Origin of the sequence: Subtercola sp. RTI3 (assembly GCF_035018625.1) — a bacterium.
Classification (GTDB): Bacteria; Actinomycetota; Actinomycetes; order Actinomycetales; family Microbacteriaceae; genus Subtercola; species Subtercola vilae.
Map to the genome: position 1 here is coordinate 57,007 of NZ_JASJXO010000003.1, position 57,671 is coordinate 114,677.

Here is a 57,671-nt window from a genome sequence, read left to right on the forward strand (position 1 = left end):
GAGGCTCAGCGCGCACACGACAACGAGCGCCACGACCGCAAGAGTGAAGAACACTGCTCGCCGCCGGGCGCTCGTGGGGCGGTGACCGCCTGCCATCTGCCGGTTCCGGATGCCCGGGGCCGTAGCCCTGCCGAACCTACTTCGCCGCGGCGGCGGCGAGTACGGGCACGTACTGGGTGAGCATCCACGGAATCGAGAGCACACTCGGCGCACTCGTGGCCATGACGAACGACTCGCCCACGATGGGCGCGAACCGACCGGCCTTCACGGCGGGCATCGCGGCGATGAGCGGGTCGGCCGTGAAAGCGTCGACGGCGGCCTGGTTCTCGAAGTACGCCACGAGCACGTCACTCGTGAGTTGGTTCACGTTCTCGAAGCTGACCGGAAAGTAGAAGCTGCCCGCGCTCGAGCCGTTGTCGACCTTCGCGACGCTGTCGCTGACCGTCATTCCGAGCTGAACGAGCAACTGCACGCGGGGGTCGCCCGCGGTGTACACGTTGAAGACGTCGGGGCTGTTGCTGGCGCCGTAGACGAACGACGTGCCCGCCAGAGCTGGGTTCGCGGCGGCCAGCGCCGAGACCTGGTCGTTGGTCGACTTCAGCAGGGCATCCGCCTCGGCTGTCTTGCCGAGCGCCTTGCCCACAATGGTGAGCTGGTCTTGCCAGGTGGTCGACCAGACCTTGTCGGGGTAGCCCACGACCGGGGCGATCTTGCTGAGGGTGTCGTACTGCTCCTGTGTGAGGCCGGAGTAGGGCGCGAGAATCACGTCGGGAGCCGCCTGGGCGATCTCCTCGATGGGGGGCTCACCGGTGTCGCCGCCGCTCAACATCAGGGGAGTCGTGCCGCCCAGCTTGGTGATCTGCTCGGCATCCCACGGCAGCACGCCGTCGGCGTTGCCGCCGTAGGTCATCTTCGGCATGGCGACCGGAACAACACCGAGGGCGAGCACGGCGTCTTGAGCCGACCAGCCCCAGACCGCCACGCGCGTGGGTGCCGCGGCGATCGTGGCGCTGCCGAGGGCGCTCGCCACCGTGACGGGGAAGGCATCGGATGCCCCGGCCGCCGCAGGTGAGCTCGACCCTGTCGTTGCGCTCGAGCTGCAGCCCGTGAGAACCAGAGCAGCGGCGGCGGTCAGGGCTGCGGCGGCACGTGCCATGCGGCCTCGGCGGCGGCGATGCGATGCGGAAGGAAGGGGTGCGGGGGTGGGCATGAAAGCTCCTCGTCGGGGTACCTGCGGTATTCGTACCGAGTTAGGTAATCCTAACCTTACCAACCGCGTGCGCGTCACATCAGCGCCGCACCGGGCCGCGCCCAGCGGCGGTCATTCTCGCGCGCCGATGCCCGCACCGAAAGGGCTGGTTCGAGGCCGACGCCCGCGCGTAGCGTGAAGCTCATGACCGATGCAGAGATCAACCGTCAGGCGACACCCGTGAAGCAGCGGGTGCTCATTCTCGGGGGCGGCTACGCCGGCCTCTACGTTGCCCTCGGGCTGCAGAAGCACCGCGGTGAGACCCCGGTGGAGATCATCGTGGTCGACCGGAATCCGTACATGACGTACCAACCACTGCTGCCAGAGGTTGCGGGCGGGCACGTCGCCGCGAGCGATGTGGCGATCTCACTGCGGCAGACGCTTCGGGGTTCGCGGGTCATCCGGGGCCAGCTGGCGGGGCTCGACATCGACACGAAGCAGGCGAGCATCGCAGACTTCGACGGCGGTGTGAGCGAGATCGACTACGACCACGTGGTGTTCGCGCTGGGGGCGGTGACACGGGTGTTCGACACGCCTGGGCTGAAAGAGAACGCGGTGGGGTTCAAGACGATCGAGGAGGCGGTGTACACGCACAACCGCGTTCTCGAGCAGGTGGCGCTGGCGGCGTCGTATTCGGTGTCGGGCGACGAGGATGCCCGGGCGAAAGCCCTCACGTTCGTCGTCGTCGGTGGCGGCTACACCGGGGTCGAAGCGCTGTCTGAGCTCAGCGACCTGTCGAAGATCGCGGTGGCGGCCAACCCCTCACTCGACGCCTCCGAGTTGCACTGGGTGCTCATCGAGGCGCTCGACCGTGTGGCGCCCGAAGTGGGCCCCGAACTCTCGAAGTGGAGCCTGCAGCAGCTGCGCGAGCGCGGAATAGACGTGCGCCTGAAGACCACCATCACCTCGGCCGAAAACGGCGACATCGTGCTCGACTCGGGCGAGACCATCCCGGCTAACACCATCATCTGGACAGCCGGGGTACAACCGAACCCCGCCCTCAACACCACGAACGCCCCGCGCGGGCCCAAGGGGCACGTCGTAGCGAACGTGCAACTGCAGGTGGTGCGCGACGACGGCACTCCGGTCGAGGGGGCGTGGGCCGTGGGCGACAACGCGCAGATCCCCGACCTGACGGCGACCACGCAGCCGGCGTACTATCCGCCGAACGCGCAGAATGCGTTGCGGCAGGGGGTGCTGCTCGCGCAGAACATTCTGGCGAGCATCCGGGGCGGTGAACTCACCGAGTATCGCCATGCCTCGCTCGGAACGGTGGCGGGGTACGGCGTGGGGCACGGGGCCGCGCTGATCAAGGGCGTGAAGCTGCGGGGGCTGCCGGCGTGGGCCGCTCACCGGGGGTACCACGGGCTCGTGATTCCGACGCTGAATCGCAAGGTGCGCGTGATCGCCGGGTGGCTCGTCGAGGCCGTCACCTCTCGCGAGACGGTGGCGCTGCCCGGCACAGAGCACCCGCGCCGCATCTTCGAGGAGTCGTTCGACGCCCTCAAGAAGCACTGAGCCCCTCTCCCCTCTTGAGCGCGGCACGGCGCGAAACGTGCGAGAGGGCAGGGGCAGAGGGGGGCAGAGCGGAGGCAGGGGCAGGGCGGTGTCAGGCGTCGCCGAGCGAAAGCGGGGCATCCGGAGCCGACGAGACGTCGGTGCGGTGAAAGTTCAGGTGCGAGCGGCTCGCGGTGGGGCCGCGCTGGCCCTGGTAGCGCGAGCTGTACTGCTCTGAGCCGTACGGATGCTCGGCCGGCGAACTGAGCTGAAAGAAGCAGAGCTGGCCGATCTTCATTCCGGGCCAGAGCTTGATGGGCAGCGTGGCGACGTTCGACAGTTCGAGGGTGACGTGGCCCGAGAATCCGGGGTCGATGAAGCCGGCGGTCGAGTGGGTTAGCAGGCCCAGGCGACCGAGCGAGCTCTTGCCTTCGAGGCGGGCAGCGATGTCGTCGGGCAGGCTGACGCGCTCGAAAGTGGCGCCGAGCACGAACTCGCCGGGGTGCAGGATGAACGGCTCATCGGCTTTCGCTTCGATGAGGCGGGTCAGCTCCGGCTGGTCTTCGGCCGGGTCGATGAAGGGGTACTTGTGGTTGTCGAACAGGCGAAAGAAGCGGTCGAGGCGCACGTCGACGCTCGACGGCTGCACCATTGAGGGCTCGTATGGGCTCAGCCCGACCCGCCCGCTGTCGAGTTCGGCCCTGATGTCGCGGTCGGAGAGAAGCACGGCGCCAGCTTACCGGCGGGCGGGGCGCGGCGGGGCGGAGTCTGGCGCGCGGCGAGGCAGGGCGGGCGCTGGCGCGCTGCGGCTGCGGCTGCGGCTGCGGCTGCGGCTGCGGCGACACTAGACACTCGACGGCGTGAGGCGCCTGACGCTCAGTACGACTGCGGCTGGGTGAAGAGCGAGTTCGGGTCGTACTGTTTCTTCAGCGCGGTGAGGCGGGCGAGGTTGGCTCCGAAGTACGCCGTGTCGGCGTCGGGAACGGTGGCATCTGCGTAGTTGACGTAGGCCCAGTTCTGCCAGTGCGCCGTCATGGCCGTGCGAAACGTGCGAACGTAGGCGTCGAAGGGGGCGGGGGCGGCTCCGACAGCGAACGTTGCGGTGTACTGCACGCTGAACAGCGCCGCGCGGTGCACAAACGCGGTGGCGGCAGGGTCGATGGTTGCCACGACGCCGCCGAGGGCATCCATCGAGATGCCGCCCTCGGTCATGCCCGACACCTTCTGTGCCGCCTCGACCTGGGCGATCACGTCGCTGATGCCCGACGCGTCGAGGGTGACGTAGGCCATATTGGATGTTCCCGACGACGGCTCACGCGTCAGCTTGCCGTTCGGCCCCGTGTTGCACTGCGCGATGTCGACGCCCTGGCAGCCAGCCTCGATCATCATCGCGTCGAGGTAGCTGTGGGTGAACGACTTGTTCGCGTCGGGCGACGCGGTGACGCCGTTCACGAGCGGAGCCAGCTGCGCGGCGAGGGCGGCGTCGGTCTGGTCGCCGGTCCAGGTGCCAGACACCGACACACTCGGGTTGCCCTGGTGCGTCTCGCCGCCCAGCAGCTTGAGAGTCGACCACAGCCGATTGTCGGCGCTCGGGGCCCAGGTCTGCCAGGCGGAGATGACCTCGGCGGCGGCCGACCACGGCCATTCGACGTACCAGGTCGTGACGTGGGGCGCCTTCTGCGTGACGAAGGTGAGGCCCGTGACCACGCCCATCATGCCGCCTCCCCCACCCTGGCTCGCCCAGAACAGGTCGGCGTCGTTCGTCGAACTGGCCTGGTGAACGGTGCCGTCGGCCGTGACGATCTCGACGCCGGTCAGCTGGTCGCAGGCGAGCCCGAACGAGCGCACCAGTACGCCCACGCCACCGCCGAGGGTGAGGCCGGTGACGCCCACCGTGGCGCACGAACCGCCCGCGATGGCCCGGCCTGCGGAGCCGAGGGTGTTGTAGACCTCGGCGAGGCTCGCGCCCGCACCCACCCGCGCGGTGGTTCCGCTGTCGCTGAGGGTGACGTCGGTGAGGGTGGTCGTGCTGATGATGAGCGACGGCGCGACATCGCTGCCCGCGGCCCCGCCGGCAGACCAGCCGACGTAGTTGTGACCGCCCGAGCGGAGTGCCACCGGAACCCGGTACTTTGTGGCGAACGCCAGCGCCGCCGCCACATCGGCCGCCGACGACGCCTCGAGAACGGCGAGCGGCTGGGCGTCGTCGAAACGGGGGTTCTCGGTGAGCTTGGCTGCGGCGTAGTCGGTGTTGGCCGGCAGCAGCAGAGTGCCCTTGACGGCGCTCTTCAGTTCGCCCCAGACCGGCGGGCCGAGCGGTGTCGGCGTGTTGGTGGGAACAGCCGGGCTCGCGGTGGGGTTGGGCGCCGGGCTCGAGCACGCCGCCAGAACACTGGCCGCGGCAACAGACGAGCCCGCTACGAGCAGAAAGTGCCGCCGTGAAAGTGTGTTCATGGCGCCAGTGTAGGGGAGCATCCGGTGCCCGCGGCCAGGCCTGGGCCCTGTACTTCGAGATCGCCCGGCACGCTACTCGGTGTAGAAGGTCGACGGGTTCAGGATGGCCTCGGCCTGCACGACCGGATACAGGTCGGGGTGTTCGACGATGTGCCCACCGGCGTCGCCGTGACGTGGGCCATGACACACGGCGGCCCGTATCCAGCGACGACGAGCCCTGCGCGCACCTCGGTGGGCAGCTCGGCCATCACCCGGTGGCTGCGGCCGGTCACGTACCAGAATGCGGGTGCCGGCGGGGTGGCGCGGGCGGGGTGGCGCGGGCGGGGGCCGGCGTATTCGCAGCGGCAGCCTGCGCAGCCCCAGACGGTATAGTTGTGTCATGAACGTGGATGAGTACGCCACCGCCGCGGCGATCACGCCCCGGCGCGTGCGGGCGCTCATCACCCGCGGCGCACTCCCGGCCACCAAGGTCGGGCGCGGCTGGGTCATCGACGGCCCCGTTCAGCGCCCGTCGGGGCGGCGGCCTTTGTCACCGACGTCTCAGGATGCCCTGACCAACGCACTTCATCGACGCGGTCTTAGGGGGCTGACCGGGCAGCTGCGTGCGCGAACGGCCACTCGCATTCGCGAACTCCGCGCGAGCACCGATCCCTCCACCCTTCTCGTTGATTGGTGGGGCGGAAAAGCACCGGCCCAGGTGAACGGGAGAACAAATCTCGTCATGCACGCATTCAGGCAGAACAACGAGTTCATCACGAAGCGCGTGAACCATCGCCCGTCCGAGTACCTGCGCGACCCGGCAGACCTCGCCGATGTCGTCTCGACCGAACGCAGCATTCGGGGGCTCTCCCGCAAAGAGTTGGCCGACCTCGCGCGAGTCGACAGCAGCTTCGTCTTCGCGCTCGAGCAGGGGCGCGAGATCACGTCGCTCGGCGATCTGCGACGGGTATTGCGCGCGATCGACGTCGAGCCGTCTGCGCTGCCCAGCATCGACATGCCATGACAGCTGCACTCGACGCCTTTCTCGAAGGTCACTTTGTCGGCCAGTTTCGTGAAGACAACACAGGGGCCGTGAACTTCGTCTACGACGACGCCGCACCAGCCACCCCCCTCTCGCTCTCGTTGCCACGAGACAGACCGGCCACACGCTCAGCGGCCGGTCATTTTCTCGAAAACTTCCTGCCCGACCACTCCGCAACCCGCGCCCGCATGGCCGAGGTCTACGGGTCTCCAAGCGCGAACACCTTCGATCTGCTCGCTGAGAGTGGCGGCGACATCGCAGGTGGTCTCGTGCTTGTTCGGGAGGGAACCGGCATCAACACCGGTGAGCCCGAACTGAACCCGGCCACCGAGCGCGACATCGCCACCCGCATCGCGGCTCTGAAACGCGACCCGGATGCCTGGGTTCCCACTGACGCGCCGGCACGGTTCTCGCTGGGAGGCACCCAAGGCAAATTCGCCCTCGCCCTCGTCGACGACGATTGGTACTGGTCGAATGCGACCGTGCCATCGACCCACATCCTGAAGCCAGCCCGCCCTTCGTTTCGGGGTCTGGAACAGGCAGAGACCGCATCCCTCCGCTTGGCGAACGCTGTCGGCCTGCACGCACCGATGGCGTCAGTGCTGGCCGCAAAAGACCAGACCGCGTACCTGGTCGAGCGGTTCGACCGCGACACGACCCGACCTGTTGCGACGCGCATCCATGCCGAAGATCTCGCTCAGGCGAGCGCTACGTCACCCGACAAGAAGTACGACATGACGGCCACGCAGGCCCTCACGCTGCTCGCCACCGTCGACCGCGACAGTCGACTCGCCCACGCATTCGTCGAGCAGCTGGCGTTCAACACAATGCTGGGCAACGCCGACGCGCACGCCAAAAACTACTCGCTGCTGCTGCGCCCATCGGGCATCACGCTGTCACCGCTGTACGACGTCGTGCCGGTCGGTCTGTACCCGGAGTACCACCAAGACCTCGCGATGCACATCAGTGGTGCGAAACGCCCCCAGACAGTCGGCGCCGATCATTGGCGAAAGCTGGCCACCATGGCAGACCTCGAACCCGATGAGGTTCTGGCTCTCGTCACCGGCATCGCGGTCGGCATTGCCGAACATGCCGATGCTGCATACGAGGCGCTCGCGGATGACCAGCGGCGCTTTCTTCGTGAACAGCTGGTGCGCAACACCGAGAAGCTGACCGCAGCTGCACGCTGAACCGCCCCCGCGATGACCAGATGGAGCGAGTGACGGGAATCGAACCCGCGCTATCAGCTTGGGAAGCTGAAGTTCTGCCACTGAACTACACTCGCGTGGCCTGATCTGCACTTCAGGCTCTTCGATGTTAGCAACCAATTCGAGTCGACGCTCGACAGCAGGGGTGCACCAGTATGAGCATTACTCGCTTATGCTCGGTTTACCAACCCCGAACCTGAAGGCGATGTCGAATGGAACACCCCGTCCCTGAATTGCCGGAAGGCTACACAGAGTTGCTACAGACGCTCAAATCACAGATACGGGGCGCCCAGCTCACGGCTCAGCGGGTTGTGAACACCCAGCTCATCGAGCTGTACTGGTCGATTGGAAACATCATCCTGGTTCAGCAGGAGCGTGACGGCTGGGGCGCCGGAGTAGTGGCGCGGCTGGCCGCAGATCTGCGAAAAGAGTTTCCTCACATGACAGGAATCTCACGGAGCAATTTGAACTACATGAGGGCCCTGGCGGCGGCGTGGCCCGACCAGAAATCGATTTTCCAGCAGGCTGCTGGAAAATTGCCGTGGGGCCACATAATGCTCCTTCTTGACAAACTCGACGAGGGAACAGCGCGCGACTGGTACGCCGCCGAAGCAGTGAACCGCGGGTGGTCGCGAAACATGCTGCTGAACCAGATCAAGAACAAGACGCTCGAACGCTCGGGTGCCTCCCCCAACAACTTCGAGAGCAAGCTCGAATACGCCGACTCCGAACTCGCACAGCAGATCGCGAAAGACCCATACGTGTTCGACTTTCTCGATCTCGGCGCCGAAGCCGCCGAACGAGATCTTGAACGGGCGCTGACCGACCGCATCGTCGCGACCCTCCACGAGCTCGGCCAAGGCTTCGCGTTCGTGGGGCGTCAGGTACACTTCGACGTCGGAGGCGACGACTTCTTCCTCGATCTGCTGTTCTTTCACGTGGAGCAGATGCGTTACGTGGTCGTCGAGTTGAAGACGGGCAAGTTCGAGCCGGGTTTCGCCGGGCAACTCGGTTTCTACACCGCCCTCGTCGACGACCGGCTCCGTCGGCCAGCACACGCACCGACCGTCGGCATCCTCATCTGCGGGAGCCGAAACGATCACACCGTTCGCTACTCGCTCGGGAGCGCCGAGTCACCGATGGCGGTGTCGACCTACACGTACGATCTGCTTCCACCCGACGAGAAATCGGCACTCCCTGACGCGGCGACGTTCGCCGCCGCACTCGGCGAGGGCTGAGAGAGTCGAGCGCCGAGTCAGCGCCGCGGCGGCGGCGCCGCGCTCGCCCTGATGACGAGCGGAGGCCTCTCAGACGAGCGGGCCGGGCTCTCTTCGCCCTCGATCTGCAGAGCGAGCAGCGAGAACGCACGCTTGCCGAGGCTGCCGAAGTCCTGCATGGCCGTGGTGATGCCGGGCCGCCAGATTCGGGAAAGTGGATGATCGTCGAAGCCCACGACGCTCACATCGTCTGGCACCCGTCGACCGCTGTCGACGACACCCGCGATGACCCCCATTGCCACCTCGTCGTTGCCGCAGAACACCGCCGTGATGTCGGGGCGGGCGGCAAGGCCCAGGCCGATGCGCACACCGGAGTCGGCCGCCCACGAAGCCGAGATGATGGGGGGCGTCTCGGCGCCGGCTTCGGCGAGTGCCTTGCGCCAGCCGATCGTTCGGCCGTCTTCTTTTCGCGACGGCGGGATAGAGACGTGGTGCACGGTGGCGTGCCCAAGACCGAGCAGGTACCGGGTCATCTCGGCGCCCGCCGCCTCTTCATCGAGCACCGCCTGCGAAAGGCTGTCGTCGAGTTCGCCCGACACGGCGACGAGCGGGATGTCCCGCGGAAGCGACTTCAGAATCTGCACGCCGGCCGGGTCGAACTTCAGAACGATGATTCCGGCGAGCGGCTGGCCGAGCGCGAGACTGACCGCCCGATCGACTTCGGCGGCGTCGGAGAACTCGATCACAGAGATCACGACGAAGAAGCCGGCTTCGCGCGCGGCCACCTCGATGCCCTCGATGGTGGCCGAGTACCCGTAGATGGTCGTGTCGGAGGTCATCACGGCGATGATGGTCTGTTTTCCGCTCACGAGGGCACGGGCTGCGCTGTTGGGTCGGTAGCCCAGTTCGACGATTGCGCGCTGCACTCGTTCGCGCCGCTCGGCACTCACTTTTGCCGCGCCGGTCAGCACCCGTGAGACGGTGGGCACCGACACCCCTGCCACGCGCGCAACATCAGCGATGCTTGCGGGTTTGGCAAAGGTTCTCGACATGGTGGGGCCACTATACAAGTCGCCCTGTGCCGGAGTGAGGTCATCGGCGATCGCCTCGCTCACCGGCGTGCTCCCGTCGAGGCGAGCCTGTCGAGGTGAAGCGAATACACGGTCGGGCCAGGGCCATCCAGTGCGCCCAGCTTCAGGATGCCCTGACCTGCCGACAGCCGGATCGGTACGGTCAGCTCCGCCCGGTTCTCCCAGTCGTACGTGTGCCCGAACCACACCCTGACCGGCGGTTCGTCGTCGAGCCCGATGTCGAGAGACCTGTTGATGACGTCGGCGTTGTACAGGTGGCCGGTCGATTTGTCGGCGTTGCTGAAGACGATGGTGAGGCAGTACTCTCCCTCCAGACCCGCGGGGACGTCGACCTGTACCGTTCCGCCGGGTGAGGAGAGCGGCTCGAACGAAGGTGCGGCGAGGGTGATGGTCTGGGCATCCGGAACCGGGGTGATCGTCAGACCGAGCACGGTGGCGGGGCCGGCGGGATGCCGAACTGTCACCCGAGAAACTCCGAGCGGCAGGAACACGTCGCGGCCGCCAGCAGGCCTGCCCTCGATCTCGAACACGGCATCGACTGCGGCGGTGAGCCGGTAACGCCCGCGGGCGGCGACGGCCACGAAGAAGAGCAGGGCCGCATCAACATCATTGCCGACACCGACACCGATACCGGCACCAGCGGCCGGATCGGGAGTCGTGGCGTCGAGCACGTCGATGAACCGCTTTGCCGTCACGGCCGTGAGCCTGATGCGGTCGAGCGAAACATCGCTGGCCTCGAGGTGAACCCCGGCGAGGGCCGTCGAGAGAGTCACGGTGTGGCTGCCCCGGCTGAGCGTCACGCGGTGATCGACCCTGGCCGTGTAGGTTCTCGACAGGGTGGCGGGCAGCTGGATGAGCAGCGACTCAGCGTCGTCGATCGACAGTGCGAGCTGCGCGGCGATCGAGTCGGTGCCGTAGAAGAGTGCAAGTTCGTGGTCGCCTGCGGCGGCGACATCGATTGTGAATCGGGCCGAGCTCGTGGCTGCGGGCATCGAGCTGATGCCTGCGCGGCCCCAGCCGGTGTAGCCCTGCGGATCGTCGCCGTGGCGAGAGACCACACAGTCGACGAGCTCGGCACCAGTGCTGTCGACGTCGACACTGTCGGCGGGAGAGCTGTCAGCATGGGGGCTGTCAGCATCGCCCACCCCGCGGCCCGACACGGTGTCGCGCTGAGCCAGCACCCGCACCCGGTACGCCGCGAGCGAGTCGGTGTTCGGGATGACCACTCGGAGCCGGTCATCAGAGACGTCTTCGATCGACTCAACGATCAGGTCGCCGCCCAGTGAGTCGCCCTGGTAGCCCGACCAGCCCAGGCGCTCGACCCGCAGCCGAACAGTCGCTGGCAGGCCCGCCGCCGCAAAACCGGTGAGTGTGACGGCGATGTCGCAGTCGGTGCCGCCGAGCAGCACGGTGACCACGCCCGCACTCACACCGGCACCAGCGCCCGCACCCACACCCGTATCGAGCGCCGCCAGCGCCCGCAGCGAATCGCGCACCGCCGGCTGCGGCACCTCGACCCGAAGCGTGTGCCCGGCCAGCTGCGCATACCAGCGCAGCAGCCACCAGCCCGAGTTGGCCTGGTTGGTTCCGACCGCGTGATCGTCGAGGTTGCCGGCCATGCTCCAGTACGCGAGATCGGCATCGACCTTCGTCGACTCGAACAGGTCTATCCACTGAATGAGCTGCCCGGGAACCGACATGTCGCGCCGGTTGCCGTACTCGTCGATGTTGATGGGCAGCGGGCCGAAACCGAGCTCCCGTTCGAGCGCACGGTAGTGCTCGTAGTGCGGCCGATAGACCTCGAGCGACGAGGGCTGCAGTTCGTGCCAGCTCATCACGTCGGGAAGCACATCGTTGGCGACACAGAATTCGAAGAAGTCGCGAACGCGTTCAGGAAAGTAGTGCGACTCGTTCGGCCCGGCAATGCGGGCATGGGCATCCAGCGCCCGAATCTCGTGCACGATGACCTGCCAGGCAGCGAGAAACGCCTCGCGTGCGCCGCCCTGCCAGTCGGTGTACCAGATCCAGTCGCCCTCATTGAAGGGCACCCAGACGAAGCGATCCGAGTCGGGGCGAGCAGCGACGATTCGCACCTGCGCACGAACGACCTCCCGAAAGTGCTCGAGGCCGAGGTCTTCGTACGGCCACTGCTCGAAGGCATCCTGCATGTAGACGACCATCTCCCGACCACCGGCGGCGAAGAACCCGTCGGCCAGGGCGACGGCGTCACCATTGGGGTGCTGTTTGCCTCCCGGCGCCTTCTGCGCCATGGTTCGGGGCCGCACGCCAGCGATCAGCGCGGCGCTCGGAACCCCGACATCAGCGAGGCCGTAGAGCATGCCCGTTGCACCGCCGTGCACCTCACCCGTGTCGCTCGCGAGATCGACGACGACGTTCTCGGTGCGCGGTTCGCGCGAGACGCGCAGAGTTCTGGCGCTCACCCCCTCGACATCGGCGAACAGGGTGAGGATGCCGGTGTGCGCGTTCCACTCGTGCTCCCACGGCTGCAGGCGGCGGGGAAAGACGGTCGACACCACCAGCGGGCCGCCGGCGAAGGCGGGCAGCGGTATCTCGATGCGCGCGTCGGCGCCCAACCGCTTCCACACCGTCAGCAGGCGCGAGTCGGTGTCGCCGAGCGCGAAGGCAACCCAGGGCGAATCCCACTGCTCGAGGCCCAGCGGCCACGTGGCGTGCGACACGGCGATCTCGTGCCGAACACGCTTGTGAGCGGCCACCGCTTCGGCCACCAGGGTCTGCTGCGGAATGCTCATGGTGTCGAGGTGTCCAGAGAGGTAGAACCGCCCCAGAATACCGGTGCACAAGGTGAACGCGATCTCTTCGTCGCTCATCGCGGGCTGCGGGTAGGCCCAGTTCGCCGCCTGTTCGGGCAGCATGCTGAGGGGCGCGGCCGCCGCGATGGGCGGGTAGGCGTGCGGATGCTGCTGGTCACTGGTCGACTGCAGCTGCAGCCGCGACAGCATGGCAAAGTCCATGCGCATCGCGCCCGAAGCGCAGTTCTCTATCGTGAGGGCGGGGTGCCGGTCGAGCACCGCGTCGAGCCACGCGAGGTGCGCCCGATTGTGCTGCAGAAGCCCCTCGCCGGCGCTGCTCGCCGACAGATCGGTGCCGGCCCCGGGGTTGATGTTGTAGTCGAGTTTGAAATAGCCGATGCCGAACTCGGCGACCAGCCGGTCGACGACCTCGTCGACGTGAGCGATCGCTGCCGGGTGGCGAAAATCGAGGTGGTATCGACCGTGCTCGACGACGCGCTGGCCGTGGCGGGAGAAGAACGCCTCCTCGGGAAGACCCGCGAGGGCAGCGCTGTGCACGCCCACAACCTCGGGTTCGAGCCAGATGCCCGGCACCATGTCTTTCGAGCGGATGTGCTCGACGACCTCGGCGAGCCCCCGGGGAAACCGCACTGTCGAGGGCTTCCACTCCCCCACGCTGTACCACCAGTCGCCCGAGTCGTCGTACCAGCCGGCGTCGATGCAGAAGACTTCGGCTCCGGCTTCTGCGGCCGCGTCGATCAGGGGCAGCAGCCGGGCGGTGGTCGGGTCGCCCATCAGCGTGTTCATATAGTCGTTGAAGACGACAGGCAGTGCCCGGGCATCCGGATGCCCACGCCTGGCCGCACGTCGATAGTCGGTCAGTGCCGCGAAGGCCGATTCGAGGTCGGTGCCTGCTGCGAGTGTCACGGGCACGGTGGTGAAGCTGTCGCCGGGCTCGAGTACGGCAAGCCACTGGTGGTCGTCGTCGGTGGGCCCGCTGAGGGCCAGGTAGCTGCCTTCGTGGTTCTCGCCGAGCTCGTAACGCCAACCGCCATTGTGCTCGATCTGCCAGGCCAAGGCGCCTCCACCGGCCGCGTCAAGAGCACCGGCGCCGACGCCAGCGCCAGCGCCGTCAACATTCGTTCTGTTTCGGGAGGCCAGAGCGCCCGTCGGCACGACCTGGCCAGACGACCACGATCCGCTCGACGCGAATGACAGGCAGCCCCGCGCATCGCTGTTCTCGTGCGACGCCAGTTCGAGTTCGACGAGGCCCGCCTGCTCGAGGCTCTCGGTCTGCCAGCGCGACTCGCCGATCCAGTCGCTCTTCGCCCACGAGAAGTCGAGGTCACGGGGCGCCGTCGCGAGATCGGTGCCGAGGCCCACCCGCAGGGCGAGCGACGTCACCGAACGCAGCACCCGCGCCTGGCCGCCGCCATTGGTCACCGTGACGACGACGCGAGCCGCCGCGGCGTGCAGCGGCACCTCGATGCTCGCCACCACAGACAGACCGGCCTCGAGCGGGTCGCCATCGCCCGTCCAACCCACGGCAGCACGCTGTTCGGCGAGTTCGACGCTCAGGATGCTCCACCCCGGTCGTTCGCTCACACTGTGGCCCACGTACCGCAGCCGCGAGCCCACCGCCGTACCCACGAGCCTCGGAGTCGAGGGCACGTGCCCGGCGTCGACGGTCAGTATCTCGACCAGCGGCTGGCCGCCGGCTACGTCGGCCGTCGCGCCGCGGAGGCCCCAGCGGGCGATGCGCAGAGGGGTATCGCCTGAGTGAACAAGAACGATCTCCAGCCGGTCGTTTCCGGTTTCGATTCGTACGTCGGGCATGAAGATCTCCAAAAGAAAGGGAAGGCGCGGATCAGGTGGGGGCGGTGTTACTTCACTGCGCCCGCCGTGATTCCCGAGACGATTCGTCGCTGGCCGATGATGAACACGACCAGCATCGGCAGACTCATCAGCACCACGTACGCGAAGATCAGGTTCCAGTTCTTGACGTACGTCGACGCGGAGGCCACAGAGAAGAGGTTCAGGGGCAGCGTCGAGGTGCCACTGCCGCCGAGCACGAAGAACGCGTAGAAGACTTCGTTCCACACCGAGAGCGTCACCAGAATGGTGGCCGTGGCGATCACCGGGCCGAGCAGCGGCAAGATGATGCGCACGTACACCTGCAACGGTTTGGCACCGTCGATGCGGGCCGCTTCTTCGAGTTCGACAGGGATGCTCCGAACGAACCCGGTCACGAAGAAGATCACCGTGGCCATGAACATGCCCATGTAGACACCGATCATGCCCACCGCGGTGCCGTTCAGGCCGATGTTCTTCAGCGTCAGCACGATCGTGATCACAGCGGGCGGCAGAACGATGCCGCTGATGCCGATCGAGTAGAGCACCGCGTTGAGCCGTGACGTGCGGCGCGCCAGCACCCACGAGGCGGCCGAGCCGAGAACCAGCACGCCGATGACGGCCGGGATAGTGACGAGCAGGCTGCCGAGAAGGCCCCCCACCACGTCACCGTCGGTGATGGCCTGTGTGTAGTTCTGCACGAGCTGAAACGTGTGCGGCAGGGTCAGGTCGGGCGATTGGGCTTCGCCGTCTGACTTCGCCGAGGTGATGAGCACCAGCCAGAGAGGGATGCCGATGACGATCAGCGTGATGATGACGACAGCGAGGGCGTGAACGCCCTTGAGCGTGGAACGGTGTGCGCGCGTCACAGTACGTCCTCCCTCTTTCTGAGATACCGGATGACCGGGAATGCGATGATCACGACGATCAGGAACAAGATGAGGCTCATCGTCGTGGCCTGGGCGTAGAGCCCCTGCCCGAAGGTTCGGTAGATGAAGATGTTGACGACCTCGGTGGTCTGGGCCGGCCCGCCGGCCGTGGCCGCCTGCACCACGTCGAACCCGTTCAGCGACCCCAGTAGGGCTGTCGCCACGTTGAACGTGAGGGCCGGGGCGAGCAACGGGAAGCGAACCGAGGTGAGCGTGCGCCACCACGAGGCGCCGTCGATTCGGGCGGCTTCGAGAACGTCTTCTGGCATCGTCTTGAGGCCAGCCAGGTAGATGAGCATGGTCAGCCCCATCCACTTCCACGACTGGATCAGCGCCACCACCACGATCGTCCAGGTGGTGTCACCGAGCCAGGGAATGGTCACGGCGCCGCCGGCGAACAGCCCGAGAATGCCGTTCAGGGCGCCCTCCGGCTTCAGCAGGGCCTGAAAGATGTACCCTACCGCCAACGGTGACAGCAGCACGGGCACGAAGAACAGCACGCGCGCCACTCGGTTCAGTCGAGTGTCGCGCTCGAGAAACAGAGCGAGCGCGAACCCGAACAGGTTCTGAAAGAGCGCCACGAGCACCGCGTAGACGAGCGTCACCCGAACGGCCTTCAGCAGCGACCCGTCAGACAGCAGAGACACGAAGTTGTCGATGCCGGCGAATGAGATACCGGAGTGGAACGCCGACCAGTTGGTGAAGGCGTAGACGAAGTTCAGAATCGTCGGAACGAAGAAGAAGATCGCCAGCACCGCGAACGCTGGAAACAAGAACCACGAAGGATACGAGCGTGCCTCGGCGACCTGGCGCCTGCCTCGCTTGGGCCGCTGGGGTGCCTGGCGGAGGCCCGGTGGCCGGGCTCCCCGCTCGGCGTCGGGGCGCGTGAGTGTGCTCATGGTTTTCGTTTCTCTCAGTGTTCGCGGTGCGGCATCCGGAGCGCGGCTAGAAGCCGGCAGCCCCTTGCGCCTTGGCGAGCTGTGCGAACTGGTTCTGCGTGGTCTCTGCCACCTGCACTGGCGTGACGGTGCCCTGGATCATGTTCGCCAGGTTGATGTAGAGGTCGGGGTTGGCGATCGCCTGCGACTGCATCGAGCCCACCGAATCGGCGAGCGAAGCCGAGATGGTCTTGGCGAGCTGCGGCACACCACTCGGGGTCGGAACCGACGGCTCGATCGACACCGAGTTCGACGCCGCGATGAAGTCGGCGTAGTCGGTCGTCATCCAGAAAGTCAGAAACTGCCGTGCGGCGGCCTCACGCTTGGGGTCGCCCGATTTGAAGGCCACGATGCCGTTCTTGTTGTCGGGAATCGAGGTCGCGGTGACGCCATCGGCTGAGATGGGAAACCAGCCCAGCTTCGCGTCGAGTTCGGCAGAGGTCGCCTTCAGCTGCAGCTGCTCGAGCAGGGCGTTCACCTGCAGAACCATGCCCGTCGATCCGGCGAGCAGGGCGGTGCTCTGGTCGTCGAACGTCGCAGTCTTGATGTCGGGGTTGAACAGACCCTGGTTGATCAGGGTGTTGTAGTTGTCGATCGCGGTCTGAACATCCGGGCTCGTGAACTGCTTCTTGTTGGTGTTGATGTCATCCCAGAGCCCGGCCTTGGCCTTCTCTGCGAGCTGCACCTGAACCCACCACTGAGTCGGCCACTGCGAACCGCCGGCCTCGAAGAACGGCGTCGTGCCGGTGGCCTTGATCTTCGACGCGTCGGCGACGAACTCGCTCCAGTTCTTCGGCGCTGCCGTGATGCCGGCCTTCGCGAACACGTCTTTGTTGTAGTAGACGCCCATCACAGAAGGTGACGTGACGAGGGCGGCGTAGCGGGTGTTGTCGAGGATGCCCGTCACATCTTTCAGCGCGGGGTCGAGCTTGTCGAGCCAGGGTGCGCCGTCGAGGCTGAGCAGGTTCGTCGAGGCCTGCAGCGCGGTGAGCTCGCTCGCGGTCGGCTGCCACGCGGCGAGGTCGGGCTTGTCACCCACGGCGACCTTTGTCAGAAGGCTCTGCTCGTACGGGTCAGGGTAGGTCACGCGCTTGATGGTCACACCGGTCTTGGCTTCGAAGGCCGTGATGACCTGATCGATCGGGCCCTTCACCGTGCCGCCGCCGAAGTTGAGGGTCACACCGGCCAGCGAAGCAGTGGGGTCATTCCAGACGGCATCGCTGGTAGCGCTGCCGTTCGCGAGGTTTCCCGATGCGCAGCCGGTGAAGACGAGGGTTGCGCCGAGGGCGAGCCCGGCGGCTTTGACGAGCAAAGATTTTTTCATCGAAATTCATTTCTCTTGAAAGCGTTGTGCACGAAAGTGGCGCGGCGAAGTGCGCCGTCAGAGCTGTACGAGACGGTGGAGAAGGGTGATGCGTGGGCGCGGCGCGTGTGGCCGCGCCCAGTTCACGGTGTTGCGGGAAGAGTGTGCATAACTACCTCACTTCGTTGTGATGTGACCGCTGTGTGGTCAGGCTGAGCTGCTGGGTCAGTGCCGTGGCCTGACTTTTGAAAACGTTATCATGCGAACTGTGAAATCGCTATCATTTTTTCCCGCTGGCGCACCGGGGCGTTCAGATTCAACCGATCGGATGCCCAGCGCCGTGCCTTTCGGCTACACACCGCCGCCACCGGCTAGCGTTAGGGCAACACACCGGGAGCTCCCCGGCGAGAAAGAAGGCTGGCATGTTCGAGGCAGAGAACCTGCGTGACTGGATCGGCCTCTCGGTCGTCGACCAGAACGAAGACAAAGTCGGCTCGCTCGAGAGCATCTATTTCGACACCGCGACAGACCAGCCCTCGTTCGCGTCAGTGCACATCGGCATTCTCAACGGCCAGAAGCTCGTCTTCGTGCCGCTCGCCGGAGCAGTCGTCGCGCCCAAGTTCGTCAAAGTCATGTATGCCAAGAAACTCATCAAAGACGCCCCCTTCATTGCGACCGACGGCGAACTCGATGCGGCCAGCGAACCAGCCGTCTTCGCGCACTACGAGCTGCCCTACGAGACCGGTTCGGGCGGCGAGCGGCGCCTCGGGCGGCGCTGAGCGCCCTCGCCGCGCTACGCCCCCGCACCCACGCCCCGCCCCAGAAGGGCCCATTCGCGAAAGGAACCAGCCAATAGCCGGTCGCGGTGCCTCCGCCAACTTCGTCGAAGCCCTCGCGCGCGGGCTCGACGTCATCGGCGCGTTCGGCGATAGCCACACCAGCATGTCGCTCGCCGAGATCGCCGCAGCCACCAACCTCGCGCGCCCCACTACGCACCGCCTCCTGGCGACCCTGATCGAACTCGGCTTCGTACGGCAGAGCGGTTCGCTCTTCGAGCTGACCCCGCGCATACTCGACCTCGGCTACGCCTTCGTCAGCTCGCAAGGGCTCTGGCAGGTGGCCCGCCCGCACCTCGAAGCACTCGTCGGGCGCACCGGCGAGTCGTCGTCGATGGCCCAGCTGAGCGGAAGCGACATCGTCTACACCGCCCGCGTTGCCGTTCCGAAGATCATCGCCCTGCGGGTGGAGATCGGCACCCGGTTCCCGGCTCAGGTCACCTCGCAGGGCAAAGTTCTGCTCGCTGCCCTGGCTCCGGATGCCCTGCGGCGCACCCTCGCCGAACCCAGTTCATCACGCGTCGTCATCGCTGCCCGCGACCCCGCCGACCTGGCGTGCGAGCTCGATGAGGTTCGCGCCCGCGGCTGGGCTCTCGCCGACGAAGAACTGGCGCCCGGCGTCAGGTCGATCGCCGCCCCCGTCTCTGACAGCACCGGAACCGTACTCGCCGCCGTCAACGTCACCGTGCACGCCGCCGAGACCCCCACCGCCCTGCTCCTCGAGCGCCACCTCCCCGAGCTGCTCGCAACAGCTGCCGCCATCTCCGCAGACTGGGGCCGGCTGGATGCCCGCCCCTACGTCGAGGTGCCCGAGCACTGAGCCTTCATAGCCGAGTATCACTCGTGTTTCTGGCAAGATGGTGAAAACAAAACCCCGGCCGTGTGATCGGCCCTCCAGAGAGGGCTACAGGGACGCATCCGGGGTGTTCTTACTCATCATAAAGGGAGCCCGAAACGTGGTCAACCTCGCGACTTGGTCGTTCTACGCGCGGCACTTCGCAGAAGCGCGCCTCAGGCACTACCTCACCGAATGCGACGGTGACCATGACGCAGCAATGCAACTGTACGAATGGAACACCGCCATTTCTGCCGCGTTCTGGGAGTCACTGAGCTTTCTCGAGGTAGCTCTTCGCAACGCGGTTGACCGGCAGATGACCATCATTCATGCCAAGAAGAAGCGGCCCGGGCATTGGATCTTCGACGATGCGGCAGAACTCGGGCGAGACACGACGGGGGCAAATCGCCACAAACAGCCGTACAGCGACATCGCGACCGCGATGTTCCGGGTGCGCTCGAAGGTTGCATCCCTGGGTGTGGTGTAGTTTCTCGGGCTTGAGTGTCGCTTCGTCGACGTGATGAGCCATCGTGTGATGGTCAGTGAGAACCGATCAAAGCTACTCACAGAAAGACACAAACACACGATGGCTCTGGACAAGTCTGCCCTGCTCGAACTCCTCGCTCACCTCAAACTCACCGACGTGCCCGACCGGATCCGGACGGAGACCGAGACGCTGTATTAGCAGCTCATCGGCGCGGAAGCGACCGCGTTCATCGGGGCCGCCCCGCTCGAACGTACTGACACCCGTACCGCGCAACGAAACGGCACCCGACCGCGGACGTTAACGACGACCGCGGGGGATTCGAGTTTGTCTATCCCGAAGCTGCGCTAGGGGTCGTTCTTCCCCGCACTGCTTGAGCGCCGCCGCCGGGTGGATCAGGCGTTGTACGCGGTCGTGATGGAGGCGTACCTGCACGGCGTATCGACCCGGAAGGTCGACGACCTCGTCAAAGCGCTCGGCGCTGACACCGGCATTTCGAAGTCCGAGGTGTCGCGGATTTGGGCGGGTCTTGATCAGGAGATCGGGCAGTTCCGAAACCGTGGCCTCAACGCGTTGTCATACCCGTACGTGTTCCTCGATGCCACATATTGCAAAGCCCGCGTCAACCATCTGGTCGTGTCGCAGGCTGTCGTTGTCGCGTTCGGTGTCGCAGCTGACGGACGCCGGGAGGTCCTTGGCTTCGACGTCGGCGACAGCGAAAACGAGGCCTTCTGGACCGAGTTCCTGCGCACGTTGAAGGCCCGCGGGCTCGGTGGGGTGCGGCTGGTGATCTCTGACGCGCACTCCGGGTTGAAGAAAGCCATCGGGGTCGTGTTCCAGGGCGCGTCGTGGCAACGCTGCCGAGTGCATTTCATGCGCAACGTGCTCGCTGTCGTGCCACGGGCGTCGAAGAAGATGGTCGCCTCGATCATCCGGACCGCGTTCGCGCAACCCGACAAAGCACACGTCAACGCCCAGTTCGACGAGGTCGCCACGATGCTGGCGAAATCGCACCCGAAAGTCGCCAGCATGCTCCACGACGCCCGATCCGACCTGCTCGCTTTCGCCGACTTCCCGCCACGACACTGGCGACAGATCTGGTCAATCAACCCCATGGAACGCATGAACAAAGAGATCAAACGCCGCACCGACGTCGTCGGCGTGTTCCCGAACCCCGCCGCGTTGCTCCGCCTCGCCGGCGCCGTGCTCGTCGATCAACACGACAAATGGGAAGCCGGCGACCGCCGCTACCTATCCGAAGCCTCCATGGCCCAGCTCAACACCATCGACGACCCCATCGAACAGGAGGTTGCACTCCCCGAACTCATCGCCGCATAATCAAACAACTGAACCCCGCATGGTATCGAGAAACTCCACCACACAGCGGGACGTGACCTGGGCACCTGGCAGCCTGGCTAAGATTTCATCATCTGTCGCCATGGCGCGCTGAGGGGGCGAGACAGCGTCTATGACCAGGAATTTTCCGCGGGGGTCGTAAGCTCGTGCCCCGATTTGGGTGAGCCCGGTCAACGACGAGGTGGGATCGTCGAGGTACCCGATTTGGGAGGACCTGCAATGCTTGTGTAATCGATGCGCACGCCGAGCAGAACGTCGGGACGGGTCGCGGAGAAATGGTGTCCGAGCAAGACGGCCTATATTGCCAGCGGCTCGCGAAATAGGTCGGTTAGAAGAGGATCGAATTTCAAAAGCTGGTCTTCAAACTTGCGCCAACCATGTTTTTGAACAAAGTCTGCCTCATTCCTGGCGATCGGAACTAGCCACGCTATTACCGTCTGAAACGATCCGCCCGAGTAGGTCGCGAAAGCGTCAGGAAAATACACAGGAGATGCGGTGTAAAACGCCTCCATCGGTGAGTTTTTTACTAGCGGGCCAAGCGGGCCCACTACCTCGCCTCGAAGCAACGCGTGCTTGCTTCGAGCGACTGTGCTGACGACGTACTCAAGCACCGACAGTAACGAAACGTCCGCACTCCCAACATTTAGAGTGAGGATCAACTCTTCGTGAATTTCTTTACCAGACACGGATGAGTGCAAAGGCGTGTGGGATAGCCCCAGAGTGGCGAAGCTAGTCTGGCCATTCGACAACTCATATTTGGTAATTTGAACCGGTGCCTCGAGCGTAGGAATGTCAGTTTTCCAACCCCCGACCATCGTTCCGAGGTACTGCTCAAAATGATTCACGAGAGTGATCACTGGCCGCCAAATCTCGAATCATTGTTTCCCGCTGACCGGTTGCATTGCGGACATTCGAGCATAACGCCTTCGTTATAGTCGTCGATCACAGCGCTTCGAACAATGTCAGGCTCGAAGGTTCGGTTAGTCCAAGAGGGATTATGGGACATATCCCAGTCACGCGCGATCCCCGATTTTGGCGCTACATTAACCGTCGTGCCGCAGGATGGGCAAAACTTGCCACCCTGGGGGGCGTCAACCGCTTGGTCCCATGCGCCCTGAACCGTTTGGTCACGCCAACTCGATCGGGAGGCAAGCTGACCTCTCGCGTTCGTGCCGCTGATACTTTCGGGGTGGTCGAGAATCCACTCTTCCGCATGAGTTGCGGCGCCGTCAGAGAAAACTTCGAGCGAACCGGGTTTCGTTGGCCTGCCGAGGTGAAGATTGAACCCGGCTCAGGTCACCTCGCAGGGCAAAGTTCTGCTCGCTGCCCTGGCTCCGGATGCCCTGCGGCGCACCCTCGCCGAACCCAGTTCATCACGCGTCGTCATCGCTGCCCGCGACCCCGCCGACCTGGCGCGCGAGCTCGATGAGGTTCGCGCCCGCGGCTGGGCTCTCGCCGACGAAGAACTGGCGCCCGGCGTCAGGTCGATCGCCGCCCCCGTCTCTGACAGCACCGGAACCGTACCCGCCGCCGTCAACGTCACCGTGCACGCCGCCGAGACCCCCACCGCCCTGCTCCTCGAGCGCCACCTGCCCGAGCTGCTCGCAACAGCTGCCGCCATCTCCGCAGACTGGAGCCGGCTGGATGCCCACCCCTACGTCGAGGTGCTTGAGCGATAGCCGTTCAAACCTGGCTCGTCTGAAGCACGGTTGGTTCGATCGCGACCCGCACCGGAGCGGCAGAAAGCCTCGGGCGATTCACCGTCCGCCGCGCACATAACTACTCGAGCAACTCATTCGTCGTGTCAGGGAATCGGAAGTCCCTGTCTACGTCAACGTCACCGGTCGAGCCGAGATTGAATATCTCGACCCCTCGCTTCGATACATACGATGGCCGGCCGCGCAGAACGAGCAATCCGGTGTCGGTCGCATCGATCCAGTTCTCGACGAACGGATGATCGTCGGTCGCTGTCTCTTGAGCGTCGAGACTGTCCGTCGACTCATATCGCCACCAGCTACCGGCATCCCCGGCGACTTCCAACGCTTCCGGCTGGCTTAAGGTTTCGAAACCTCCGACGCGGTCTCGCCGGCGGATAACTATCAGAGAATTGCCGATGAGCTTGGCTGTTGCTAATTGGACAGATGGCACATATTTAAATTTGCGGTTCCAGTAGGGCCCATCCTCTGTCGGTCCTGTGACAGCATTCAGAACATCTACGAACGTGACGTCATCTGCAGACTCTCGCAGAATGATCTGCTCGATTAGGCCGAGACTGCCCCAGTGCGGTGTGGAAGTTTTATCCATCCGATCCCCCCTTCTGCTGCTCCGCTATCTCTCGTGCAGTTTTTCCCCTGTCACCTCTCCGTGCAGCCGACCCAAGCGAACCGGCAGGTCTACTTCCAGGGCTACCAGGTCTCCCTACCGACAACGTACGCCGACCGCACGTTCTATCGGACGATCACCGACGACGCGTTCTTGCTCACCGACCCCGTCACCGCTGAGATCGTGTTCTCATTCCCGCTGCCGATGGTCGCGCTGAATGTCCGAGGTCGATACGTCGCCTCGTACTCCATCCAGGGCGTCGACGTGACCCACCCGACGAAGCCCTGGACACTCAAGAAAGCGGAATATCAGACCCAATTCGCCCAACGCCAGATTGACCTCCCCGCAGTTCGCGGTCAGGCAGCACGGTAGCTGTGCACGAAGCCATGAGACCCAGCGTCCACGAAGCAATGAGATTCACTGTCCACGAAGTCACGAGATAACACACCAACTACATAGACCCCCAGTACCAAGAACGGCTACCCGCCACCCTACGACTGTTGGTGTCGGAATGAATGCGCGCCGAACAGTGTGACTGGAGGTTGATTTCCGGGATCTTTCCTCTAACCGTCACTTCTTTCGCCGCGTCGCCGATCATCAAGAACTACTAGGAGTAGGCCCACTGGTTTACTGTCGATCTCCATGACGGGGGGCCGATGCTTCCACGAAATAAAGTCGTTTGAATTCATCCATGCTGGGGGGTCCAGGTGAACGTCTAGCTCTGGCTACTTCGCGAGGATTTCTTCCTTTGAGCGAGCACGGATACCACCCCAAAGACCGCCCATGCCGTAATCGTAACCAACAAGGATCAGGTGCTTAGCGTCGGAATTCATTCGCCGAAACTCACGAATCCGAGTCCCCGAACGGTCGATCGGGCCTTGGGTAGCTCAGCGGACCATGACCAGTGGGGTATCGATAGCCTGAAATGATTCGCAAGTAACTCGTATGACGTCTCCTGACTGCATCTCGACCTGAAGCTGCTTCTCATTTGGTGAGTCCGTTACAGCAATTGAATTTATCGATACGCTGCGACCCCAAGGATATTCAACGGGAACAGCTAATGCTTTGACATTTTTTGCAAGTATCGATAGATGCAAATTCCCTGACTTTGCGGTTATCACTACTGTCCTCGTCGCCCAGGTTAGGACGATATCAATAAGGGTCGAATCGTGAAAATCGTCGAGCATCTATTTTCCAATCGGTAGGTGTGCGTCTGGGGAATCCGCGTTCACGGGGTTGCCGTCGATGTCCAGACGCTGGCCGTTGGGGTCATTCACGTGCGCGTGGCCGCCATCAGAAGAATTGGGATGCGACAACACTCGTTGTTCTCCCGTAATTGGATCAATATACGCTCCCTTACCATTCATCGGATCAGGGCCTCGGGCGAGCAGACCGGACTCCCTCGCGATCGCGTCGATTTCCGCGGGCGAGCGATCAGCGATCCGTGCGGGTTCGATTAGAGGGCTTGTTCCGCTCGCGTCGGCCGCGACGCTGACATCCGCCTCCAAGCCTGTCAGTCCGCCCACAGTGCCGGGTCCATCCGGGGTGGATTCGGCGGCGACAATTCCCAATTGGATGAAGATCGTCGCAACAAACGCATCTACCGCATTTTGCTGGTAGATCGAACACACCATCAACCCTTCCGCTTCACATTGTGAGTCGGTTTGGTTATCCCCTGCTGGATTATTAGCGAGCGACGGACTTGATGCGAAGACGGGTGCATTGCGGAATTGGACCACTGCACGAAAAGAGGACCCGTTCTTTGACTTGCTACCCGCGCTACCACCCGCAGCCGAGGGAGCTGGGTCGGCACGCCCAGCCGCGCTACCACCACTTGCGTCAGAGTTCGCCCAATTCACGTTAGTTCCGTGGGCGCCCACATGGTCTGCGGAATTGTCTCCTCCGTTCTGATCGGTGTTGCCCTGCCAGTCGTTATCGTTCTCTCCAACGGGTCTGAGGCCGGTGGGGTCGGCGAGGGTGACGGGACTGTTATGGGAGTAGTCGTACCCGTTGTTTTGTTGCGGCTGGAATGGCGAGAGCACCGAGTCGACGGTGAGGAATTTGCCGATCGTGGGGTCGTACGCGCGGGCCCCGACCTGGGTGAGCCCCGTCAACGATGAGGTGGGGTCATCGAGATAACGGTTCTGCGACGACCACGTAACGGCGGCGCCGCGGTTGTTACCGTACGGGTCCTGATACCGGTGGGTGCTCGTGCCGGTAGTGGCATCGGTTTCGAGGTCAGGGGTACCGTCTATATCGTTACCGAGCCAGAACAGGGCGCTGGTCGATGATCCTGCAGCACTGGTGCGTTCCGCGACAGGGGTACCGTTCAGCGAGTACGTACGCACCACCGACTGGGCTGCCGCGCCGGCCGCGACCCGGATCTGAGTGTCACCGAGATACAGGGTCGCACCGCTCGCGGGATCCTTTTGAAGCAGCAACGTACCCGACGCGTCGTACACATCAGTCAGTACCGATGACCCGACAGTGTCAGTCGCAACCTTCCCCGTGGGCGTGTACGTCAGCGCCTGGCCAGGCCGGGCGGTTGTGTCACCCCCAGCATCGTAACCGTAGACACTGTTCGTAGTCGTACCCGTAGTAGTGGCTGAAACCTTTGACACGGCATGTGGATGCGCCGCACCTGCGACAGGGTACGTGAACGCCTTGGCGGTGTCTGCGCCGGTACCGGAAGTTGCGTGATCGACGGCCGCGGTACGGTTCCCCGTAGCCGGATCAACCACGTAACTCTTCCAAAACGGCGCCGCACCCCCGACAGTAGTGCTCGTCGGGGCCGCAGCGCACGAAGCGCTCGTTGGCGTCCAGACAGCGGTGAGGTTCTGCAGATAATCGTACGTATAGCACTGAGTGTCGGATGCAGTGCCCGTGGTTTTGTCGGAGGTGACGTTCCCGGCGTTGTCATGGCTGTACACGCGCTGGGACTGCATCGCGTCGATGCCACCGGTGACGGTGTCGTCTGCGATGTTCGCGATCGCGCCGGTTGCGGGGTCATACCCGTATCCGGTGTATGCCGTGGTGGTGCCGTGTTTTTCGTATTGGGAGACTTGGCCAAGGGCGGTGTATGAGGTGAGACCGTAGGAGGTCAGGCCCCATGTGCCGAGGAGGTTGCCGAGACTGTCGTAGCTGTATTGAAGCGCTTCGTCGGTGATGCCACCGGCCGCGGGGTAGTCCTTTTCAGCGAGGGCGCCGTCTGGGTAGTAGTACATGTTGGTGCTGTACGTGGTGCCAGAGAATGCGGGCGCTCCGGTGGGGATGCTGATGGTTTCACCAGCGGGATCGCTGAGGCCGTCGTAGCCAGTGATGGTATCGGTGTACGCGAGGCCGGGGTGTCCGGCGGTAGAGCCGGTGTAGCTGGCCGAGCTTGCGAGTTGGCCTTTTCCTCCGGCGGCGGTGTCGTAGGTCCAGGAGGCTAGCTCGAGTCCTGTTGCGTCAGCAGCGTTTTGGTATTGCGCTATTTTGCGGTTGAGAGCGTCGTATGAGTACGCGAGAGTGATTCCCCGGCTGTCGGTCGTTGTCAGCGGGTAACCGGCGAGGGTGTAGGTGCTGTTCGTGGTGCCGGTGTCGGGGTCGACGGCTTGAGTTTGATGACCGAGAACATCGAATGTCCAGCCCCAGGCATTGGCGGCGGGGTCGGTCATCGAGGTCATGTTTCCACGGACGTCGTATCCGTAGCTGGTCGTCTCGGTAGTGCCGCTGATGGTGGGGGCGAGGTACTGCACGAGTTTTGTTTTCTCGCCGAGGGTGTTGGTGTATGTGCTAGTCGGGGTGCCTCCGGCGGGAGGTATGGTGTCGGTTCTGTCTGCTCCGGGGTAACTGACGCTGGTTCGGTACCGCTCAGTGAGGTTCTGGTTCAGCACAGTGGATGTTGCGCGGCCGGCACCGTCGTAGTTGGTGAGCACTTCAGAGGCGATGTTCTGCTCGCTGTAGCCCACGAACAACGAAGCGGACATGGTTGTCGTCGTTTCGTAGTACGGGTTGTTCGTCATGTAGACGCGGCCGGCGGGGTCATAGGCCGTGTCGGTGATGAGGGTTCCGCCGTAGGTCGCGGCTTGGGTTTGGATTTGTCGGCCGAGCCCGTCGTAGAGGGTGAATTGTTCTACGTTTTGTCCGGCTTTGATGGTTGTTGTCGAGACGGCGTTCGGTGAGCTTTGGGAGAGGGTGTACCCGTAACCAATGGACGGCGAGCCGGGGTTATCGGATTGCGACCAATTCGGCAGCCATACTTTGGTGCGATGCCCGAGGGGGTCGTAGACGGCAGTGGTGAGGTTTCCGTTCTGGTCGGTCGCGCTGGTTTCTGCGCCTCGAGACGGGTCGAGCGTTTCGGTGTTCGTCCAGCCGAGCGGGTTTGTTGTCACGACTGTGGTCAGCGCACCCGACCCGGCCGTTGCGGTTGCCGGGGTGTACGCCGTGGTGGTGGTGTGGCTCATGATGTCGGTCGTTGATGTGGCCCTGCCGAGTGTGTCGTAGGCCGCTTTCCCAGATTGGGTCCAAACGGCGGTAGCTGCCGTCGATCCGGCATACGAAGACACGACCTGCGTCGTCGTTGCGTCACCCTTCGCTGGAGCTACCGCCCAGGCGAGAGAGTCGTAGACGGTTCGGGTGTCGGAGATTGCGGCGGCCGGGTAGACGGCGGCGGCAACGTTGGCACAAGCAGTACCGATCTTGGCGGTTTCGTCGGGCAGACCGACCAGCCAGGCGGCGGTGTTCGCGGGTGTGTAGCTGGTCGTCGTGCAGGTGCTTCCTGCATCAGAGGTGGCAGTGTTGACCGCTACCGGCAGGCCGTAAGTGCTGTCGTAGCTTGTTGTTGTGTCGGTGGTGCGGTTGCCTCCGGTCGAGACGGGTTGGCTGAGCACGGATTCCTGCTGGCCCGTCATCCGAGCAGTGTTTGTGTTGTCGTTTGCAGTTACACCGCCGGCCCAGGGTGTATTGACGGTGTCGGAGATGGCGGCGCCGCCGACGCCGTTCAGGACTTTCACCTCGCGGGCACTGCCGGCGAACCATCTCGAATCTGCGAGGGTGCTGCTGCCGGTGACTTTCGCCGTCTTGGTTCCGCCGGATGCGGCAGCTCGGTCGCCGTCCATGCCTTGATAGAAGGTGTAGTCGGTTGCCGTGTTGCCGTTCCTAATTTCGACAGCGTTGTAGCCGGCGTACTGCGACCACGTTTTCTGAGCGTCGGGAGTGAGCGGTGACGTGTCGTATCGCCATGCCGGGGTTCCGGTGTAGACGTAGTCGGTTTCCTGTGGGCGATCATTGCCGCCACCGGTCTTCGGGTTGGAGATGACCGAGGTGACAACGTATTTGTGAAAAAGGTCCTCGGTTGTCGCGGCGGCGGGCACGACTTGAGGTGTCCACCATTGGGGGAAGCACCGACTGGTATTTGTCTGCGGCGATGCCTCGATGGCGGCCGCGCCAGAGGGGGTGCATTGCTGGGCCGAGTAGTTCACAGAAATGACGGCCCCAGCCGATGTCTGAATCGAGGCGATACGCCATTTGTCCAGAGGCGCGAGGCCATTGATCACCCACACCCGGTTCTGCATGGTTGTGCCGGCGAACGTGGTGGTGGGTTCTGCGAGTGAGGTTGCTCCGTCGTAACCGGTGTGGGCGACCTGGGTCAGCCAGAGAGCTGCATTGGTGAGATCGCCGGGGTCAGGGAAAGAGTGTCCGAGTGTCCACACGTCGACGTTCGTATAAGCACCTGATTTCAGGGCGCTGGTGGTGACGGTATTGAGCATTCCGGTGGTCCAGAATGTCGGCGAGAGAAGGTTCGGGCAGGTGGCGCCGTTGCAGAACTGGTCAAACGGTACGTCTGGATACGAGGTGGGGTGCGCCGCCGCGACGGCGGGCGATGTGATGGTCTCGGTTGTGCAGTTCGCATGCGTCGAGTCGGAACAGCGGCCGTACTGGTCGTATCCGTAGGCAACTTTGTCTGAAGCGGCGTTCGCTGCGTAGATCGTTGCTGACGTCATACCGTAGTCGATGTGGTCCAGCTGCCCACCACGTATGTAGGAGGTAGCGGCAGAACCGTTTTGGGCGTACTTGTTGGTCTCGGCGGCGTAGTAAAGCGCTTCGGCGTTACTGTGCACGTCGACGACGTAGTCGAGGTTCCACCGCCATGCCTGATTACAGGAGGAGGCGGCGAAGGTGGAGGCATGGCACGGTTCTCCGGCGTCATTGCCGAACACCGGAACGGTCCACGCAGAATTCGTTGTTGCTTTGCCGCTGGCCCAGCCGGGGAGCTGGTTCAGGCCGAAGAAGTACTGTGTGCCATCACGGGTGGTGAGTCGCCAGCAGTCGGTGTCGTACGTTCCGTTGGCGGCACAGCCCTGGCCGGTACCGACGAGGTGGTCGATGCGGGAACCGTCATCGGATTGGAGTTTCCACACCCCGGTAGAGGCATCTTTCACGAGTTGCCCAGTGTGTCCACCGAGCGAAAGTGTCGCGTTGTCGGTTTTCCAGCACAGGTCACCCGAGGTCGCGACAGCACCTGACGCACCGTTGTCTTGGGAACAGGAGACGTACGTGCGTTCGATGAACCCGCTGCCGCCAATCGACCAGCCGTCCCCGACCGCAGAAGGCTGGTTGTTGCTAGAACCGGTCTCACCGTCAACAGACTGCGAGTCGTATGTCAGGCCGATGCTCGGTGCGGGCCCGGCCGCTGCCGGTGGAACGGTCATGGGGTAAGACCAGGAGAAATCACCTGTCTGAGCCGACACATCCCACGACGACGCAGGCTTCAGCGATGTCGCCGAGAACGACCCTGTCCCGCTCGATGACACCGGGGCGGACATCGGGGTGAGCATCACAGCGGTCGAAGAAATCCGAGGGGTGAGAATGATCGCATTGTGATCGGTGTCGGGTGTTGCCGCGACGGCAGTTTCTGCATTCTGATCCCCGGGGGTCGCTCCGTCTGGGAGCTGCACCCATCGAGTTCGGGAAGCGAAGTCAGCTCCATACAATCCGGCCAGGACGCTGTTCGGGATGCGCACACCGACAGGTGCCGCGCCAGCGGCGTTGTCCGCGCGCACCAGTTTCAGCACCAAACCAGTGAGACCGTGTTTTGCTGCCGTGTTTTGGTCGAGCACGGTGGCTGTGACTGATTGCACGGAAGGCGTCAACGAATCGGTGACGGCTCTGGCGGTCGCCGACGTCGGCGCCACGGCTGCAGGCGCCGCAGGGGCGATGCTCAGCCCAGTCGATCCCAGCGGCGACCAGTCCCCGTTCGTCACTGCGGGCGTACCGCCGCCAGCTGCACGGGATGCGAGAAGCGTGGCAGAGGCCTTTGCCGGGGTCGAGACAGTGTAAGAGCCAGCGCTTGGCAGGGCAGACGCCGAGATGGGGGCGTTCGCCGATGACGAGGGCGGCTCAGCGGCGCTCAATGCGGGGGCGGAAGCGCCGGGCACCGCGATACCGATGAAGGGAGCCGGATGGGCAAACGCTTCTGCCGAAAGGGCACCGACCCCGGTCATCGTCACGGCCACCACCGCGATCGAGACCCCCAGCGCAGTCGGTCGCATGAACGGGCGTGTGCGGTGTGACATGGTGGTGCCTTTTCCTGGTCGAGGGTAACGGGTCACGGAAGCGGGTTCAGCCCGGCGAGTGAAGCCAGTTGGAAGCCGTCGAGCACACCTTGGAACGCCACCGGATTCGAGATTTCGCCATCCCATTGGTTGCCCGTGCTGCCGTCGGACACAGCCGACCCGACGACCAACGGCGAGGTTGCAGAGATTTCACTGGATGGAGGCACATGGCTGACGACAGACGTACTGTCTGCCGGAGTCGGACTAGCGCTGGTCAGCACCCTTACCTCCTGGTTGGTTGCATCCCAGATGCCCGTCACCATCGTCCAAGTGTTCGCAAGCGCGGGAGCTGTCACGGAGGCACAGTCCACAATGTCGATACCGGATTGCGTTCGCACACAGAAGCGCCAGTGCCCGCCGTTTGCTTTTTGGAGGTAGAACGCGGAGTTCGCGTTCGTTCCAGAACCGGATTCGCTCATCGCCGTGTAATTGCCACCGGCTAGGTTCGCGGCATCCAATTTCACCCACGCAGATACGGTGAAACTCTTCGTAGTGTCGATCGCCTGTGCCGGGGCCAATACTGCGGGGGATCCTGACGTGTTCGCGGTGACCGTCGGCGCTATGCCAGCCAGATAGCCCAGCACGATGCCGGTACCGAATCCCAGGCAGCCAACATCAGGGGCATCAAAGTGATGCCCGTTCGATGCAATGGAGCACTGGTAGAGCGGCAACGCTGGAACCCCAGCAGGAACAGCGGCAGAAGTGGGCCAGAAATACCCCATACTCACCCCGGTGACGCCGGTTCCTTCGCACGTCGACGACGTCGACGTCATATCGCCCGTAGACAACGGGCAGGAATAAAATTCCTGCATCCCCGTCACCGCTGCCGCCGAGGCCGCTAGGGGAACGTATTGTCCGAGCGCGACTTCGAAAGTGTAACCAGCCGGCGCGAACCCGTCAGAGAACGCAGCATCGTCAACACCGTTGTAGTACCTCGCCAATTCGAGATACCCGGGCAAGGTCATCACGTGCCGTGCAAGCCCAGTCATCACGATGTGATCGGTCGACGTGACGTTTGTTCCGGCACCTATTTTCAGAACCTTCTGCGCAAAGAGAGACGTTCCTGTGGTGGTGTTCTTGTCTGCTACCGCTCCCACGATTGGCGTCGCGGTATTCATGGGCCACTGGTGGCCCTTTGCCGCGACAACGTTTCCCGCGTTCGGGTTCGAGGCCGACACGGCCGTGTCGGCATTCGCCAAGATCGTTTGACCCGCCGAGGATGTGGAGGCATTGCCTGCCAGATCGAAAGTAGCGACCCATAACGTCGACGTGTCAGCTCGCGGAGCGACAGTGATGAGTGGAGAAGTGCTGGACGAATCAGCACACGCGAAGCGGACACCCCCGACGGGGGCCCTTGTGCAGGTTGGGGCATTTCCCAGGGCTGGAAGCGGTGGGGTTGTGGCGGTCGAGGTATCGTTCGTCCACCAATAGGCAAACGTCGCGATGTGATCCGTTGGAGAGGATGTGAACTTGACGGTCATTGGCTGCCCGACCGTGTACGGTCCTGCAGAAACATCGCTGATCACCGGCACGGCGGGCGGGCTGTCAAGCGCATCGAAATAGCAGGGAGAGCTTGCCGGTCCCCAGTCGATGCCATCCTCGGATTGCGCATACCACGCATACCGGCCGGTGGGCAGGGTAACTGGCAGCTGCACGGACTGTGGAGCGCTTTGCGCTTGTGCAGGTGAGCCGTCGTACGGCCAACCCAGTGGGGCGAAAGTGTTCGCGCCCGTGTCGGTGTTCTTCAGGTAGAACGCGGTTCCGAGGTTCTGCTGATCCGGATCTGACACGTTTGCCTGCAAAACAATCGACTGGTTCCCATTCAGGTACGCCGGATTGTTAGGGTCGTTGCTGCACCCCCTAGGAGGGCTCGTGATCGACAATCCAGTCGGCGCATTCGGGTAGGAGTTGTAGGTGACGGTGAGCGAAGCTGCTGTGCCGAAATGCTTTCGTGTGCCCGGGTCGGACTCGTTCGCGGCGCGCAGACCGAGCTGGACATTCGGCCATCCCCCACTAGCCGCGCTGATCGCGGTCGGGAGGGCGTTGAATCCCACGTTTCCCGGAGCCGCGCACGAACTGCCGTCGTTTGTGGACTGAGTGTCCAACAGCGCGTCCCACGCGTTGGGCTCGCCGTTCCATGTGAACCCCGGCGCGTCGGCCCCGTTTCCGTATTGCCAGGCCTGGATCGCTGTGGAGGTGCAGACGTTCGACCAATAAACCGCGGTGTTGAATGCCGCGGCGAGAATATGTTTGCCAGAAAGAGGCGTGGTGTCGAACTGCCAGAACGCATGAGAGAGATAGTTCACGGGCGAGGGGCCGCCGTAACCGACGGCCTTTATGCCGCCAGAGTTTGCATTGCCGTTCAGGTACACCGTGTCAGGGAAGGCGCGGTCTGTGAACCAGTACGCCTGCGCCCCGGTGCCCCAATCTGGATCGACGTACAGCGGGTAGGTGATCTTCTGGGTATCTATGACGGCGCCGACATTCAGAGTCACATCGCTGCCGGTCGCCGCTTGGCTGACCGGGTGCGCTTCTTCCGCGCCGACGGGTCCATCGGGGCCAGAGTCCTTCACATTCGAGTCCCACCACACGGGGGCCGATGAGACCGTGTCCGAGTTGTCGGCCGCAGCAGAGGCGGTCTGTGGCTGGGCACCGTTCGGGGTTGCCGACAGTGTGTTGCCGGCACTCGGCGTGACCGTCGCGCCTTCGAGGCTGAGTTTCACCTGGTCAAGCTTCGGGTTCGCCGCCGCGTCGGGGGTCTTCACCACGAGCACCTCTGCCATACCCGCTGGAGTCGAACTCAACCGTAGGTCAACTCCGGGCAAGACGTTCGAATATAGGGCGTCATTGTCGGTCACAGTCGGTATCGGCAACGCCCCGTAGGGCCACTTCTCCGTCAACCACGCACCTGGGGTGACTTCCACCTTCGCCAGAAGATCGGTACCGCCCTCTGAAAACTGCACAGGGGAAGCGGCAGCTACTGGCGTCAACATTTTGTCTGGACCGTATGTGAGAGACGAATCGATGGGCACCCAACCGGCGTCCGTCTTTACACGAACCGGGAGCGTACTGGATTCAAGAGAAAACGACCCATTGGGCTCGACGGACACTTGTGAGGTGTCCGTCGTTTGCGAATCATCAGCAACCGGATGGTTGTACTTTCGTGCGATGGCTGCCGCAGCGATCGGGTCAGCGGCACGGTCACTATCTGGCCCGGTCGGCGTCACGGCGGCGGCAGTCGGAGTCGGTTCAGGTGTCTCCGTGGCGGGTTGCACGGTTGCGCTTACCGGGTTATCGGTCGGTAGAACCGTCGGCATGGCAGAGGCCATGCCAGCCACGCTCAGAGTCAGTGCGCCAATGATGGCAATGGAAGCAGTGGTCATGAAAACCGAACGACGAAAGCGCAACAGCACGTCCCCGACTGGCCGAAGTCAAACTTGGCCCCTAGATTTGGCGCCCCCAGGCAAAACCTAGGGCTCTCGGCAGATTCATAGCAACCCTTCTGTTCCACGCTTACGCCCGTTCGAACGCGATCCGCACTCGCTCCACCAGCCCCCTCGCCAACAATCACGCTGAATTTCACATCGGTGACGGTCGCAGTCGGAGACCAGAACCTGTGAGAAGTCTCATCTTTATGAACGGGTTTAGCGTTGAGCTGCGGCGACGCAGACCCATCTGAGGGCCGCCGATTCGGTTGTGCCGCGAGATGTCCAGCGACCGTTGACGAGAGACACGCCGAGGGGCATACTGAAGGTGTCCGCATGACGGACGTTTGTCCGTGAACAGATGTGGTGACGATGCCGAATCCAGTTTCCAGCCCTTCGGGCCCGCTCAAGGGGCTTATGGTGGCCGACTTCTCGAGGGTGCTGGCGGGGCCGTACTCCACGCAGATCATGGCCGACCTCGGCGCCACGGTAGTGAAGGTCGAGAGCCCCAAGGGCGACGAGACACGCGACTGGGCACCCCCCGAGCGCAACGGCGTCTCCACGTACTTTCTGGGCATCAACCGCAACAAGCGCGACGTGGTACTCGACTTCGGAAGCCCAGACGACCGCGCCCTCGCGCAAGAGCTCGCCGCCCGCGCCGACATCGTCATCGAGAATTTCAGGCCCGGCGGCCTGGCGAAGTTCGGCCTCGACTACGACACCGTTCGTGGCAGCAACCCGGCCGTGATCTACGCGTCGATCAGCGGTTTCGGTTCGCAGGGCGGTGCCGCACTGCCGGGCTACGACCTCATCGTGCAGGCGGCGTCGGGGCTGATGAGCCTCACGGGCGACGCCGACGGCACGGCGTACCGCAGCGGGGTGTCGGTGTTCGACATCATGACAGGCATGCAAGCCACTATCGGCATTCTCGCGGCGCTCAACCACCGCAACAGCACCGGCCAGGGCCAGCACGTCGAGGTGAACCTGCTGTCGACGGCACTCTCGGCCATGGCCAATCACAGCTCGACGTATGTCGCCGGCGGCCAAGTGCCGTTTCGCATGGGCAACTCGCACCCCAGCCTGTTTCCGTACGAACCGCTCGCTGCGAGCGACGGCGAGATCGTCATCGTCGCCGCGAACGATGCCCAGTTCGCCAAGCTGGCGACGGCCCTCGGCATCGGCGAGCTCGCGGCCGATCCGCTGTTCGCGAAGACCGAGCTGCGCAACCGAAACCGTGAGCAGCTGCGCCCGCACCTGCTGAAGGCCCTCGCCACCAAGACGGTGAGCGAGTGGTTCGACATTCTGACCGCGGCGGGCGTCGCCTGCGGGCCGATCAACACGATCGACGGCGGGGTGGCCCTCGCCGAGCGGCTCGGACTCCGACCCGTGGTGATGGTGGGAGACGGGGATGCCGCGGTTCCGATGATCAGAAACGCAATCGACTTCTCGCTCACACCTCCGGCCTATGTCAGCGCACCACCGGCCCTCGGTGCCGACAATGACGAGATCAGGGCGTGGCTGCAGGCTCCCCGAGACGCGAACACAGAGAACCGGAGCATCCAGTGACAGACCAGCCGACAGCATCCGCCCAGCCGGGCCAGCCCGCCCAGCCCACCTACCCCACCGGCATCGGCACCAGCGACCTCACCAGCATCTCCCTGCTGGGCCAGGACATCACCGGACTGCTCGGCGCCCTCACCTTCGGCGAACTCGCGTTCTGGCTGGTGGCGAAGCGCCGCCCCACGAAGGGCGAGGGCCGCGTGTTCGAGGCGGTGCTCGTGTCGCTGGCCGACCACGGCTTCACCCCCACGGCCATCGCCGCGCGGCTCACCTACTACAGCGCCCCCGACTCCATTCAGGGCGCTGTCGCAGCGGGTCTGCTCGGCGGCGGCTCACGGTTTCTGGGCGTGACCGAGAACACGGGGGTCTACCTCGACGAGATCGTACAGAGCCTCGGCGACGACACGAGCGGCTTCAGCGCCGACGCGTGGAACGACGTGGCGCGCCGGGCGCTCGAGCAGGCGAAGAGTGACGGGCTGCGCATACCCGGGCTCGGGCATCCGGTACACAAGACGGGAGACCCGCGCACACCCGTCATCATGCGCATAGCCCGCGAAGAGGGAACATTCGGGCCCCACCTCGAACTGTTCGCCGCCATCGGGCGGGTGCAGCAGGAGGTGTTGGGCAGGAACCTTCCGCTGAACGGGGCCGGGGTGGCCGGCGCCGCGCTGGCCGATCTGGGGCTGCCCGTAGCCATGCTGCGAGGTTTCGCGCTGCTCGCCCGCACGGCCGGGTTGCTCGGCCACATCGCCGAAGAGCAGGTCACGCCCATCGGCCCCGACGTGTACTTCTCTGTCGACCGCAATGCGGTGTACGTGCCGCCGGAAGGAGTCTGAGCATGGCAGAACTCGCCGCCGTACTGGCGACCACCCACCACCCGTTCTACCTCAAGGCCACCACCGCGCCGCCAGAAGACCGGATGGCCCAGGCCGACGAGTGGCAACGAAAGGTCGAGGCGTACCGCGAGACCCTCACGGCTGCGAAACCCGACATTCTCGTCATGGTGGGCGCCGACCACTTTCACCAGTTCTTCTCCGACAACTACCCCGCCTTTCTGATCGGCAAGCAACCGAAGTACGACGCCATCTTCTACAACGAGGAACGCGAGTTCGGTATCCCGAAGTATCTGCTCGACGGCCACGAAGACCTGTCGGGCTTCATGCTTCAGGGGCTGCTCGACCGCGGTTTCGACTTCGCGGTGAGCCACGAGCTGAAGCTCGACCACTCGATCATCTGCCCCATCATCACCACTAGGCCGGGCGCTGACCTGCCCGTGGTGCCGATCTACACGAACATCTTCGCGCCGCCGCTGCCGAGCCCGAAACGGTTCTACGACCTCGGCCGGGCCATTCGCAGCATCATCGATGAGTACCCCTCCGACCAGCGCATCGCCGCCGTGGGCAGCGGCCATCTCTCGCTCGAGCTCGGCGGCCCACGCCAGTTCGGCGAGACAGGGCCCGACCCGGTGTTCGACCGCAAAGCCATCGACTGGTTGGCCAGCGGCGACATCGACGCGATTCTCGAGAACGTGACCCACGAGAGCATGGCCGGCGCCGGCAATGCCACCCACGGCTTCATGGATCTCATCTTGATGATGGGCATCGCCGGCGCCATTCCGGCCGACTACGTCGACGAACTCGACCTCTTTCACACGCGCGAGATGTACATGACGTGGTACCCGAAAGGTGACCCCCGATGAGCAAGTACTACGTGAACAAGTTTCTCTACCAGGTCGACCGCGACCCGGCGCTGCTGGCCGCCTACAAGGCCGACCCCGCCAGCCTCGTCGAACGCTGGCAAGACGAGTACGGCCGATGGCTCGGCGCGAGCAACCGTGTCGAACAGACCACGTGGCTCTCGTTCACCGACGGCGAGCGCACGGCCCTCATCGAGCACGACTACGCCACGCTCTTCGAGCTCGGCGCCCACTTCTTTCTCACCCTCACCATCTTCATCGCTCTCTACAACGACGACTACGAGACGAAGGCCGGCCCGCTCGCCTTTCAGCGCGAGTACGCCGAGAAGCTGTCGCACTGGCTGGGCCGCGACTACCCCACGGTCGCCCTCTAGCTCTTCTTTCACCGCCCCAAGTCTTTCACCACCCCACGTTTTTCACCGCATCGCCGAAGGAGTCGAAAATGCCTGAACACACCACCCCCGAGTTGCCGACGGATGCCCGCCCCACCGTCTTTCGGCACGCGACCGTCGTCACCGTCGATGCCCAGAGACGCGTACTCCAGAATGCCGACGTTCTGGTGATCGGCACCGATATCGCCGCCATCGGAACAGGCCTCGCCGTGCCCGACGGCACCTTCGAGATCGACGCCACCGGCGGCATCGTGATGCCCGGCATGATCGACACCCATCGCCACATGTGGCAGACGGCCATGCGCGGGTACGGTGCCGACTGGACCCTGACGCAGTACTTCGTCTGGTACTACCTTGAGCACGGTAAGAGTTTTCGCCCCGAAGACGTGTACGCCGGCAACCGCTTGTCGGCGCTCGACGCGATTGATGCGGGGGTGACCACGACGGTCGACTGGTCGCATGGGCTCCGCACGATCGAACACGGCGAAGCCGCGCTGGAGGCTCTTCGGGCATCCAGTGGCCGCTTCGTACTGGCGTATGGCAACATCTTCGCGGGGCCGTGGGAGTGGTCGGCCGACCCCGACGTGGTGAACTTTTTGAAGAAAAACAACACGGGGGCCGAAGACCTGAAGTTTCAGCTGGCGTTCGACGTGACAGGCGACCCCGCATTTCCCGAGCGGGCGGCATTCGAGGCGGCCCGTGAGCTCGGTCTGCCCGTCACCACCCACGCTGGAGTATGGGGCGCGACGAACGACGACGGCATCAGGCTCATGCACGAGAACGGGTTCATGACCCCCGAGACCGTCTACGTGCACGCGGCAACGCTGACCGACGACTCGTACCAGCGCATCGCGGCCACCGGCGGTTCGGTCTCACTCTCGACCGAGAGCGAACTGAGCTGCGGGCAGGGCTACCCGCCGTCGTGGATCCTGCGCCAGCACGGCATTCCCGTGTCGCTGTCGGTCGACACCTCGGTCTGGTTCTCGAGCGACCTGTTCTCGGCGATGCGCTCGACCCTCGGGGCCGACCGCGGCTGGGAGCACATGCGCGCGCACGAGAAGGGCGACACCGTCACCCATTCGCACCTGCGGGCCGAGCACGTGGTCGACTGGGCCACCCGCGGCGGTGCCGAGAGCCTCGGCATGGGCTCGATCGTCGGGTCGCTCGAGGTGGGCAAACGGGCCGACATCGTGCTGATCAAGAACGACGCCTCGCCCACCATGTACCCGATTCTGAACCCGAGCGGCCACATCGCGCTACAGGCCGGGCGGGGCGACGTTCACACCGTCATGGTGAATGGGGTCATCGCCAAGTACGACGGCCGGCTGCTCGGCGACGAGCTCAGCTCGGTGAAGAAGCAGGTCGAGTCGACCGTCGAGTACCTGCAGGGCGAGCTGGGTGAGCCGGCGTGGACGCAGGGTATGAACCCGGATGCTCCCGAAGCGAAGATGCTCGACAACCCCTACACGTATACGCAGTACAAAGACTCGTCGACGCACCAGGCCGACGCGGAGAGGGCTGACGCGGAGGCGTGAGCGGGCGATTCCTGTCGTAGCCGGCTGACCTTCACCGAGGAAGGGGGCGCAGCTCGGCCACCCGCTGCCGCAACGGGCCGCCGAGATGACGACCCCGATTGAGCTCGCCCCGCTCAATCGCATGTGCGAACTCAACCATCGCCGTATTCGCGGGCGCCTGCTCGCCGTGGCGCGCCAGGGTGTCGACAACATAACCGTTGAGTTCGTCGACCTCGCTGTGGCGGTCTTTGATCCAGTCTTGCAGCACAGTTGATCGCGAGTGGCTGAGTACATAGTGAGCCAGCAACTCGTCGAGCACCGTTTCGACGAACGTTTCAGGGGTGGTCGCTGCCATGCCGAAGATGGGCCGGATGCTCGCCCCCTCGAGCTGCGCGGCCCGCACTGCCTCGTTTCCAGCCTCGAGCATCAGCCCCCGCATCAGCGGGTCTCTGGCGCAGTCGGCTATCGAGAGGTCGACGATGGCCGAGGGAACGAGTTCGGCCGCATTCAGGATGAGCTTCATCCACTTGGCCGACGCAATGTCGTCGGTGACCTCTACCGTTCCCGCATGACGGAGTACGGCTGCGACGGCCTCTGCGTGCGGGGCAGCGTCCGGGTGCACGGGCCCCACCGCGAACCACGATCGTTCGTGACTGCTGTGCCGCTCGACGATGCCCGGCGTGTACATCGCCGACGTGATTTCGATGACGGCACCGAGGGCGCGGTTCGCGCCGAGAACCTCCGCGATGGTGTCGCCGGTCATCCCGTTCTGCACCCCCACCACCACACCGCCGTCGGCAACGTAGGGCTTGATGAGTTCGCACGCCCACCGCGTGTCGTAGGCCTTCACCAGAAGCAGCACGATGTCGAACTTCGAACGCAACGTGGCCACCTCGCAGAGGTGCAGAATCGGTGGCCTGGTCACCGTCTCGTGACCTGCGAGCTGCACACGCACGCCGTCGAGCCTGATGGCCTCGACATTGGCGGGCCATTGGTCGATGAATGTGACATCGAGCCCGGCGCGGGCCACATCGACGCCGATGGCTGAGCCGTTGGCGCCGTTGCCGAGCACTGCGATCCGTGGCTGGGCGTTTTCAATTGTGTGCTCCATCGCACCTCCATTTGTACAGTCAGAATACACAATCGACAGTCAGGGCGTACGATATTAACGTCAGTTGAACTCATAGATGAGGTGCTCGGTGTCCCCAGCAAAATTCGCGGTCGTTGGCACCGGCGCTAACGGAGCCTCTATCGGCGCCGACCTTGTGCGCGCCGGGCTCGATGTCACGTTCATCGACCAGTGGCCGGCCCACGTAGAGGCGATGCGCACCGATGGCCTCACCGTGCACCTGCCAGACAGAACCGAAGTCACCCCGGTGACGGCCTACCACTTGTGCCAGGTTGCAGAACTACGCGACACATTCGACGTGGTCTTCATCTCGGTCAAGTCATACGACACTCGCTGGGTGTGCGAATTGATCAAGCCGCTTCTGCGGCCCGACTCGGTGGTGGTGGGCCTGCAGAACGGCATGACCATCGACGACATCGCCGAGATCTGCGGCGAAGAACGAACCGTGGGGGCCGTACTCGGCATCGCCGCAAACATGTTCGAACCCGGGGTGGTCGTTCGTCAGTACGACAAATCCGAGACATGGATGACCGTGGGTTCGCCCGGCGCAGCCGCCGTGTCCGGCGTGGCTCTCGCCGCCGAGGCCCTGGGGCACGCGGCTATTGCGAGCGTCACCGACGACATTCGTGCAGCCAAGTGGATGAAGCTCATCGCCAACATTCCCGAGATGCTGCCCTCGGCTATCCTCGACGTTCCTCTTCTCACCGCGGTCTCATTCGATGGCATCCGGCCCGTGATGGATGCCGCCTCTCGCGAGGCCTACGCGGTGGCTTGTGCCCTCGGCATCACCATGGTTCCCATTTTCGGCATGACAGAGGCCGATGTCGACCCTGACGACGCCTACTCACTTCGCCTGCTCGACCAGGTTCTGGCCCATTACTCGAGGCCCGACACCCGCGTAGCTGTGCTGCAGGACTGGATGAAGGGCCGTCGCGCCGAACTCGACGCGTTCAGCGGGTACATCGTTCGGCGCGGCCACGAACTCGGCGTTCCCGTTCCCGTGAACGAGGGCATTCTGGCCATTGCCGAACGCATCGAGGCAGGCGAGCTGCGCCCCGATACCGCCAACGTGCCCGAACTCACCGCACTTCTTGACACGCGACCACCCACTACTGCGCAGGAGCAGAAATGACGAACCGTCTCACAGCAAAAACCATCATCGTCACCGGAGGGGGCTCGGGTATCGGGGCCGGCATCGCCCGCGGACTCGCCGCTGAAGGCGCCAACGTAGTTCTCGCCGACCTCGACCTCGAAGCAGCCCACAGCGTGGTCGACCAGATCACGACTTCGGGCGGCAGCGCGCTGGCCGTGCGGGTCGATGTATCCGACCGCGTAGCCGTCGCGGCCGGCATCGCCGCCACTGTCGAGAAGTACGGGCGCCTCGACGCCTACTTCAACAACGCAGGCATGAACTCCCCCATGAAGTTTCTCGAGATCACCGAGAGCAACTTCGAGCTGATCATGCGCATCAACGCCCTGGGAGTGCTCATCGGCACCCAAGAGGCAGCGAAGCAGTTTCTTGCGCAGGGCGGGGGCGGCAAGATCATCAACACCGCATCTATTGCGGGGCGCACGGGGTTCGCGAGTTTCGCGCCCTACAGCGCCTCGAAGGCCGCGGTCATCTCGCTCACCCAGGCGGGCGCCCGTTCGCTGGCCGGCGACGGAATCACCGTGAACGCCTTCGCACCGGGTGTGGTGGCCACCCCACTCTGGACCAAGCTCGACTCCGACCTCGAGAAGATGGGTGAGGGTGACGCCGGCTTCGACTCGATGGCTGCGGGAATTCTGCTCGGGCGCCCGGCCCAGCCCGAAGACATCGCCCCTACAGCCATCTTTCTGGCGTCGAGCGACTCCGACTACATCACGGGCCAGGTCATCGCCATCGAAGGCGGCATGATCCTGGTCTAGCGCGGCACGGGGTCGCCGAGCAGGGGTGCATCGAATTCGATGTGAGCCTTGATGGTTGTCTGCGGCGAGTGCGCCGACTCCAGCGCCTGCAGGGCGTCGGCGGCAGCAAAGACGTTGGTGATGAGCGGGCTGAGGTCGATCTTCGTGTTGGCCAAGAAGCGAAGCGTGGCCGGCCACAGCCCCTCTGAACCGATGACCCCCGTGATGGCGAGCTCTTTCGACTGGATGAGCCCGAGCTTGGCGGGAGCCGACCGGCCCACGTCGATGCCCACGTAGCAGACGCGCCCACGGTTGGCCACGTATTCGAGCGCCAGTGCCATGACCTCGGGGCGGCCGCTGCACTCGATCACCACATTCGCACCCCGACCGTTTGAGAGGTCGGCGATGAACTCGGCTGCGGCATCCGGATGCACGGTGTGGGCGGCCCCGAGCTTCGTTGCAGCGACGCGGCGGTCTTCTGACGGCTCGACGACCACCGTCACGGCGCCCAGAGCTGCAGCGCCAGCTGTCACCGCAAGCCCGATGGGCCCGGCTCCGAGAACGACGAGAATGTCGCTGGCGTTGACGTTGCCGACCTTCATCAGCGCAGAGTAGGCCACGCTGAAGGGCTCGACGAGGGCCGCATCGGCGAACGACAGGCCGCTCGGAACCTTGTGCAGCCAGGCCGGCTTGGCGACGAAGTACTCGGCTCCGGCGCCGGAGATGGAGAACCCGAAGTGGTCATCGCCGATCACGCACTCGCCCACCACCGTGTCGCCGACAGTGAACCCGGTCACGTCGGAGCCGAGCGCTGCGACCTGGCCCGACCACTCGTGACCCGGGATGATGGGGTAACTGAACGGAATGATGTAACGACCCTCCAGCAGGTCGATGTCGGAGTGGCAGACGCCCACCCGTCGGGCTGCGATGAGCACCTCGTCACGGGCGATCTCGGGTGTGGCCAGCTCGAGCACTTCGGGCTGGTCTTGCGCGGTGAACTGCAGGGCCTTCATTGACGTCAACTTCCTTGTTCTGATGTGCGGTGCTCAGTGCGCTTGCGCGTCACTTCGGCGATGGATGCCCAGTCGAGTGCGGCCTGACCGTCAGCGATGGCCTCTTCGAAGACCTCGCGGAGAGTGTCTGCGCTCGGCAGCACCACACCGGTCTCGCCGGCAGCATCGATGGCCAGCCTCAGGTCTTTGAACCCGAGTTCGGTCGTGAACCCAGCAGGGAGATAGCGGCGTTCGACCATGGCCTGGCCATACCCCGAGTAGACGGGGCCGGGAAACAGGCTGTCGGCGGCCAGCTCGACGAACCGGCCCGCGTCGATCTGGCGTGACTCGAGAATGGCGACCGACTCCGAGATCGACTGCAGGGCGTGGATGATCATGAAGTTCATGCCGATCTTCACGACGTTGGCGTCGCTGGGGTTTGTGCCGAAGTGCCAGGTTCTGCGGCCCAGATCGGTGAAGAAGGCAGTGGCGCGCTCGATGGCCGACGGCTCACCGGCGACGAGAATCGAGAGCGCACCGGCGGCGGCCACCGTCGAACGGCCGAGCACTGGGGCCGCGACGTAACTGACCCCGGCGGCCGCGTGCGCTGCGGCCAGCCGGTCGGCAGCATCCGCGCTGACCGTGGCCATGTTGACGTGCACGGAGCCCTCGGGCGCAGACGCGAGCACCTCTTCGGAGAAGACGTCGAAGACGGCCTGTTCATTCGACAGAATCGAGAACACCAGTGTTGTCGCGAATGCCTCGGCAACCGATGAAGCTGCTGTCGCGCCCTTCTCGACGAGGCGTTCGACAGGCGGAGCAGATCGGTTCCACACGACCACGTCGTGGCCCGCCCCGACGAGCACTGCGGCCATGGCTTCACCCATGGTTCCGAGCCCGACGAAGGCCACCTTCTGCGGCGTTTCCGCCATCTCAGGCGCCCGCTTCGCCGCGACCCGCTGCTGTGTTCAGGTTCGACTGGGAGTCACGAAGGGTCGAAAGAGGGCCTTCGACGGTGTAGTACCGTTTGCCTGCGACCAGCAGTTCTTCGGCTGGAAACTTCGTTATCACTTGGCAGCCGGTTGCGGTGACCACAACTTCTTCTTCGATACGCGCGGCTCCGATGCCATCGGCAGAGGGCCAGTAGGTTTCGAGCGCGAACACCATGCCCTCTTCGATGATCTCGGGGTTGTCGAGAGAGACCAGCCGAGAGAAGATGGGCTTCTCCCAGATAGACAGCCCCACGCCATGCCCGTACTGAAGGGCGAACGCCGCCTCCTCGTCGCCGAAACCGAACTCCTGGGCGGTCGGCCAGACCTGCACGATGTCTGCAGTCGTCGCGCCCGGCCGAACGAGCGCGATGGCCCGATCCATGTATTCGCGCGCTCGGGTGTAGGCGTCACGCTGACCCCTGCTTGCCGAGCCGACAGCGAACGTGCGGTAGTAGCAGGTGCGATACCCGTTGAAGCTGTGCAGAATGTCGAAGAAGGCTGGATCACCGGGGCGGATCAATCGGTCGGAGAACACATGCGGGTGGGGCGAGCAGCGTTCGCCGGAGATGGCGTTCACACCCTCGACATATTCAGAACCCAGGTCGTACAGCTTCTTCGAGACGAGGCCGACGCACTCGTTCTCGCGCACACCCGGTTTGAGGAACTCGTAGAGGTCTTCATAGGCCGCATCAACCATCGATGCCGCTGTGGTCAGCAGAGTGATCTCGTCGGCAGTCTTGATGCGGCGAGCCTCGAGAAACACTTGCTGACCGTCGACAACAGTGATGCCCGCTCGCTGCAGAGCGAAAAGAATAGGCAGCTCGATAACGTCGACACCCAGCGGCTCATCGACCACGCCGAACTTCTCGAGTTCGCGTTTGATCTTCGCCGCCACTTTGTCGGCGATCTCAGAGTCGGGGCTGAAGGCCCCCCGAAGCGTCGAGATTCCAGCGCGAGAGCCCGACTCCAGGCGCGGCCTGACCGCGCCATGATGCGGTGCGTGCGGGTCGGCATCGGCCTCTGCCGTGGTGGTGTCGAGCCACGGGTTGAACAGCGAGTGGTGCTTTGCTGCCGAGCCGAAATCCCACATGATCGGATCGGTGCGGCGGGTGAGCAGACTGAAACGAATGAGCTTGTCCATGGCCCAGGTGCCGATGTGGGTCGAAGTCATGTACCGGATGTTGGCGAAGTCGAAGGCGAGCACGGCACCCAATTCAGAGGTGTCGAGCTGAGCCTTCAGCCGCGCAAGCCTCTCCGAGCGGAGCCGATCGAAGTCGACCCGCTGCTCCCAGTCGACCGACATTGTTCCTCGCGTTGCAGTACTCATCTGAGCCCTTTCACCGAACATCACTGTTCGGATTGCGTTCCTCGCACTGATCGTTCAGCGACACTTACAATTCGAAAGCCGAGTCGCCTCATTTCGAGGGTTAAATGATCACAACATGTACAGTGGAGCTTGTCAAGCTGTTCATTGATACACCAAAATAGGTGAAGCAAACTGCTCCGATCCGCCCCAATCCGCCTCAGACCCGCTCTACCGAGCGAACAGGCGTAAACTCTCGACACGATCGCTACACGGCGCATCATCGTAAACCAGAACTGCACAGCGCGAGCTGCGCAGCGCATCAGACAGGGAGTTCATCATCGACGGTGATATCGGTCCAAAGCTCCGCGCGGCGCGAATGTCACAATCGCTCAGTCTGCGTACTGTGGCGTCGGCCGTGGGGGTGTCGGCCAGTCTGATTTCGCAGGTGGAGACAGGAAAGACCCGCCCCTCGGTGAGCACGCTCTATGCCCTCGTCAACTTTCTCGGCATCTCGTTCGATGAGCTCTTGAGCACAGGTGCGGCTGCAGTCGACGACCAGGTTCGAGGTTCAGCTCCGGTGTCGGCTGCACCGGGGATACGAATGCAGACCACAACGGCAGTTCAGACGAGCAGTGACAACCCGGTGCTCGAAATGGAGAATGGCGTGCGGTGGGAACGGCTTGCCACCGGCGCCGGGGGGCCCGTCGACCCGCTCTTGGTGACCTACCAACCTGGCGCATCGAGCTCGGTCGAGGGGCGGCTGATGCGGCACACCGGAGTCGAATACGCGTATCTGTTGTCGGGTGAACTGACGGTGCATCTCGAATTCGACACCTTCGTCATTCGGGCAGGCGATTCGCTCAACTTCGATTCGATTCGCCCCCACATGTATCTCAACAACGGCGTTGTTCCCGCTCAAGGGCTGTGGTTCGTCGTTGGGCGGCGGGGCGAGGCGGAGGGCCTTCCGCTCGCAGCTGTTGCGGCACCCAATCCCGACCACCTCACGTCAGCAGTCGATGTCCTGAAGGCTATGGACCGGCTGGCCTAGGCGAATACCCAGCACTACCCAGCACTACTCAGAGACGAGGAAGCATGAGCATCGACGCAGAGATCACCACGCTCGAGCAGCGGCGATTCGCCGCCATGCTCGAGGGCGACACCGAGGCACTCAGGGGGCTGTTTCACGACGACCTCGGTTATGGCCACTCGAATGGTACGCGCGAGACCAAAGAGAGCCTGCTCGCCAAGATCTCCGACGGCGTGCTCGACTACGCGCGCATCGACCACCCCATCAGCGAGATACTGCTGAGCGGCGACACCGCCGTGGTGGTGGGCGCCATGAGCGCGAGTGTACGAATCGCTGGAAACGCGGTGGAGCTGAACAGCAGCACGATCTCGGTGTGGGTGCGTTCAGGTGAGGCGTGGCAGTTGCTTGCCTTCCAGCCGACGCCTGTTGCGGCTGCTGTATGACCGGGCCCCGTGTCGCCGTGCTCGGAGCCGGAGCGAATGGTGCAGCAATCGGCGCCGACCTCACCCGGGCCGGAGTCGATGTGACACTCATTGAGCAGTGGCCGGCGCACGTGGAGGCCATGCGGGCCAACGGCGTCGAGGTGCGCACCCCGACGGGCACCACCATCACTCCGGTCACAGTGCTGCACCTCTGCGAGGTAGCCGAACTACGCCGCCCGTTCGACATCGTGTTCGTCGTCGTGAAGGCGTACGACACCCGCTGGGTCTGCGAACTCGTCAAGCCCCTGCTCACCCCCACGAGTCTCGTCGTCGGCCTGCAGAACGGCATGAGCCTCGACGACATGGCGGATGTGGTCGGCCACGAACGTACGCTGGGCGCCGTGATCGAGGTCGCCGCCAACATGTTCGAGCCCGGCATCGTCAATCAGCAGGCTCCTGCGTGGTTTGCGATCGGCAGTTTTCACCCATCGACCGAGGGTCGTGAGAACGAAGTTGCCGCCGTGCTCAGGCATGCCGGCGCCGTGGAGATCTCGCCAGACATCCGCTCGTCGAAGTGGATGAAGCTTGTGGTGAACGCCGCAGAGCTTGTACCCTCGGCGATTCTCGATCTGCCGTTGGCCGACGCCGAGAAGGTGCCCGGCATGCGCGATTTCATGGTCGAGACCGGCAAAGAGGCGGTACGAACGGCGGTGGCTCTGGGCAGCCGTACCATTTCGATCTTCGGAATGGAGGATGCCGACGAAAGCGACCCCGATCGGTTCGCCGAAGCACTACTCGAGGTTGTACTCGACCGCTACACCCTGCCCGACACCATGACGACCGTGCTGCAAGACTGGCGAAAGGGGCGGCGGTGCGAGGTCGACGAGCTGAACGGCCTCGTTGCCGACGAGCAGCGCCAGCTCGGCGGCAGCGCGCCGAACAACGAACTCGTGGCCTCTCTCGCCCGGCGCATCGAACTCGGTGAGCTGTCGGCTTCGCCTGCGAATATTCGCCTTCTCGTTCCAACAATTGCAGAGGTATGACATGAGTCTCATCGGCAGCCACCACGTCGGCATCATCGTGAAGAACCTCGATCGCTCGATCTACTTCTATCACGACCTGCTCGGCCTCGAATTCGACAACGAACCGAGCCCCTGGTTCGATGGTGACGAACTCGCACGGGGGGTCGGAGTTCCCGGGGCCCGACTACGACAGGTATCGCTGCGCTCGCCCGATGGCGTGATTGTCGAGCTCATCGAATATGGCAACCGCCCCGCCGACAACGACCAACCGATTCAGCAGAACTACCTCGGCGCCATGCATCTGGCCTTCCGCGTCGATGATGCGCGCGCCACCCGGTCAGCTCTGGTTGCCAAGGGAGTCGACTTCCTCTCCGACGTCAACGTTGTCGATGAGGGCGTTCTCGCGGGCTGGCGCTGGGTGTATCTGCACGACCCCGACGGAATCCCCATCGAGCTGGTCGAGGTCGCCTACGTGAACCGCGAGGCGCGAGCGGCGGGCATCGCCGAGTACCTGGCGAACAGGCCCGCGCTCGACTCGCTGCTCTGAACGACTTCTCCGAACCGTCTCACCGAAGTACAGAACCACCTACACCGACGAAAGAAACGGACTATGGCACAGCTCACTACCTCACCCGGGCGCGCACTCATCGTGGGCGCCACCGGCATCATCGGCCAGACGGCCGGCCGGCAGCTCGCCGATCTCGGCTGGGAGGCCTTCGGCCTCTCCCGAAGCGGGGCGCTCTCTGTACCCGGTGTCACCTCGGTCACGGCCGACCTGCTCGACCCCGAATCGCTCGCCACCGCCCTGGCCGGCACCCGCCCCGACATCGTGTTCATCACCGCGTGGATGCGCAACGCCACCGAGGCCGAGAATATTCGGGTGAACAGCGCGATGGTGCGTAACGTGCTGGCCGCCCTCGAGCCCGAGAAGTCGGTGAAGCATGTGGCGCTGCTCACGGGCCTGAAGCACTATCTCGGCCCGTTCGACAACTACGCCACCGGCGTGATGGCCGACACTCCCTTTCACGAAGACGAGCCCCGCCTCGACTCACCGAACTTCTACTACGCCCAGGAAGACGAGCTTTTCGCCTCGGCGGAGAAGAACGGCTACACCTGGAGCGTGCACCGCGCCCACACCGTGTTCGGTTACGCGGTGGGCAACGCAATGAACATGGTGCTGACGCTTTCGGTGTACGCCACGATCTGTAAGGAGCTGGGCTTGGTTTTCACCTTCCCCGGCTCTGAGACCCAGTGGAACGGGGTCACCGATGTCACCGATGCCGACCTGTTGGGCGAACAGCTCATCTGGGCCAGCACGCACCCGGAGGGGCAGAACGAGGCCTTCAACATCGCCAACGGCGACGTGTTCCGCTGGCGCTGGCTCTGGCCGCGCCTCGCGAACATCTTCGGTGTGGAGTGGGCGGGATTCGAGGGCGAGCCTCGGCCGCTCGCCGACCAGATGGCGGGTATGGAAGACACCTGGAAGGGCATCGCCGACAGGTACGACCTCGTCGAGAGCGACCTCACCAAGCTCGCCTCGTGGTGGCACAGCGACGGCGACCTCGGTCGCAACATCGAATGCCTCACCGACATGAGCAAGAGCCGCAAGGCCGGCTTCCTGAATTTTCGTGCGACACCCGACAGCTTCACAGACAAGCTCGAGCGATACCGGGCGGCGCGCATCCTGCCCTGATTGCTCACCCCACGAACGATGAAGCCCCCGCGACCGGATGATCACGGGGGCTTCATCGTTCAGTGAGCGGTCACCCTCGAGCGTTGACCAGCACCTTCACCTGGTCACCGGTGGGCGACAGCAGCGTCTCGAAACCCTTGGCAACGATGTCATCCATCGCGATCTGCGCGCTGACCACCTTCTCGACCGGGTACCGACCACGGGAGATGAGGTCGATGATGCGGGGCCAGTCGGTAACGGGGTAGCACCACGTTCCGGTCAGCGTGATGTCGTGCTCTGAAAGCACCATGGGGTCGATGGAAGCAGCCTTCGTGTGCAGGCCCGTCTGCGAGATGCGGCCGGCCGAGCGCACGGCGGCAATGGCCGTCTGCAGCGCTCGTTCGTTACCCGAGCACTCGATGACGGCGTCGGCGCCGATGCCGCCGGTCAGGTCTTTGAGCCATTCGGCCACATTCACCTTCGACGGGTCGAGCACCTCCCCCACGTCGAGGCTTCGCGCGAGGGCCGCTCGGGTGGGGTTCAGCTCTGAGATGAAGACGTTTGCTCCGAGCGAACCCGCGTACAGCGCTGCGAGCGCGCCGATGGGGCCGGCCCCCGTGATGAGCACGGTGTCGCCCGGCCGCACCTGGGCCGTGTCGACTCCATAGGCCGCTACCGCGCCAGGCTCCACAAGGGCGCCCTGCAGTTCGCTCATCGAATCGGGGAGCACGCTGACATGAGTGGCGGGCACGACGGCGAGCTCGGCGATGCCGCCCGATTGGTAGCTGAGGCCCACGCACGCCATCGACTGGCAGAGGTGGTTGAGCCCGCGGCGGCAGTAGTAACAGCGGCCGCAGTACAGAAGCGGCATGACCGAGACCCGCTGGCCCACCGTGACGTTCGTCACACCGGCGCCCACCTCGACGACTTCTGCCGAGAATTCGTGGCCGAGCACTTGAGGAGCGGTAGTGCCAGTGAGCGGGTGCGGCGACGACGGGATGACGATCGGGCCCATGGCGTACTCGTGCAGGTCGGTACCGCAGATTCCGCACCAGTACGGTCGCAGCAGAACCTCCCCCGCCTCTGGCCGCGGGGCCGTCACGTCTTCGATGCGAATGTCGTGTGCTTTGTGAAAGACTGCTGCCTTCATTTTTCCATCACCGTTTTCGTCGAGTCGGTTTGTGTCGAGGCGCCCGGGTCGAACAGCACCTTGCCTTCGAGTTTGCCGGTGGCAAGCCGCTCGAGTTGGGCGGCCAGGTCATCGAGTGGCAGAACGCCCTCGAGCAGCTCTGTGCCGATGTTCGTCGTCGCCAAGACGTCGAGCGCCGGCCCCAGGTCGTCGCCGCACACGTGGGCCAGCGTTGTTCGCACCGTGATCTCGCGCATCACGAGCGCATGGATGTCGACGGGCTGCTGCGCCGACGGCAAGCCCACCTGCAGAATGGTTCCGCCGTTGCGCACAAGCGAGATGGCATTGTTCAGTTGCCCGGGTGCCCCGCTGGCTTCGATGACCACGTCGGCCCCGCGCGGGCCGACAGCGCCCAGAACCGCGGCCCGAGCATCCGGGCCCGCCGGTATGACGCGGGTGGCACCGAGCCTCAGCGCACGCTCAAGCCTGGTTCCCGGAAAGTCGATCACCGAGACATCGACTTCGGCCAGCGCGGTGACGCCGGCGAGCACGAACGAGCCGATGGCCCCCGCCCCGATGATGACCACGGTGTCGCCGTCGGTGGCGCCAGAGCGGCGGGCCGCGTGAAGGCCCACGGCCAGCGGCTGGGCGAGACCCGCACGATCGAGCGACAGGCCCGCGGGAATCTCGACGAGCGCCCGTTCGGGGCACGACACGTATTCCGCCATGCCGCCGTCGATGTTCAAGCCGAGCGTGTAGTACTTGAGGCAGAGATTGGTGCGCCCCTCGAGGCAGCGCGCGCAGTGCCCGCACGAGATTCCGGCGCCGCTGGCCACGAGGTCACCGACGGCGAATCGGCTGTCAGGCCCCGCCTCGACAATCTCACCGACGAATTCGTGACCGAGAATCATCGGGCCACTGTGGTGACTGACGGGGTGCTCGTGGCCGATGGGAAAGATGATCGGCCCGGCCTTCCATTCGGTGGCATCGGTGCCGCACATGCCGCTCCGCAGCACTTTGATGAGGGCTTCGCCCTCACCGCGTACCGGCGTCGGCACGTCGGCCACGCGAACATCGTGGTCACCGTAATAGATGGCTGCCTTCATTGGCATTTTCCTTTCGTTTGCAGACGCCGCTCTCACAATTGTTCTGCAGCGCGGCGCTTGCGACTACGTGCGACCGAGTAGACAATGGCCGCCACGAGGATGAGCAGGCCCTGGAAGACATACTGAAACACACTTCCGAGCCCGAGCACCGTGGTGGCGTTCAGAACCTGGGTGAGCAGCACCGCACCGAGCAGAGAGCCGATGAACGTACCGCGGCCACCCAAGAGACTGGTTCCGCCGAGAACGACGGCGGTGATGCTGGTGAGCGTGTAGCTCGGCCCCGCTGCTGGGTCGCCGATTCCGATCTGGGTCATCAGAATGACGGCACCCAGAAAGACAAAGAGTGACACGAGGATGTACCCCAGAATGACGGTTCGATTGATCGAGACACCGACGCTTCGTGCTGACTCCTCGTTCGAGCCCACCGCGCGAAGGTTCCAGCCCCAGCGGCGCTTGCGGAGAAAGTATTCGGCAACCAGTGCGATGACGACGAGAGCGATGAACGCAACGGGCACCGGGCCGACGGTAGACGAGAGATTCGTGACGAAGTCGGTGCTGATGTAGCCGCCCTGCGTGTCGCGAAGGAGAAAGGCGAAACCACCGAGGGCGATGTACAGGGTGAGCGTGGCGGCGATGGGCGTGAACTTCAGGTAGCGGATGAGAACACCGTTCACCAATCCCACGACAATGGCGGCCACGACCATCAGCGCCAGACCGAGCACGATGGTGCCGGTGGAGGCCCCGTCGTTGATGAAGTACGAGGCGATCACCACCAGGAACCCGGCCAGCGGGCCCACCGACAAGTCAATGCCGCCCAGCAGCAAGGCGATGGTCTGCCCCATGGCGATGGCGCCCAGGCCACAGGCCGTCATGAGCATCGAGAAGATATTGAAGCTGCCGAGGTACTGCGGGTTCTGGGTAAGCACATACGCGCCCAACAGAATGATCACGGCGACCAGCAAGGCCGATGGCGCATAGTCGCCCTGCAGAAACCGGCGCACCCCGGTGGAGCGTTTGACGGTCGATTTTCCGGTACCGACCTGAATCGACTGTGTGGTCGAACTCACGGCCGCCGAGACGATGATCTCTTCGGTGATCTGGTCTCCCGAGAGTGTCGCGACGACGTGCCCGCGCGACATGACAATGACCCGGTCGCAGAGACCCTCGAGTTCTTTGGCGTCGGAGGAGGCGATGATGACGGGAATGCCGCTCTCGGAGGCCTCGCGCAGAATGCGGTAGATCTCCACCCGGGCACCCACGTCGACGCCCTGCGTCGGCTCATCGGCAATCAGCAGTACCGGCTCAGAGAGCAGGGCGCGGGAGATGACGACCTTCTGCTGGTTTCCGCCCGAGAGGGCTCCGACCGGGGCATCAAGCGACGGCGCTTTCACCGACAGCTCGGTGAGCGAGGTCGACACGGCATCGAGCTCTTTCGAGCGACTCACGAGGTACGTCGACGTGAACTTCTTCAGCGCAGACACGGCGGCGTTCTCGCGAACGCTCAGCGACATCATGAGGCCTTCGCGGTGCCGGTCAGCCGGCATGAACGCGGCGCGGTGCAGCAGGTCGCGAGGCGTGTAGCTGGTGCCGCCGACGCTCACCTCGCCTTCGAAATTCTCAAGCCCCGCCAGCGCGCGCAACAGTTCGCTCTGCCCGTTGCCCACCACACCGGCGACGCCGATGATCTCGCCGCGGCGGCCGGCAATCGAGACGTCGACGAAGCCGGGGCCCGAAATGCTGGCGACGTCGAAGTTGACCTCGGTATCGAGGGGCAACAGGCTCTTGGGCGGGAACGTCGATTCGAGCTTTCGACCAACGATGAGGGCGAGAAGTTCGTCGTCAGTGATCTCGTCGACCACGGCGGTGCCGCGCACCCTGCCGTCGCGAAGAACCGTCACCCGGTCGGCGAGTTCGCGCACTTCGGCCAGGCGATGAGTGATGTAGACCACCGAGGTACCGGCGGCCACTGCTTCGCGCACCCGCCCGAACAGCAGGTCGACGGCCTCCCGCCCGAGCGGCGCTGTCGGCTCGTCGAGAATGAGCAGCCGAGGGTGTCGCGCGAACGCTTTGGCGATTTCGAGCAGATGCTTCTGAGCGAGAGTGAGTGTCTCGACGCGGTCTTTGAGGTGAGCATCCAGCCCCACCCCGTTGAGCAGCGCACGGGCCACCTCATCGTTCGAACCGTCAGCGAAGACCGAGTCGGGCAGCGCCACACGCAGGTTCTCTTCGACGGTCATGTCGCCGAGCACCGCGGGGTGCTGGTGCACAATGGCTACACCCAGGGTTCCAGCAAGCGTGGGGGTGAGGCTGTCGTACGATTCGCCATTCATCAGGATCGAGCCAGCGCTGGGGGGCGTGGAGCCCGAAGCGATGTTCATCAGGGTCGACTTGCCGGCGCCGTTCTCCCCGAGAATCGCATGCACCTCGCCCGGGCGAATCTCGACCGAAACGTCGGTGAGGGCCGCGACACCGGCGTAGAACTTCGAGATGTGCGACATTTCGAGAGTGGCGGAACGGGTCGCGGTTGTATCGTGCAAGGTGTTCACGGTGCGCCTTTGGGAGTCGTGGCCTAGAAAGTCAGGGTTGTGGATGGTCGGGCTGGCCGTCATACGACAGCCAGCCCGACCGGCGTTCGAACAGAGGTGCTGTACTGAGCGGTACTACTTGCCCAGTGCGGCCTGATCGGTACCCGGCATCTGTGCCGAGAGGTAGACATCGCCCGGCAGAGAACGGTCGCACTTGACGCCGTTCGGCTGCTGGCTCACCGAGTCTTCGAAGATCGGGCCCTTGAACGAGTCGGCCGTCGGAATCGCTCCGCCGGTGGCCTTCGCCACGGCGTAGTCGACCGCGAGACGCACGTTGTCGTTACCCGTGGCCACCGTCATCAACTTGAAATCAGGGTTGGCTGCGTGATTGTCTTCCCAGAAGCAGCTCAGCGAGTTGCCGTCAGAGGTGGCCAGTGCGGGAATCGAGCGGCCGCTCTGCGGAAACAGGGGCAACGAGCTCACCAGAGTGGGGCCGAAGTCAGAGACGATCACGTCGATCTTGGGGTACTTCGCGATGTCTGCGGTCAGAAGCTGCTGGGTGAGGGTCGGGTCCCAGTTGGTGGGCTGGAACGGGGTCTCACCGATGAACGAGTACGACGTGCCGAGCACCTTCGTCATGGCGTTGTACTCATCGGTGCTCTGGCTGTTTCCGGCGGGGCCGCCGAGGAACAGGATGTTGCCACCCGACGGTACATTCTTCTGGATCCAGTTCGCCCAGTTCGTGCCATCGTTCGCGAAGTCGTCACCGATCCACTTGTCGTAGTTCGTACCGGCTGCTCCACCTGGGTCGACGCGGTAGGGCACCGTTACGACACCGGCGTTGTAGGCCGCCGTGAGAGCGGGCAGCATCGCCTTGCCGGCGTCGGGGAAGACCACCATGGCGTTGACGCCGCTCGAGACGAGGCCCTTGATGTCGGAGCTGGCCTTCTCTGTCGATCCCTGTCCGTCGGCGTACGAGAATTTGGTGACGCTCGGGCACAACTGCGCCTCTGCCTTACCCGACGCGGTGGTGACGAGCCGCCAGCTGTTGCCGCCGAAGCCATCGAGCAGTGCGAACGAAATGGGCTTCGTTCCACACCACGCCGGTGCCCCGTCGACATGGGTGACGGGGCCGGCGCTGGCGGTGTTTCCGCCACCGGCCGATGCTCCGCCTGCGGTGCCACACCCGGTGAGGATGAGGGCCGCTGCCACTGCCGCTGCGGCAATGGATGCAAATCTGGTGCGAGGTTTCATTTTGTTCCTCCAGTATGGGCGTGACGCCTCTGTCACGCTTCGACCCTGCGGCCGAAGATCGGGTGTTAGACCGCGTCTGCCGATGCAGCTGCGGGGGTGGTGTTTTCGAGAGAACTCGGTGCGGGCGGTGCTGCTGTGGGTGGTGGTGGTACCGAGGGCGTGCGCGAGAATCGAGCGAAGACGGCGCGCCAGTTGACGGTGTACAGCGAGACACCAACCGCGAGCGCAGCTGCCTGCACCAGGGTCTGGATGGCCGTTGAAACACCGAGCGTGATCACGAACTGCGTCAGCTGCTGCAAGAACACCGCAGCGATGAGGGTGGCGAGCGGAAATCCGCGACCGCCCAGCAACGATGTTCCGCCCAGTACCACGACGGCCACCGAGGGCAGCAAGAACTTGTCACCTTCGAAAGCCGACGGCTGGGCGGTGATGCCGGCGATCATGATTCCGGCAAGGCAGTACAGCAGTTGGGCCCAGACATAGGCAAGCGTCTGGTGGCTGCGCACGCGCAAGCCGATGGCCCGTGCCGCCTCGGGGTTCGCGCCCACTGCCTCGAACCGACGGCCGGCCACTGTCTTCTTCACAAGTACCGACACGACGATGAGCACTCCGAGGGCGAAGAACACCGCGTTGGGAATACCGAACGTCTGCCCGCCAGAGATGGTCTGCATGAGCTTGGTTGTGATGCGTGGGCGCCCACCCGATATAGCCAGGTCTGCGCCGTAGAGCAACGCATTCGTGCCGAGCGTGGCGATGATGGGGTTCAGCCGCAGGCTGCCGATCATCAGGCCGTTCGCAAACCCCGCCACTACGGCGAATACCAGGGCAAGAGCGATGGCTGGCAGCAACAGGGCATCGTTGCCGTCAGGGTTGTGAGTAACGATCACGGCCGTCAGCGAGATCATGCCGGGAACAGAAAGGTCGATGCCGCCCTGCTGCACAACCAACATCTGCCCGAGACCCGCTACCGCTAGAACGCAGGCGATGGGAAGCATCCCTGAGAGCGACGTGCCCGAGATACTCGACGGCGCGAGTACTCCGCTGATGAGAAAGAGAATCACGGTAGCGCTACCCACCGTGATCAAGCCCTTCGACACAGAGAAGCGGGCGCTCGTCAGTGCGGGTGCGTTTCGCGCCAGTGCGTCAACCATGATTTCTCCAGATTTCCATTCGCACAACGATGTTCGAGTGGGTGTTCAGCGTTACTTTACAAAAGTCTCATTGCGTTCACAAGGGGTTTCGAGAAACGCGATAAACTCGCTGTATCGAGTGAATTTTAAGCTTGGGTAAACACTCGACAGCGCATGGTCGGTTAGATGAGGATGCTCAGCGGATTCTCGATGCGCTTGACGAACGCCGCGAGCCACTGTGCCGCGAGCGCCCCGTCGAGCACACGGTGATCGGCCGACATCGTCACCGTCATCACCGTCGCCACCGCGAGCTCACCATCGACGACCACCGGGGTCGGCCGCGCCCGGCCCACGGCCAGAATGGCCGACTGGGGCGGGTTGATGATGGCAGAGAACTCGGTGACTCCGAACATGCCGAGGTTCGACACAGCGAAGCTGCCTCCCTCGAGCTCGTGCTGCTTCAGTCGGCCGGCACGCGCCCGTTCGGCGAGTTCGACGACGGCGCGCGCCACCTCCGTGAGCGGCATCCTCTCG

The 57,671-nt window shown here is 64.1% G+C and carries 46 protein-coding genes, 1 tRNA gene and 1 pseudogene (2 of these 48 only partly in view); 23 read left to right on the forward strand and 25 right to left on the reverse strand.

What is annotated here, in order from left to right; all coding sequences use genetic code 11:
* Both QN358_RS02340 and QN358_RS02345 read right to left on the reverse strand, forming a co-directional pair.
* A protein-coding gene (locus QN358_RS02340; RefSeq protein ID WP_136641410.1) for a FecCD family ABC transporter permease crosses the window boundary here: on the reverse strand, window positions 1-96 show its 5' portion. 927 nt of this gene lie to the left of the window's left edge; the window shows 96 of its 1,023 coding nt (coding positions 1-96); it begins with the start codon at window positions 94-96; its stop codon lies beyond the left edge, outside the window.
* Window positions 97-136: 40 nt separating this feature from the next.
* Window positions 137-1,210, reverse strand: a complete 1,074-nt coding sequence (locus tag QN358_RS02345) for an iron-siderophore ABC transporter substrate-binding protein (protein ID WP_136641409.1) — start codon at window positions 1,208-1,210, stop codon at window positions 137-139.
* A gap of 183 nt (window positions 1,211-1,393) precedes the next feature.
* On the opposite strand from QN358_RS02345, the gene QN358_RS02350 reads away from it, so the two are divergent.
* The gene (locus QN358_RS02350) at window positions 1,394-2,767 is read left to right on the forward strand and encodes an NAD(P)/FAD-dependent oxidoreductase (RefSeq protein ID WP_136641408.1); all 1,374 of its coding nucleotides are present in this window, start codon (window positions 1,394-1,396) and stop codon (window positions 2,765-2,767) included.
* 91 nt (window positions 2,768-2,858) lie between these two features.
* On the opposite strand, the gene dcd is transcribed toward QN358_RS02350, so the two are convergent.
* The gene (gene dcd / locus QN358_RS02355) at window positions 2,859-3,473 is read right to left on the reverse strand and encodes a dCTP deaminase (RefSeq protein ID WP_136641407.1); all 615 of its coding nucleotides are present in this window, start codon (window positions 3,471-3,473) and stop codon (window positions 2,859-2,861) included.
* A gap of 149 nt (window positions 3,474-3,622) precedes the next feature.
* Complete coding sequence (locus QN358_RS02360) at window positions 3,623-5,200, reverse strand: FAD-binding protein (RefSeq protein WP_323511485.1); 1,578 nt, start codon at window positions 5,198-5,200, stop codon at window positions 3,623-3,625.
* A gap of 138 nt (window positions 5,201-5,338) precedes the next feature.
* On the opposite strand from QN358_RS02360, the gene QN358_RS18805 reads away from it, so the two are divergent.
* The 3 genes from QN358_RS18805 to QN358_RS02375 are packed head-to-tail and all read left to right on the forward strand — an operon-like array spanning window position 5,339 to window position 7,411.
* A complete protein-coding gene (locus QN358_RS18805; RefSeq protein WP_416351948.1) occupies window positions 5,339-5,572 on the forward strand; it encodes a hypothetical protein in 234 nt (77 codons plus the stop codon).
* A gap of 7 nt (window positions 5,573-5,579) precedes the next feature.
* Entirely contained in the window at window positions 5,580-6,203 is a 624-nt protein-coding gene (locus QN358_RS02370; protein ID WP_136641405.1) for a helix-turn-helix domain-containing protein, read from the forward strand.
* Window positions 6,200-7,411 carry a HipA domain-containing protein gene (locus tag QN358_RS02375; RefSeq protein ID WP_136641404.1) on the forward strand — a complete coding sequence of 404 codons (1,212 nt, stop codon included), beginning with the start codon at window positions 6,200-6,202 and terminating at the stop codon, window positions 7,409-7,411. The genes QN358_RS02370 and QN358_RS02375 overlap by 4 nt, the downstream gene beginning before the upstream one ends.
* A gap of 21 nt (window positions 7,412-7,432) precedes the next feature.
* Here the strand turns inward: QN358_RS02375 and QN358_RS02380 are convergent.
* Window positions 7,433-7,506, reverse strand: a tRNA-Gly gene (locus QN358_RS02380).
* Between the two features lie 135 nt (window positions 7,507-7,641).
* Here QN358_RS02380 and QN358_RS02385 point away from each other — a divergent pair.
* The gene (locus tag QN358_RS02385; protein WP_136641403.1) at window positions 7,642-8,667 is read left to right on the forward strand and encodes a PDDEXK nuclease domain-containing protein; all 1,026 of its coding nucleotides are present in this window, start codon (window positions 7,642-7,644) and stop codon (window positions 8,665-8,667) included.
* A 17-nt stretch (window positions 8,668-8,684) separates the two neighbouring features.
* On the opposite strand, the gene QN358_RS02390 is transcribed toward QN358_RS02385, so the two are convergent.
* The 5 genes from QN358_RS02390 to QN358_RS02410 are packed head-to-tail and all read right to left on the reverse strand — an operon-like array spanning window position 8,685 to window position 17,550.
* Window positions 8,685-9,698: a LacI family DNA-binding transcriptional regulator gene (locus QN358_RS02390; RefSeq protein WP_136641402.1), complete on the reverse strand. Its 1,014-nt coding sequence runs from the start codon at window positions 9,696-9,698 to the stop codon at window positions 8,685-8,687.
* 59 nt (window positions 9,699-9,757) lie between these two features.
* Complete coding sequence (locus QN358_RS02395) at window positions 9,758-14,344, reverse strand: alpha-galactosidase (protein ID WP_323511486.1); 4,587 nt, start codon at window positions 14,342-14,344, stop codon at window positions 9,758-9,760.
* Window positions 14,345-14,391: 47 nt separating this feature from the next.
* Window positions 14,392-15,228 carry a carbohydrate ABC transporter permease gene (locus QN358_RS02400; RefSeq protein WP_136641401.1) on the reverse strand — a complete coding sequence of 279 codons (837 nt, stop codon included), beginning with the start codon at window positions 15,226-15,228 and terminating at the stop codon, window positions 14,392-14,394.
* Window positions 15,225-16,187 (reverse strand): carbohydrate ABC transporter permease, encoded by a 963-nt coding sequence (locus tag QN358_RS02405; RefSeq protein ID WP_136641400.1) that lies wholly within the window; start codon window positions 16,185-16,187, stop codon window positions 15,225-15,227. Before QN358_RS02405 ends, QN358_RS02400 begins: the two co-directional genes overlap by 4 nt.
* A gap of 46 nt (window positions 16,188-16,233) precedes the next feature.
* The gene (locus QN358_RS02410; RefSeq protein WP_323511487.1) at window positions 16,234-17,550 is read right to left on the reverse strand and encodes an ABC transporter substrate-binding protein; all 1,317 of its coding nucleotides are present in this window, start codon (window positions 17,548-17,550) and stop codon (window positions 16,234-16,236) included.
* Window positions 17,551-17,951: 401 nt separating this feature from the next.
* Here QN358_RS02410 and QN358_RS02415 point away from each other — a divergent pair, with 401 nt between their 5' ends.
* The 4 genes and pseudogenes from QN358_RS02415 to QN358_RS02430 all read left to right on the forward strand — a co-directional run.
* A complete protein-coding gene (locus tag QN358_RS02415) occupies window positions 17,952-18,308 on the forward strand; it encodes a PRC-barrel domain-containing protein (protein ID WP_136641398.1) in 357 nt (118 codons plus the stop codon).
* A complete protein-coding gene (locus QN358_RS02420) occupies window positions 18,220-19,185 on the forward strand; it encodes an IclR family transcriptional regulator domain-containing protein (RefSeq protein ID WP_323511488.1) in 966 nt (321 codons plus the stop codon). The genes QN358_RS02415 and QN358_RS02420 overlap by 89 nt, the downstream gene beginning before the upstream one ends.
* Window positions 19,186-19,321: 136 nt before the next feature.
* Entirely contained in the window at window positions 19,322-19,687 is a 366-nt protein-coding gene (locus tag QN358_RS02425) for a hypothetical protein (protein WP_136641396.1), read from the forward strand.
* A gap of 201 nt (window positions 19,688-19,888) precedes the next feature.
* A pseudogene (locus QN358_RS02430) lies at window positions 19,889-21,022 on the forward strand (IS256 family transposase); the annotation flags it as partial.
* 314 nt (window positions 21,023-21,336) lie between these two features.
* Here QN358_RS02430 and QN358_RS02435 read toward each other — a convergent pair.
* Both QN358_RS02435 and QN358_RS18810 read right to left on the reverse strand, forming a co-directional pair.
* Window positions 21,337-21,897 (reverse strand): suppressor of fused domain protein, encoded by a 561-nt coding sequence (locus QN358_RS02435; protein ID WP_136641395.1) that lies wholly within the window; start codon window positions 21,895-21,897, stop codon window positions 21,337-21,339.
* Window positions 21,894-22,241, reverse strand: coding sequence for a GH-E family nuclease (locus QN358_RS18810; RefSeq protein WP_136641471.1), 348 nt, complete (start codon window positions 22,239-22,241; stop codon window positions 21,894-21,896). Before QN358_RS18810 ends, QN358_RS02435 begins: the two co-directional genes overlap by 4 nt.
* Before the next feature lie 79 nt (window positions 22,242-22,320).
* Here QN358_RS18810 and QN358_RS02440 point away from each other — a divergent pair, with 79 nt between their 5' ends.
* Window positions 22,321-22,719: an IclR family transcriptional regulator domain-containing protein gene (locus tag QN358_RS02440; protein WP_136641394.1), complete on the forward strand. Its 399-nt coding sequence runs from the start codon at window positions 22,321-22,323 to the stop codon at window positions 22,717-22,719.
* A 100-nt stretch (window positions 22,720-22,819) separates the two neighbouring features.
* Here QN358_RS02440 and QN358_RS02445 read toward each other — a convergent pair whose 3' ends face one another.
* A complete protein-coding gene (locus QN358_RS02445; protein ID WP_323511489.1) occupies window positions 22,820-23,344 on the reverse strand; it encodes a hypothetical protein in 525 nt (174 codons plus the stop codon).
* 60 nt (window positions 23,345-23,404) lie between these two features.
* On the opposite strand from QN358_RS02445, the gene QN358_RS02450 reads away from it, so the two are divergent.
* The gene (locus tag QN358_RS02450) at window positions 23,405-23,734 is read left to right on the forward strand and encodes a hypothetical protein (protein WP_136641392.1); all 330 of its coding nucleotides are present in this window, start codon (window positions 23,405-23,407) and stop codon (window positions 23,732-23,734) included.
* Window positions 23,735-24,549: 815 nt separating this feature from the next.
* Here QN358_RS02450 and QN358_RS02455 read toward each other — a convergent pair.
* Both QN358_RS02455 and QN358_RS02460 read right to left on the reverse strand, forming a co-directional pair.
* Window positions 24,550-30,918, reverse strand: coding sequence for an RHS repeat protein (locus QN358_RS02455; protein WP_161580367.1), 6,369 nt, complete (start codon window positions 30,916-30,918; stop codon window positions 24,550-24,552).
* A 32-nt stretch (window positions 30,919-30,950) separates the two neighbouring features.
* Complete coding sequence (locus QN358_RS02460) at window positions 30,951-34,340, reverse strand: LamG domain-containing protein (protein ID WP_136641390.1); 3,390 nt, start codon at window positions 34,338-34,340, stop codon at window positions 30,951-30,953.
* Window positions 34,341-34,754: 414 nt separating this feature from the next.
* Between QN358_RS02460 and QN358_RS02465 the strand changes: the two genes are divergently transcribed.
* From QN358_RS02465 to QN358_RS02485, 5 genes are all read left to right on the forward strand, one after another.
* Window positions 34,755-35,948 carry a CaiB/BaiF CoA transferase family protein gene (locus QN358_RS02465; RefSeq protein ID WP_136641389.1) on the forward strand — a complete coding sequence of 398 codons (1,194 nt, stop codon included), beginning with the start codon at window positions 34,755-34,757 and terminating at the stop codon, window positions 35,946-35,948.
* The gene (locus QN358_RS02470; RefSeq protein WP_136641388.1) at window positions 35,945-36,778 is read left to right on the forward strand and encodes a citryl-CoA lyase; all 834 of its coding nucleotides are present in this window, start codon (window positions 35,945-35,947) and stop codon (window positions 36,776-36,778) included. Before QN358_RS02465 ends, QN358_RS02470 begins: the two co-directional genes overlap by 4 nt.
* A gap of 2 nt (window positions 36,779-36,780) precedes the next feature.
* A complete protein-coding gene (locus tag QN358_RS02475) occupies window positions 36,781-37,641 on the forward strand; it encodes an extradiol ring-cleavage dioxygenase (protein WP_136641387.1) in 861 nt (286 codons plus the stop codon).
* Window positions 37,638-38,012: a hypothetical protein gene (locus QN358_RS02480; RefSeq protein ID WP_136641386.1), complete on the forward strand. Its 375-nt coding sequence runs from the start codon at window positions 37,638-37,640 to the stop codon at window positions 38,010-38,012. Before QN358_RS02475 ends, QN358_RS02480 begins: the two co-directional genes overlap by 4 nt.
* Window positions 38,013-38,080: 68 nt before the next feature.
* Window positions 38,081-39,565 carry an amidohydrolase family protein gene (locus QN358_RS02485; protein ID WP_136641385.1) on the forward strand — a complete coding sequence of 495 codons (1,485 nt, stop codon included), beginning with the start codon at window positions 38,081-38,083 and terminating at the stop codon, window positions 39,563-39,565.
* A gap of 31 nt (window positions 39,566-39,596) precedes the next feature.
* On the opposite strand, the gene QN358_RS02490 is transcribed toward QN358_RS02485, so the two are convergent.
* On the reverse strand, window positions 39,597-40,655 hold the full coding sequence (locus QN358_RS02490) for a 2-dehydropantoate 2-reductase (RefSeq protein ID WP_323511490.1): 1,059 nt from the start codon (window positions 40,653-40,655) through the stop codon (window positions 39,597-39,599).
* Between the two features lie 88 nt (window positions 40,656-40,743).
* On the opposite strand from QN358_RS02490, the gene QN358_RS02495 reads away from it, so the two are divergent.
* Together QN358_RS02495 and QN358_RS02500 are read left to right on the forward strand one after the other, a co-directional pair.
* On the forward strand, window positions 40,744-41,805 hold the full coding sequence (locus tag QN358_RS02495; protein ID WP_323511491.1) for a 2-dehydropantoate 2-reductase: 1,062 nt from the start codon (window positions 40,744-40,746) through the stop codon (window positions 41,803-41,805).
* Window positions 41,802-42,581: a glucose 1-dehydrogenase gene (locus QN358_RS02500; RefSeq protein WP_323511492.1), complete on the forward strand. Its 780-nt coding sequence runs from the start codon at window positions 41,802-41,804 to the stop codon at window positions 42,579-42,581. Before QN358_RS02495 ends, QN358_RS02500 begins: the two co-directional genes overlap by 4 nt.
* Here QN358_RS02500 and QN358_RS02505 read toward each other — a convergent pair.
* From QN358_RS02505 to QN358_RS02515, 3 genes are read right to left on the reverse strand one after another with little or no spacing between them, the layout of a single operon-like run.
* On the reverse strand, window positions 42,578-43,573 hold the full coding sequence (locus tag QN358_RS02505) for a zinc-dependent alcohol dehydrogenase (protein WP_136641381.1): 996 nt from the start codon (window positions 43,571-43,573) through the stop codon (window positions 42,578-42,580). The two genes, QN358_RS02500 and QN358_RS02505, sit on opposite strands and share 4 nt — an antisense overlap.
* Before the next feature lie 5 nt (window positions 43,574-43,578).
* Window positions 43,579-44,484 (reverse strand): NAD(P)-dependent oxidoreductase, encoded by a 906-nt coding sequence (locus QN358_RS02510; protein ID WP_323511493.1) that lies wholly within the window; start codon window positions 44,482-44,484, stop codon window positions 43,579-43,581.
* 1 nt (window position 44,485) lies between these two features.
* On the reverse strand, window positions 44,486-45,871 hold the full coding sequence (locus QN358_RS02515; RefSeq protein ID WP_136641379.1) for a M24 family metallopeptidase: 1,386 nt from the start codon (window positions 45,869-45,871) through the stop codon (window positions 44,486-44,488).
* A gap of 328 nt (window positions 45,872-46,199) precedes the next feature.
* Here QN358_RS02515 and QN358_RS02520 point away from each other — a divergent pair, with 328 nt between their 5' ends.
* The 5 genes from QN358_RS02520 to QN358_RS02540 all read left to right on the forward strand — a co-directional run bounded on the left by QN358_RS02520 (window position 46,200) and on the right by QN358_RS02540 (window position 50,014).
* On the forward strand, window positions 46,200-46,898 hold the full coding sequence (locus tag QN358_RS02520; protein ID WP_272898611.1) for a helix-turn-helix domain-containing protein: 699 nt from the start codon (window positions 46,200-46,202) through the stop codon (window positions 46,896-46,898).
* A 44-nt stretch (window positions 46,899-46,942) separates the two neighbouring features.
* Window positions 46,943-47,320: a nuclear transport factor 2 family protein gene (locus QN358_RS02525; protein ID WP_136641377.1), complete on the forward strand. Its 378-nt coding sequence runs from the start codon at window positions 46,943-46,945 to the stop codon at window positions 47,318-47,320.
* Window positions 47,317-48,342, forward strand: a complete 1,026-nt coding sequence (locus QN358_RS02530; RefSeq protein ID WP_136641376.1) for a ketopantoate reductase family protein — start codon at window positions 47,317-47,319, stop codon at window positions 48,340-48,342. The genes QN358_RS02525 and QN358_RS02530 overlap by 4 nt, the downstream gene beginning before the upstream one ends.
* 1 nt (window position 48,343) lies before the next feature.
* A complete protein-coding gene (locus tag QN358_RS02535) occupies window positions 48,344-48,868 on the forward strand; it encodes a VOC family protein (RefSeq protein ID WP_136641375.1) in 525 nt (174 codons plus the stop codon).
* Window positions 48,869-48,931: 63 nt separating this feature from the next.
* Window positions 48,932-50,014: an SDR family oxidoreductase gene (locus tag QN358_RS02540; protein WP_136641374.1), complete on the forward strand. Its 1,083-nt coding sequence runs from the start codon at window positions 48,932-48,934 to the stop codon at window positions 50,012-50,014.
* Between the two features lie 70 nt (window positions 50,015-50,084).
* On the opposite strand, the gene QN358_RS02545 is transcribed toward QN358_RS02540, so the two are convergent.
* From QN358_RS02545 to QN358_RS02570, 6 genes are all read right to left on the reverse strand, one after another.
* Entirely contained in the window at window positions 50,085-51,143 is a 1,059-nt protein-coding gene (locus QN358_RS02545) for a 2,3-butanediol dehydrogenase (RefSeq protein WP_136641373.1), read from the reverse strand.
* Window positions 51,140-52,228, reverse strand: a complete 1,089-nt coding sequence (locus QN358_RS02550) for a zinc-dependent alcohol dehydrogenase (protein ID WP_201799241.1) — start codon at window positions 52,226-52,228, stop codon at window positions 51,140-51,142. Before QN358_RS02550 ends, QN358_RS02545 begins: the two co-directional genes overlap by 4 nt.
* Before the next feature lie 32 nt (window positions 52,229-52,260).
* Window positions 52,261-54,774: an ATP-binding cassette domain-containing protein gene (locus QN358_RS02555; protein WP_237280285.1), complete on the reverse strand. Its 2,514-nt coding sequence runs from the start codon at window positions 54,772-54,774 to the stop codon at window positions 52,261-52,263.
* A gap of 114 nt (window positions 54,775-54,888) precedes the next feature.
* On the reverse strand, window positions 54,889-56,007 hold the full coding sequence (locus tag QN358_RS02560; protein WP_136641371.1) for a substrate-binding domain-containing protein: 1,119 nt from the start codon (window positions 56,005-56,007) through the stop codon (window positions 54,889-54,891).
* Between the two features lie 65 nt (window positions 56,008-56,072).
* On the reverse strand, window positions 56,073-57,158 hold the full coding sequence (locus QN358_RS02565; protein ID WP_136641370.1) for an ABC transporter permease: 1,086 nt from the start codon (window positions 57,156-57,158) through the stop codon (window positions 56,073-56,075).
* Window positions 57,159-57,319: 161 nt separating this feature from the next.
* Window positions 57,320-57,671, reverse strand: the 3' portion of a protein-coding gene (locus QN358_RS02570; protein WP_323511494.1) for a dihydrolipoamide acetyltransferase family protein. 980 nt of this gene lie beyond the right edge of the window; the window shows 352 of its 1,332 coding nt (coding positions 981-1,332); the start codon falls outside the window, past its right edge; its stop codon occupies window positions 57,320-57,322.

Excerpts from the sequence above, each read along its gene's own strand:
- QN358_RS02460 (WP_136641390.1), bottom strand. The coding sequence starts at position 34,340 with ATGACCACTGCTTCCATTGCCATCATTGGCGCACTGACTCTGAGCGTG.
- QN358_RS02415 (WP_136641398.1), top strand. The coding sequence starts at position 17,952 with ATGTTCGAGGCAGAGAACCTGCGTGACTGGATCGGCCTCTCGGTCGTC.
- QN358_RS02500 (WP_323511492.1), top strand. The coding sequence starts at position 41,802 with ATGACGAACCGTCTCACAGCAAAAACCATCATCGTCACCGGAGGGGGC.
- QN358_RS02395 (WP_323511486.1), bottom strand. The coding sequence starts at position 14,344 with ATGCCCGACGTACGAATCGAAACCGGAAACGACCGGCTGGAGATCGTT.
- QN358_RS02510 (WP_323511493.1), bottom strand. The coding sequence starts at position 44,484 with ATGGCGGAAACGCCGCAGAAGGTGGCCTTCGTCGGGCTCGGAACCATG.
- QN358_RS02490 (WP_323511490.1), bottom strand. The coding sequence starts at position 40,655 with ATGGAGCACACAATTGAAAACGCCCAGCCACGGATCGCAGTGCTCGGC.
- QN358_RS02545 (WP_136641373.1), bottom strand. The coding sequence starts at position 51,143 with ATGAAGGCAGCAGTCTTTCACAAAGCACACGACATTCGCATCGAAGAC.
- QN358_RS02535 (WP_136641375.1), top strand. The coding sequence starts at position 48,344 with ATGAGTCTCATCGGCAGCCACCACGTCGGCATCATCGTGAAGAACCTC.
- QN358_RS02565 (WP_136641370.1), bottom strand. The coding sequence starts at position 57,158 with ATGGTTGACGCACTGGCGCGAAACGCACCCGCACTGACGAGCGCCCGC.
- QN358_RS02540 (WP_136641374.1), top strand. The coding sequence starts at position 48,932 with ATGGCACAGCTCACTACCTCACCCGGGCGCGCACTCATCGTGGGCGCC.
- QN358_RS02480 (WP_136641386.1), top strand. The coding sequence starts at position 37,638 with ATGAGCAAGTACTACGTGAACAAGTTTCTCTACCAGGTCGACCGCGAC.
- QN358_RS02485 (WP_136641385.1), top strand. The coding sequence starts at position 38,081 with ATGCCTGAACACACCACCCCCGAGTTGCCGACGGATGCCCGCCCCACC.
- QN358_RS02505 (WP_136641381.1), bottom strand. The coding sequence starts at position 43,573 with ATGAAGGCCCTGCAGTTCACCGCGCAAGACCAGCCCGAAGTGCTCGAG.
- QN358_RS02550 (WP_201799241.1), bottom strand. The coding sequence starts at position 52,228 with ATGAAGGCAGCCATCTATTACGGTGACCACGATGTTCGCGTGGCCGAC.
- QN358_RS02455 (WP_161580367.1), bottom strand. The coding sequence starts at position 30,918 with ATGTCACACCGCACACGCCCGTTCATGCGACCGACTGCGCTGGGGGTC.
- QN358_RS02420 (WP_323511488.1), top strand. The coding sequence starts at position 18,220 with ATGCGGCCAGCGAACCAGCCGTCTTCGCGCACTACGAGCTGCCCTACG.
- QN358_RS02560 (WP_136641371.1), bottom strand. The coding sequence starts at position 56,007 with ATGAAACCTCGCACCAGATTTGCATCCATTGCCGCAGCGGCAGTGGCA.
- QN358_RS02410 (WP_323511487.1), bottom strand. The coding sequence starts at position 17,550 with ATGAAAAAATCTTTGCTCGTCAAAGCCGCCGGGCTCGCCCTCGGCGCA.
- QN358_RS02370 (WP_136641405.1), top strand. The coding sequence starts at position 5,580 with ATGAACGTGGATGAGTACGCCACCGCCGCGGCGATCACGCCCCGGCGC.
- QN358_RS02475 (WP_136641387.1), top strand. The coding sequence starts at position 36,781 with ATGGCAGAACTCGCCGCCGTACTGGCGACCACCCACCACCCGTTCTAC.
- QN358_RS02385 (WP_136641403.1), top strand. The coding sequence starts at position 7,642 with ATGGAACACCCCGTCCCTGAATTGCCGGAAGGCTACACAGAGTTGCTA.
- QN358_RS02360 (WP_323511485.1), bottom strand. The coding sequence starts at position 5,200 with ATGAACACACTTTCACGGCGGCACTTTCTGCTCGTAGCGGGCTCGTCT.
- QN358_RS02445 (WP_323511489.1), bottom strand. The coding sequence starts at position 23,344 with ATGGATAAAACTTCCACACCGCACTGGGGCAGTCTCGGCCTAATCGAG.
- QN358_RS02390 (WP_136641402.1), bottom strand. The coding sequence starts at position 9,698 with ATGTCGAGAACCTTTGCCAAACCCGCAAGCATCGCTGATGTTGCGCGC.
- QN358_RS02350 (WP_136641408.1), top strand. The coding sequence starts at position 1,394 with ATGACCGATGCAGAGATCAACCGTCAGGCGACACCCGTGAAGCAGCGG.
- QN358_RS02375 (WP_136641404.1), top strand. The coding sequence starts at position 6,200 with ATGACAGCTGCACTCGACGCCTTTCTCGAAGGTCACTTTGTCGGCCAG.
- QN358_RS02525 (WP_136641377.1), top strand. The coding sequence starts at position 46,943 with ATGAGCATCGACGCAGAGATCACCACGCTCGAGCAGCGGCGATTCGCC.
- QN358_RS02345 (WP_136641409.1), bottom strand. The coding sequence starts at position 1,210 with ATGCCCACCCCCGCACCCCTTCCTTCCGCATCGCATCGCCGCCGCCGA.
- QN358_RS02465 (WP_136641389.1), top strand. The coding sequence starts at position 34,755 with ATGCCGAATCCAGTTTCCAGCCCTTCGGGCCCGCTCAAGGGGCTTATG.
- QN358_RS02530 (WP_136641376.1), top strand. The coding sequence starts at position 47,317 with ATGACCGGGCCCCGTGTCGCCGTGCTCGGAGCCGGAGCGAATGGTGCA.
- QN358_RS02405 (WP_136641400.1), bottom strand. The coding sequence starts at position 16,187 with ATGAGCACACTCACGCGCCCCGACGCCGAGCGGGGAGCCCGGCCACCG.
- QN358_RS02515 (WP_136641379.1), bottom strand. The coding sequence starts at position 45,871 with ATGAGTACTGCAACGCGAGGAACAATGTCGGTCGACTGGGAGCAGCGG.